The 55,793-nt window shown below is 62.5% G+C and carries 58 protein-coding genes and 1 pseudogene (2 of these 59 cut by a window edge); 51 read left to right on the plus strand and 8 right to left on the minus strand.

Annotated elements, in window-relative coordinates:
• The 33 genes and pseudogenes from rplC to ACYVKQ_RS07480 all read left to right on the plus strand — a co-directional run.
• Positions 1-503 carry the 3' portion of a large ribosomal subunit protein uL3 gene (gene rplC, locus ACYVKQ_RS07320; protein WP_460577146.1) on the plus strand. It extends 118 nt beyond the left edge of the window, so 503 of the gene's 621 nt are visible here — the last part of the coding sequence; its start codon lies off the left edge, out of view; its stop codon occupies positions 501-503.
• Between the two features lie 5 nt (positions 504-508).
• Positions 509-1,147, plus strand: a complete 639-nt coding sequence (gene rplD, locus ACYVKQ_RS07325; protein ID WP_460577148.1) for a 50S ribosomal protein L4 — start codon at positions 509-511, stop codon at positions 1,145-1,147.
• The gene (rplW, locus tag ACYVKQ_RS07330; protein WP_078013195.1) at positions 1,147-1,434 is read left to right on the plus strand and encodes a 50S ribosomal protein L23; all 288 of its coding nucleotides are present in this window, start codon (positions 1,147-1,149) and stop codon (positions 1,432-1,434) included. Before rplD ends, rplW begins: the two co-directional genes overlap by 1 nt.
• A gap of 51 nt (positions 1,435-1,485) precedes the next feature.
• Positions 1,486-2,313, plus strand: a complete 828-nt coding sequence (gene rplB, locus ACYVKQ_RS07335; protein WP_460577150.1) for a large ribosomal subunit protein uL2 — start codon at positions 1,486-1,488, stop codon at positions 2,311-2,313.
• Positions 2,313-2,591: a 30S ribosomal protein S19 gene (gene rpsS / locus ACYVKQ_RS07340; RefSeq protein WP_078013193.1), complete on the plus strand. Its 279-nt coding sequence runs from the start codon at positions 2,313-2,315 to the stop codon at positions 2,589-2,591. The genes rplB and rpsS overlap by 1 nt, the downstream gene beginning before the upstream one ends.
• A 3-nt stretch (positions 2,592-2,594) precedes the next feature.
• Positions 2,595-3,089 carry a large ribosomal subunit protein uL22 gene (gene rplV / locus ACYVKQ_RS07345; RefSeq protein ID WP_460577152.1) on the plus strand — a complete coding sequence of 165 codons (495 nt, stop codon included), beginning with the start codon at positions 2,595-2,597 and terminating at the stop codon, positions 3,087-3,089.
• Positions 3,090-3,094: 5 nt separating this feature from the next.
• Entirely contained in the window at positions 3,095-4,006 is a 912-nt protein-coding gene (gene rpsC / locus ACYVKQ_RS07350) for a small ribosomal subunit protein uS3 (protein WP_460577154.1), read from the plus strand.
• Positions 4,007-4,043: 37 nt separating this feature from the next.
• Positions 4,044-4,466, plus strand: a complete 423-nt coding sequence (rplP, locus tag ACYVKQ_RS07355) for a 50S ribosomal protein L16 (protein ID WP_460577156.1) — start codon at positions 4,044-4,046, stop codon at positions 4,464-4,466.
• Positions 4,467-4,471: 5 nt separating this feature from the next.
• Positions 4,472-4,672, plus strand: coding sequence for a large ribosomal subunit protein uL29 (rpmC, locus tag ACYVKQ_RS07360; protein WP_460577158.1), 201 nt, complete (start codon positions 4,472-4,474; stop codon positions 4,670-4,672).
• 16 nt (positions 4,673-4,688) lie between these two features.
• Complete coding sequence (rpsQ, locus tag ACYVKQ_RS07365; RefSeq protein WP_460577160.1) at positions 4,689-4,979, plus strand: small ribosomal subunit protein uS17; 291 nt, start codon at positions 4,689-4,691, stop codon at positions 4,977-4,979.
• A 1-nt stretch (position 4,980) separates the two neighbouring features.
• Positions 4,981-5,349, plus strand: a complete 369-nt coding sequence (gene rplN, locus ACYVKQ_RS07370) for a 50S ribosomal protein L14 (RefSeq protein ID WP_110976717.1) — start codon at positions 4,981-4,983, stop codon at positions 5,347-5,349.
• A gap of 6 nt (positions 5,350-5,355) precedes the next feature.
• Positions 5,356-5,604: pseudogene (gene rplX, locus ACYVKQ_RS07375) on the plus strand (50S ribosomal protein L24); the annotation flags it as partial.
• Between the two features lie 32 nt (positions 5,605-5,636).
• Positions 5,637-6,188, plus strand: coding sequence for a large ribosomal subunit protein uL5 (gene rplE, locus ACYVKQ_RS07380; protein ID WP_460577162.1), 552 nt, complete (start codon positions 5,637-5,639; stop codon positions 6,186-6,188).
• Positions 6,189-6,190: 2 nt separating this feature from the next.
• On the plus strand, positions 6,191-6,460 hold the full coding sequence (rpsN, locus tag ACYVKQ_RS07385) for an uS14 family ribosomal protein (RefSeq protein WP_460577164.1): 270 nt from the start codon (positions 6,191-6,193) through the stop codon (positions 6,458-6,460).
• Positions 6,461-7,263: 803 nt separating this feature from the next.
• The gene (gene rpsH / locus ACYVKQ_RS07390; RefSeq protein ID WP_460577166.1) at positions 7,264-7,662 is read left to right on the plus strand and encodes a 30S ribosomal protein S8; all 399 of its coding nucleotides are present in this window, start codon (positions 7,264-7,266) and stop codon (positions 7,660-7,662) included.
• A 29-nt stretch (positions 7,663-7,691) separates the two neighbouring features.
• Positions 7,692-8,246 (plus strand): 50S ribosomal protein L6, encoded by a 555-nt coding sequence (gene rplF, locus ACYVKQ_RS07395; RefSeq protein ID WP_460577168.1) that lies wholly within the window; start codon positions 7,692-7,694, stop codon positions 8,244-8,246.
• A 9-nt stretch (positions 8,247-8,255) separates the two neighbouring features.
• Positions 8,256-8,603, plus strand: a complete 348-nt coding sequence (rplR, locus tag ACYVKQ_RS07400; protein WP_460577171.1) for a 50S ribosomal protein L18 — start codon at positions 8,256-8,258, stop codon at positions 8,601-8,603.
• Positions 8,604-8,606: 3 nt separating this feature from the next.
• Positions 8,607-9,125 (plus strand): 30S ribosomal protein S5, encoded by a 519-nt coding sequence (gene rpsE, locus ACYVKQ_RS07405; RefSeq protein WP_460577173.1) that lies wholly within the window; start codon positions 8,607-8,609, stop codon positions 9,123-9,125.
• Between the two features lie 6 nt (positions 9,126-9,131).
• Positions 9,132-9,311 (plus strand): uL30 family ribosomal protein, encoded by a 180-nt coding sequence (gene rpmD, locus ACYVKQ_RS07410; protein WP_460577175.1) that lies wholly within the window; start codon positions 9,132-9,134, stop codon positions 9,309-9,311.
• A gap of 12 nt (positions 9,312-9,323) precedes the next feature.
• Complete coding sequence (gene rplO, locus ACYVKQ_RS07415; protein WP_460577177.1) at positions 9,324-9,770, plus strand: large ribosomal subunit protein uL15; 447 nt, start codon at positions 9,324-9,326, stop codon at positions 9,768-9,770.
• A 16-nt stretch (positions 9,771-9,786) separates the two neighbouring features.
• The gene (gene secY, locus ACYVKQ_RS07420) at positions 9,787-11,100 is read left to right on the plus strand and encodes a preprotein translocase subunit SecY (protein ID WP_460577179.1); all 1,314 of its coding nucleotides are present in this window, start codon (positions 9,787-9,789) and stop codon (positions 11,098-11,100) included.
• 3 nt (positions 11,101-11,103) lie between these two features.
• Complete coding sequence (map, locus tag ACYVKQ_RS07425; protein WP_460577181.1) at positions 11,104-11,910, plus strand: type I methionyl aminopeptidase; 807 nt, start codon at positions 11,104-11,106, stop codon at positions 11,908-11,910.
• A complete protein-coding gene (gene infA / locus ACYVKQ_RS07430) occupies positions 11,888-12,106 on the plus strand; it encodes a translation initiation factor IF-1 (RefSeq protein WP_078013177.1) in 219 nt (72 codons plus the stop codon). Before map ends, infA begins: the two co-directional genes overlap by 23 nt.
• Before the next feature lie 10 nt (positions 12,107-12,116).
• Positions 12,117-12,233, plus strand: coding sequence for a type B 50S ribosomal protein L36 (gene ykgO / locus ACYVKQ_RS07435; RefSeq protein WP_034256541.1), 117 nt, complete (start codon positions 12,117-12,119; stop codon positions 12,231-12,233).
• A gap of 20 nt (positions 12,234-12,253) precedes the next feature.
• A complete protein-coding gene (gene rpsM / locus ACYVKQ_RS07440; RefSeq protein WP_460577183.1) occupies positions 12,254-12,631 on the plus strand; it encodes a 30S ribosomal protein S13 in 378 nt (125 codons plus the stop codon).
• A gap of 79 nt (positions 12,632-12,710) precedes the next feature.
• Positions 12,711-13,103 carry a 30S ribosomal protein S11 gene (rpsK, locus tag ACYVKQ_RS07445; RefSeq protein ID WP_078013176.1) on the plus strand — a complete coding sequence of 131 codons (393 nt, stop codon included), beginning with the start codon at positions 12,711-12,713 and terminating at the stop codon, positions 13,101-13,103.
• Positions 13,104-13,195: 92 nt separating this feature from the next.
• The gene (gene rpsD / locus ACYVKQ_RS07450) at positions 13,196-13,801 is read left to right on the plus strand and encodes a 30S ribosomal protein S4 (RefSeq protein WP_460577185.1); all 606 of its coding nucleotides are present in this window, start codon (positions 13,196-13,198) and stop codon (positions 13,799-13,801) included.
• A gap of 102 nt (positions 13,802-13,903) precedes the next feature.
• Complete coding sequence (locus tag ACYVKQ_RS07455; protein ID WP_460577187.1) at positions 13,904-14,893, plus strand: DNA-directed RNA polymerase subunit alpha; 990 nt, start codon at positions 13,904-13,906, stop codon at positions 14,891-14,893.
• A 154-nt stretch (positions 14,894-15,047) separates the two neighbouring features.
• On the plus strand, positions 15,048-15,617 hold the full coding sequence (gene rplQ / locus ACYVKQ_RS07460) for a bL17 family ribosomal protein (protein ID WP_460577189.1): 570 nt from the start codon (positions 15,048-15,050) through the stop codon (positions 15,615-15,617).
• A gap of 184 nt (positions 15,618-15,801) precedes the next feature.
• On the plus strand, positions 15,802-17,073 hold the full coding sequence (eno, locus tag ACYVKQ_RS07465; RefSeq protein WP_460577191.1) for a phosphopyruvate hydratase: 1,272 nt from the start codon (positions 15,802-15,804) through the stop codon (positions 17,071-17,073).
• Between the two features lie 165 nt (positions 17,074-17,238).
• Complete coding sequence (locus ACYVKQ_RS07470; RefSeq protein WP_460577193.1) at positions 17,239-17,553, plus strand: FtsB family cell division protein; 315 nt, start codon at positions 17,239-17,241, stop codon at positions 17,551-17,553.
• Positions 17,554-17,685: 132 nt separating this feature from the next.
• The gene (locus ACYVKQ_RS07475; RefSeq protein ID WP_460577195.1) at positions 17,686-22,065 is read left to right on the plus strand and encodes a CARDB domain-containing protein; all 4,380 of its coding nucleotides are present in this window, start codon (positions 17,686-17,688) and stop codon (positions 22,063-22,065) included.
• Between the two features lie 117 nt (positions 22,066-22,182).
• Positions 22,183-22,623, plus strand: coding sequence for a hypothetical protein (locus tag ACYVKQ_RS07480; RefSeq protein WP_460577197.1), 441 nt, complete (start codon positions 22,183-22,185; stop codon positions 22,621-22,623).
• A gap of 82 nt (positions 22,624-22,705) precedes the next feature.
• On the opposite strand, the gene ACYVKQ_RS07485 is transcribed toward ACYVKQ_RS07480, so the two are convergent.
• The 3 genes from ACYVKQ_RS07485 to ACYVKQ_RS07495 form a co-directional block, all read right to left on the minus strand.
• Positions 22,706-24,040, minus strand: a complete 1,335-nt coding sequence (locus tag ACYVKQ_RS07485; RefSeq protein WP_460577199.1) for a RagB/SusD family nutrient uptake outer membrane protein — start codon at positions 24,038-24,040, stop codon at positions 22,706-22,708.
• A 29-nt stretch (positions 24,041-24,069) separates the two neighbouring features.
• The gene (locus tag ACYVKQ_RS07490) at positions 24,070-27,162 is read right to left on the minus strand and encodes a SusC/RagA family TonB-linked outer membrane protein (RefSeq protein WP_460577201.1); all 3,093 of its coding nucleotides are present in this window, start codon (positions 27,160-27,162) and stop codon (positions 24,070-24,072) included.
• A 100-nt stretch (positions 27,163-27,262) separates the two neighbouring features.
• Positions 27,263-28,468 (minus strand): anhydro-N-acetylmuramic acid kinase, encoded by a 1,206-nt coding sequence (locus tag ACYVKQ_RS07495; protein WP_460577203.1) that lies wholly within the window; start codon positions 28,466-28,468, stop codon positions 27,263-27,265.
• Between the two features lie 90 nt (positions 28,469-28,558).
• Between ACYVKQ_RS07495 and ACYVKQ_RS07500 the strand changes: the two genes are divergently transcribed.
• Together ACYVKQ_RS07500 and ACYVKQ_RS07505 are read left to right on the plus strand one after the other, a co-directional pair.
• A complete protein-coding gene (locus ACYVKQ_RS07500) occupies positions 28,559-29,155 on the plus strand; it encodes a YdeI/OmpD-associated family protein (RefSeq protein WP_460577204.1) in 597 nt (198 codons plus the stop codon).
• Between the two features lie 99 nt (positions 29,156-29,254).
• Complete coding sequence (locus ACYVKQ_RS07505) at positions 29,255-30,121, plus strand: aldo/keto reductase (RefSeq protein WP_460577206.1); 867 nt, start codon at positions 29,255-29,257, stop codon at positions 30,119-30,121.
• A 206-nt stretch (positions 30,122-30,327) separates the two neighbouring features.
• Here ACYVKQ_RS07505 and hscA read toward each other — a convergent pair whose 3' ends face one another.
• Entirely contained in the window at positions 30,328-32,190 is a 1,863-nt protein-coding gene (hscA, locus tag ACYVKQ_RS07510; protein ID WP_460577208.1) for a Fe-S protein assembly chaperone HscA, read from the minus strand.
• 268 nt (positions 32,191-32,458) lie between these two features.
• Here hscA and ACYVKQ_RS07515 point away from each other — a divergent pair, with 268 nt between their 5' ends.
• The 6 genes from ACYVKQ_RS07515 (at position 32,459) to ACYVKQ_RS07540 (ending at position 40,822) form a co-directional block, all read left to right on the plus strand.
• Complete coding sequence (locus tag ACYVKQ_RS07515; protein ID WP_460577210.1) at positions 32,459-33,142, plus strand: murein L,D-transpeptidase catalytic domain family protein; 684 nt, start codon at positions 32,459-32,461, stop codon at positions 33,140-33,142.
• A gap of 428 nt (positions 33,143-33,570) precedes the next feature.
• Positions 33,571-35,679: a DUF4331 family protein gene (locus ACYVKQ_RS07520; protein ID WP_460577212.1), complete on the plus strand. Its 2,109-nt coding sequence runs from the start codon at positions 33,571-33,573 to the stop codon at positions 35,677-35,679.
• Between the two features lie 117 nt (positions 35,680-35,796).
• The gene (locus ACYVKQ_RS07525; RefSeq protein WP_460577214.1) at positions 35,797-37,134 is read left to right on the plus strand and encodes a tetratricopeptide repeat protein; all 1,338 of its coding nucleotides are present in this window, start codon (positions 35,797-35,799) and stop codon (positions 37,132-37,134) included.
• Between the two features lie 21 nt (positions 37,135-37,155).
• The gene (locus ACYVKQ_RS07530) at positions 37,156-37,860 is read left to right on the plus strand and encodes a HupE/UreJ family protein (protein WP_460577216.1); all 705 of its coding nucleotides are present in this window, start codon (positions 37,156-37,158) and stop codon (positions 37,858-37,860) included.
• A 70-nt stretch (positions 37,861-37,930) separates the two neighbouring features.
• Positions 37,931-38,326, plus strand: a complete 396-nt coding sequence (locus ACYVKQ_RS07535) for a hypothetical protein (RefSeq protein WP_460577218.1) — start codon at positions 37,931-37,933, stop codon at positions 38,324-38,326.
• Between the two features lie 153 nt (positions 38,327-38,479).
• The gene (locus tag ACYVKQ_RS07540; RefSeq protein WP_460577220.1) at positions 38,480-40,822 is read left to right on the plus strand and encodes a TonB-dependent receptor; all 2,343 of its coding nucleotides are present in this window, start codon (positions 38,480-38,482) and stop codon (positions 40,820-40,822) included.
• 82 nt (positions 40,823-40,904) lie between these two features.
• Here the strand turns inward: ACYVKQ_RS07540 and ACYVKQ_RS07545 are convergent, their stop codons facing one another.
• Positions 40,905-43,274, minus strand: coding sequence for an alpha-amylase family glycosyl hydrolase (locus tag ACYVKQ_RS07545; RefSeq protein ID WP_460577222.1), 2,370 nt, complete (start codon positions 43,272-43,274; stop codon positions 40,905-40,907).
• A gap of 243 nt (positions 43,275-43,517) precedes the next feature.
• Here ACYVKQ_RS07545 and ACYVKQ_RS07550 point away from each other — a divergent pair, with 243 nt between their 5' ends.
• The gene (locus tag ACYVKQ_RS07550; protein WP_460577224.1) at positions 43,518-44,390 is read left to right on the plus strand and encodes a murein L,D-transpeptidase catalytic domain family protein; all 873 of its coding nucleotides are present in this window, start codon (positions 43,518-43,520) and stop codon (positions 44,388-44,390) included.
• A 137-nt stretch (positions 44,391-44,527) separates the two neighbouring features.
• On the opposite strand, the gene ACYVKQ_RS07555 is transcribed toward ACYVKQ_RS07550, so the two are convergent.
• The 3 genes from ACYVKQ_RS07555 to ACYVKQ_RS07565 form a co-directional block, all read right to left on the minus strand.
• A complete protein-coding gene (locus tag ACYVKQ_RS07555) occupies positions 44,528-45,589 on the minus strand; it encodes an Ldh family oxidoreductase (RefSeq protein ID WP_460577259.1) in 1,062 nt (353 codons plus the stop codon).
• A gap of 196 nt (positions 45,590-45,785) precedes the next feature.
• On the minus strand, positions 45,786-46,739 hold the full coding sequence (locus ACYVKQ_RS07560; protein WP_460577226.1) for a Ppx/GppA phosphatase family protein: 954 nt from the start codon (positions 46,737-46,739) through the stop codon (positions 45,786-45,788).
• Positions 46,740-46,848: 109 nt separating this feature from the next.
• Entirely contained in the window at positions 46,849-47,742 is an 894-nt protein-coding gene (locus ACYVKQ_RS07565) for a class I SAM-dependent methyltransferase (protein ID WP_460577227.1), read from the minus strand.
• Between the two features lie 86 nt (positions 47,743-47,828).
• On the opposite strand from ACYVKQ_RS07565, the gene ACYVKQ_RS07570 reads away from it, so the two are divergent.
• The 9 genes from ACYVKQ_RS07570 to secA all read left to right on the plus strand — a co-directional run.
• Positions 47,829-48,209, plus strand: coding sequence for a hypothetical protein (locus ACYVKQ_RS07570; protein ID WP_460577229.1), 381 nt, complete (start codon positions 47,829-47,831; stop codon positions 48,207-48,209).
• Positions 48,210-48,222: 13 nt separating this feature from the next.
• Complete coding sequence (locus ACYVKQ_RS07575) at positions 48,223-48,705, plus strand: DinB family protein (protein ID WP_460577231.1); 483 nt, start codon at positions 48,223-48,225, stop codon at positions 48,703-48,705.
• Between the two features lie 20 nt (positions 48,706-48,725).
• Entirely contained in the window at positions 48,726-49,514 is a 789-nt protein-coding gene (gene dapF / locus ACYVKQ_RS07580; RefSeq protein WP_460577233.1) for a diaminopimelate epimerase, read from the plus strand.
• A gap of 3 nt (positions 49,515-49,517) precedes the next feature.
• The gene (locus ACYVKQ_RS07585; protein WP_460577235.1) at positions 49,518-50,045 is read left to right on the plus strand and encodes a GNAT family N-acetyltransferase; all 528 of its coding nucleotides are present in this window, start codon (positions 49,518-49,520) and stop codon (positions 50,043-50,045) included.
• Positions 50,046-50,220: 175 nt separating this feature from the next.
• The gene (locus tag ACYVKQ_RS07590) at positions 50,221-51,459 is read left to right on the plus strand and encodes a glycosyltransferase family 1 protein (protein ID WP_460577237.1); all 1,239 of its coding nucleotides are present in this window, start codon (positions 50,221-50,223) and stop codon (positions 51,457-51,459) included.
• Positions 51,460-51,532: 73 nt separating this feature from the next.
• Positions 51,533-52,720, plus strand: coding sequence for a UDP-galactopyranose/dTDP-fucopyranose mutase family protein (gene glf, locus ACYVKQ_RS07595; protein ID WP_460577238.1), 1,188 nt, complete (start codon positions 51,533-51,535; stop codon positions 52,718-52,720).
• Between the two features lie 63 nt (positions 52,721-52,783).
• Positions 52,784-54,073 (plus strand): family 1 glycosylhydrolase, encoded by a 1,290-nt coding sequence (locus ACYVKQ_RS07600; RefSeq protein ID WP_460577240.1) that lies wholly within the window; start codon positions 52,784-52,786, stop codon positions 54,071-54,073.
• Between the two features lie 11 nt (positions 54,074-54,084).
• The gene (locus ACYVKQ_RS07605) at positions 54,085-54,996 is read left to right on the plus strand and encodes an SDR family oxidoreductase (RefSeq protein ID WP_460577241.1); all 912 of its coding nucleotides are present in this window, start codon (positions 54,085-54,087) and stop codon (positions 54,994-54,996) included.
• Positions 54,997-55,199: 203 nt separating this feature from the next.
• On the plus strand, positions 55,200-55,793 hold the start of the coding sequence (gene secA, locus ACYVKQ_RS07610; RefSeq protein WP_460577243.1) for a preprotein translocase subunit SecA. The gene runs 2,808 nt beyond the window's last position; the window shows 594 of its 3,402 coding nt (coding positions 1-594); the start codon lies at positions 55,200-55,202; its stop codon lies beyond the right edge, outside the window.

The following is a 55,793-nucleotide window of genomic DNA, read 5'->3' on the forward strand; positions in this document are numbered from 1 at the left end:
TCGAAGTTGACGGCTACACGGCCGTTCAGCTCGGCTACGGCGAAAAGAAGGCCAAGAACACCAACAAACCGTTGGCTGGCCACTTCGCTAAGGCGGGAGTTACCCCCCGCAAAAAACTCGTGGAATTCCGCACCGACGACGTCGCTTCGTACTCGCTCGGCGCCGAAGTAAAGGCTGACTACTTCGCCGAAGGTGACTTCGTAGACGTGGTTGGTACCTCGAAAGGCAAGGGCTTCCAGGGCGTTGTAAAGCGCCACAACTTCGCCGGTGTTGGCGGCCAGACTCACGGCCAGCACAACCGCGGCCGTCACCCTGGTTCGATCGGTGCGTGCTCCTGGCCTTCCCGCGTGTTCAAGGGCATGCGCATGGCTGGCCGCATGGGCGGTGACCGTGTGAAAATCCAGAACCTGAAGGTGATGCGCGTGATGAACGAGCACAACCTCATCCTGGTGAGCGGCTCGGTACCCGGTGCTAAAAACGGTTACGTGATTCTGGAGAAATAGGCGCGATGGAACTCTCTGTATTGACGATCAAAGGCGAGGACACCGGCCGCAAGGTTACGCTGTCTGACGCAATCTTCGGGCTGGAGCCGAACGAGCACGCCATGTACCTCGACGTGAAGCTGTACCTGGCTAACCAGCGCCAGGGCACGCACAAGTCGAAGGAGCGCGCTGAAATCGCCCGCACGACCAAGAAACTGAAGAAGCAGAAAGGCACCGGCGGTGCCCGCGCTGGTTCGATGAAGTCGCCGGTGTTCATCGGTGGTGGCCGCGTATTCGGCCCCAAGCCGCGTGACTACGGCTTCAAAGTGAACAAGAAGACCAAGCAGCTGGCCCGTCTGTCGGCCCTGTCGGTACTTGCTCGCGAAAACCGTCTGGCCCTGGTGGAGAACTTCTCCCTGGAAGGCCCCAAGACGAAAGACTTCCTGAACATTCTGAACGGCCTGAACCTGAATACCGGCAAGAAGACCCTGCTGGTAACCGGTTCGGTTGACAAGAACGTGGTACTGTCGGCCCGCAACATCCAAAAGGTGAAGGTGGCTGTCCCCACGGCTTTGAACACCCACGACCTGCTGAACACCGACACGCTGCTGCTGTCGGAGGCTGGCCTGGAGACGCTCACCCAACTTTACACGGCCGCTGAGTAATGAGCATCATCAAGAAGCCCATCGTGACCGAGAAGGCAACGTCGCTGAACGAGAAAGGCCAATACGCCTTCGAAGTGGAGCGCACCGCCAACAAGGTTGAAATCAAAAAAGAAATCGAGAAGCTCTACGGCGTGACCGTGGTGGGCATCAGCACCATCCGCAGCCAGGGCAAACTCAAGTCGCGCTTTACCAAAACCGGTGCTGTTACCGGCCGTCGTGCTTCGAGCAAGAAGGCCATTGTAACCGTGAAGGAAGGCGAAGTAATCGACTTCTACAGCGGCATCTAAGCCGGCTGAATTTCTGACCGAGGCCCCTCGCTAGAGCATTTTCGCTATAAAATGGCACTCAAAAAACTAAGACCAACATCACCGGGTCAGCGCTTCCGCATCGCCCCGGCTTTCGACGAGATTACCACGTCGACGCCGGAGAAGTCGCTGTTGGCACCCAAGAAAAAATCCGGTGGCCGGAATGATTCCGGAAAGATGACCAACCGTTACATCGGTGGTGGTCACAAGCAGCAGTATCGTATCGTGGACTTCAAGCGCAGCAAGCACACCGTGCCGGCTACCGTGAAGTCGATCGAGTACGATCCGAACCGTACGGCGCGCATCGCCCTGCTCAGCTACGCTGACGGCGAAAAGGCCTACATCATCGCCCCTGCAGGTCTGCAGGTTGGTGCTACTGTAGTCGCCGGTCCTGGCGCCGCTCCGGAAGTGGGCAACGCCCTGCCGCTGCGCGAAATCCCGCTCGGTACCATTGTACACAACATCGAGCTGATGCCCGGTGCTGGTGCAGTTCTCGCTCGCTCGGCTGGCACCTACGCCCAGCTGGTAGCTCGCGAAGACAAGTACGCGACGCTGAAACTGCCTTCCGGCGAAATGCGCATGGTCCTGGTTACCTGCATGGCTACGGTTGGTACGGTTTCGAACGGCGACCACATGAACGTACGTCTCGGCAAAGCCGGCCGTCACCGTTGGTTGGGTTACCGCCCGCGTGTACGTGGTGTGGCTATGAACCCTGTTGACCACCCGATGGGTGGTGGTGAAGGCCGCTCGAGCGGTGGTCACCCGCGCAGCCGCAAAGGCCTGCTCGCGAAAGGTGCCAAGACCCGCAACAAGAACAAGTACTCTGAGCAACTCATCGTTTCGCGTAAAGGCAAGAAGTAATGGCACGTTCGCTTAAAAAAGGCCCGTACATCGACTTCCGCCTGGAGCGGAAGGTGCAAGTGATGGAGGAGTCCAACAAGAAATCGGTGGTGAAGACCTGGTCGCGCCGCTCGATGATTTCGCCGGACTTTGTAGGGCATACCTTCGCCGTGCACAACGGCAATAAGTTCATCCCGGTGTACGTGACCGAAAATATGGTTGGTCACAAGCTTGGGGAATTTGCGCCCACGCGCAACTTCCGCGGCCACGTCGCCAAGAAAGATAAAGGCAAGCGCTAAGACATGGAAGCAGTAGCCAAACTCCGTAACGTACCGACCTCGCCGCGCAAGATGCGCCTCGTGGCCGGCCTAGTACGCGGCAAGAGCGTTACCCGTGCCTTGGGCTTGTTGAAGTTCGAGGCTAATTCGGGCGCTGAGCGTATCGAAAAACTGCTCCTGTCGGCCCTGGCCAACTGGCAGCAGAAGAACGAGGACGAGCGCATCGAAGACGCCAACCTCTACATCAAAGAGATTTTCGTGGATGAAGGCCGTCAGCTGAAGCGCCTGCGCCCCGCCCCCCAGGGTCGTGGCCACCGCATCCGCAAGCGCAGCAACCACGTGACGATCATCATCGACTCGAAAGTGGAAGCCATCGGCAGCCGCCAGGGTCTGAAGGATGCCGCTGCTAAGCAGGAAACTGCTCCAGCTGCCGCTCCGGCCGCTGAAGCAGCGCCGAAGAAAGCCCGTCGTTCGACCAAGAAAGCTGACACCCAAACCGCGGCTGACGCCACCGAATAATAACCATGGGACAGAAAGTTAATCCGGTTGGCCTCCGCCTGGGTATCGTTAAAGGCTGGGACTCTAACTGGTACGGCGGCAAAGATTTCGCCGACAAGCTGGTAGAGGACGAAAAGATCCGCAAATACATTCTGGCACGCATCCCGAAGGGCGGCATCTCGAAGATCATCATCGAGCGCACCCTGAAGCGCATTACCATCACCATCAATACGGCTCGTCCGGGTGTGGTAATCGGCAAAGGCGGCCAGGAAGTTGATAAGATTAAAGATGAGCTGAAGCGTCTGACCAACAAAGACGTTCAGATCAACATCTTCGAAATCAAGCGTCCGGAACTCGACGCCAAGCTGGTAGGCGAAAGCATCGCCCAGCAGCTGCAGGCTCGTATCTCGTTCCGCCGTGCGATGAAGCAAGCCATTCAGGGTGCACTCCGTGTGGGCGCTGAAGGCATCAAGGTGCAGTGCGGCGGCCGCCTCGGCGGTGCTGAAATTGCCCGTTCGGAACAATACAAGGAAGGCCGCACCCCGCTGCACACCCTCCGCGCCGATATCGACTACGCTCTGTCTGAAGCCCAGACGGTATATGGCAAAATCGGCATCAAGGTGTGGATCATGCGCGGTGAAGTTTACGGCAAGCCCGACCTCTCGCCCAACCAGCTGCTGAGCCAGCAGCAGGGCCAGGGTGGCAACGACCGCAACGACCGTGGTCCCCGCGGTGAGCGTGGCGACCGTGGCGACCGTGGTGGCCGTGGCGGCGACCGTGGTGGCCGTGGTGGCAACGACCGTGGCCCGCGCGGCGGCGGTGACAACCGTGGTGGCTTTGGCGGTGGCCAAGGCGGCGGTGGCAACCGTGGCGGCCAAGGTGGCGGCGGTAATCGTGGCGGTCAAGGCGGCGGCGCAAGCCGTGGCCCGCGTCGCTAGTCCTTCTTCCTTCCACTTCTTTTTCGAGAACTAAGACATGTTACAACCGAAAAGAACCAAGTATCGGAAGATGCAGAAGGGCCGCGTACACGGCCTGGCCTATCGTGGCAGCTCGCTGGACTTCGGTTCGTTTGGCATCAAGTCGCTGGAAACCGCATGGATCACAGCGCGTCAAATTGAAGCAGCCCGTATCGCCATGACCCGCGCTATGAAGCGTGAAGGTCAGGTTTGGATCCGCATCTTCCCGGATAAGCCCATCACGAAAAAGCCCGCTGAGGTACGTATGGGTAAGGGCAAAGGCTCGCCCGAGTACTGGGTAGCCGTTGTGAAACCCGGCACCATCCTCTTCGAATCGGATGGGGTTTCGCTGGAACTCGCACAAGAGTCGCTGCGTTTGGCGGCTCAGAAGTTGCCGGTTCGCACCAAGTTTGTAGTTCGTCGTGACTTCGTTGAGGCATAAGCACCATGAAAAACGCTGAAATCCGCGCCCTTTCGATCGAGGATCTGAAAGAGCAAATCAACAAGGAGCAGACGGGCGCGCAGACCCTGCGTTTCGCCCACGCAATTTCGCCGCTCGAAAACCCGACCCGCATCAAAACGGGCCGTCGCAACATCGCCCGCCTGCTCACCGAGCTGAAGCGTCGCGAGCAGGAGCAAAACTCGTAGTCCCCGCTGAACAGTAATGGAAAACAACGCAGAACAGCAGGGCGTCGCTACGGAAGAGCGTAACCTGCGCAAAGAGCGAATCGGCCGCGTAACCAGCAGCAAGATGGATAAAACCATCGTGGTTGTGGTCGAGAGCAAAATGAAGCACCCGATTTACGGCAAGTTTGTGACGAAATCGACCAAGTTCACCGCACACGACGAGAACAACGAGTGCGGCGAAGGCGATACGGTGCGCATCATGGAAACCCGCCCGCTGAGCAAGCGCAAGCGGTGGCGTTTGGTAGAAATCGTAGAGCGAGCCAAGTAAGATGATCCAGCAAGAATCCCGTCTGACGGTAGCCGACAACAGCGGCGCCAAAGAAGTGCTCTGCATCCGTGTCCTCGGGGGCACCGGCAAAAAGTACGCTTCGGTAGGCGACAAAATTGTCGTAGCTATCAAGTCGGCCATCCCCTCGGGCAACGCCAAGAAGGGTGCCGTATCGAAAGCTGTGGTGGTTCGCACGAAGAAGGAAGTACGCCGCAAAGACGGCTCGTACATCCGCTTCGACGACAACGCCGCCGTGCTGCTCAACAACAACGACGAGCCTCGCGGCACGCGTATCTTCGGCCCGGTGGCCCGCGAACTGCGCGAAAAGCAGTTCATGAAGATCGTTTCGCTGGCTCCTGAAGTTCTCTAAGTCACAATGGCACTGAAAACCAAAGAAGCAAAGCCCGCGAAGCTGCACGTGAAAACCGGTGATACCGTCCAGGTAATCGCCGGTGACGAGCGCGGCAAGACTGGCGTCATCAAATCGGTGAACCGCCAGACCCAGCGTGTTATCATCGAAGGTCTGAACCTGGTTACGAAGCACTCCAAGCCGAGCGCTAAGAACCCGCAGGGCGGCATTTCGAAGATCGAAGCTCCGATTCACGTCAGCAATGTCAAACTTGTTAGCACGGCTAACGCCTAATCAAGTACCCGACAATGGCTCGACTGAAAGACATTTATAATAAGGAGATTCGCCAGCAACTGCAGGAGAAATTCCAGTTCAAGAGCAGCATGCAAGTGCCGCGCATTACCAAGATCTGCATCAACCGCGGTATTGGTAAGGCTGTAGCCGACAAAAAGCTCGTTGACAACGGCGTGGATGAGCTGACGACCATCACCGGTCAGAAAGCCGTTCCGACCATCGCCAAGCGTTCGGTTTCGAACTTCAAGCTGCGCGAAGGCATGCCGATCGGCGCCCGCGTAACCCTGCGCGGTGAGCAGATGTACGAATTCCTCGACCGCCTCCTGACCGTTGCTCTGCCCCGCGTACGCGACTTTAAGGGCATCAGCGATAAGGGCTTCGACGGCCGGGGCAACTACACGCTCGGCATCAAAGAACAAATCATCTTCCCGGAAATCTCGATTGATAAGATCAAGGAGATTGGCGGCATGGACATTACCTTCGTGACGACGGCCGAAAACGACGAGCAGAGCTACGAGCTGCTGCGCGCCTTCGGGATGCCGTTCGCTAACGCCAAGAAAAGCTAATCATGGCTAAGGAATCAATCAAAGCAAGAGAGCGGAAGCGCGAGGCGCTGGTAGCTCGCTACGCTGAAAAGCGCAAGGCTCTGAAAGAGGCTGGCGACTTCGAAGGTCTGGACAAGCTGCCCCGCAACGCTTCGCCCGTACGTCTGCACAACCGCTGCAAACTGACCGGCCGCCCGCGTGGCTACATGCGCAAGTTTGGCATCAGCCGCGTAACGTTCCGGGAAATGGCTTCGGCCGGTAAAATCCCCGGCGTAACGAAAGCTAGCTGGTAGTCCGCTACCACCGCAACGCTAAGCAAAACTGCTCAACTGAAACTCTCTCGGGAGTTTTGGCTGAGCAGTTTTCTTTTCTGGTCTTGGTGGAGATTGAGTTATAAAGGACCTAGATGCCTGATCATTATTCCGATCTGCATGTTTTAGCCGAAACACCTGAGCTTGTCTCATGCTACAGTATTAAGGATACTTTTTATTTCGAAAGAGATTCAATCACCAACTATGGCAAGGGGGGATGGTGACCCTGGATGTAGTTATATTTCCCTGAATAATAGCTGGGAAGTCATAGCTGGCGAAGATGTAACAATGAGGCAGAAGGACGTAAGCGAAACCCTTATTGATAAGCAAAAGTCAGTTGGGTATACAAGCTTCGCATTGTTGGTACACATTCGGTCGAACTGCTAACTGACCTTTGGAGCGAACATCCAGCATATCCGGTTACTCGATGCGAATGATGCTTCTATTGCAAGGGTTAGGAGCTTCCCAGATTACCAAGGCAAGGAGTACACAGATTATATAGAGTGCTAATTGACCTAGACAGGATATTCTACTTATTAAGCTGCTGTGTCTATTGCTTTTGTGTTAAGCACTTGCGTATCTTTGCACCCCATAATGCTCTAGGGCCGTGGAGGACGCTCCACACCATTTGGCAGGTTGCCACAAGAAACCATTGGCTGCGGCAGTGATGCTGTGGATGCCAAGTAGTCTTAACCGAGGATTTCGCCGTCATAGGAAGACTATGGCTGCGAAATTTTCCTACCTTTGCGGTTCCCCTAAAACGGGAAGCCCTTCAAATCATCCAAATGAACACAGATCCGATTGCCGACTACCTGACCCGGGTGCGCAACGCCATCAAGGCTAACCACCGGGTAGTAGAAATCCCGGCTAACAAAATCAAAAAGGAAATCACGAAAGTACTCTACGAGAAAGGGTACATTCAGAGCTACCGTTTTGATGACTCGGCAGTACAGGGCACGATCAAAATCGCGCTGAAGTACCACCCGGTGACCAAGAAGCCCGCTATCGTTAAACTGGAGCGGATCAGCACCCCGGGCTTGCGTACGTACGCCCACGTAGAAAACCTGCCGCGCGTGTTGAGCGGTCTGGGTATTGCTATCCTGTCGACCTCGAAAGGGGTAATGACGGAGAAGGAAGCCCGCACTCAGAACGTAGGCGGCGAGGTGCTGTGCTACGTGTACTAAGCGAGCAATAAGCAGAAAACCCCGACAATATGTCCCGCATTGGTAAACTCCCGATCAGCCTGCCCTCGGGCGTGCAGGTATCGGTTGATAACGACAACACTATCACGGTTAAGGGCCCCAAAGGGGAACTGAAAACCGCTGTCGACCGCGACATTACGGTACGCACCGAAGACAACACCGTAGTCGTAGAGCGTCCTACCGAGCAAAAGCGTCATAAGGCCATGCACGGCCTTTACCGTTCGCTGCTCAACAACATGGTAACGGGCGTCAGCACCGGGTACACGCATCAGCTGGAGCTGGTGGGCGTAGGTTTCAAAGCTACCGCTACCGGCTCGTTGCTGGAGCTGGCTCTGGGCTACTCGCACAACATCTTCCTGGCGCTGCCGAAAGAAGTAACCGCTACGGCCGTTACTGAAAAAGGTAAGAACCCGATCATCACCTTGACCAGCATCGACAAAGAGCTGATCGGTCAGGTGGCCGCTAAAATCCGTTCGCTGCGCAAAGTCGAGCCTTACAAAGGCAAAGGTGTGCGCTTCGTTGGTGAGCAGATTCGTCGTAAGGCTGGTAAGACTGCCTCGAAATAACCGAGCATCATGGCTTTCAATAAAACAGAGAGAAGACTCCGGATCAAGCGCCACATCCGTACGAAAGTATCGGGTACCACTGAGCGCCCCCGCCTGTCGGTGTTCCGCAGCAACAAGGGCATTTACGCCCAGATCATCGACGACACCGCTGGCCGCACCCTCGTGTCGGCTTCGTCGAAGAACGTAACGGCCGGCGAGACGCCGGTAGCCACGGCTGCTGCTGTGGGTAAGGAGCTGGCCTCGCGTGCGACGGCGGCTGGTATCACGACGGTAGTATTCGACCGTTCGGGTTACCTCTACCACGGTCGTGTAAAATCATTGGCAGAAGGTGCCCGCGAAGGCGGCCTGAATTTCTAAGCTATGCGCGAGCAGAATAAACCCACGGCGAAGACCACGGAGTCGGACCTGAAGGAAAAAGTAGTTGCCATCAACCGCGTAGCGAAGGTGGTAAAAGGTGGTCGTCGCTTCAGCTTCTCGGCCATCGTGGTAGTAGGTGACGGCGCTGGCACCGTAGGCTACGGCCTGGGCAAAGCCAACGAAGTAACCGATGCCATTGCCAAAGCCATTGACGATGCCAAGAAGAACTTGGTGAAGGTGCCGCTGTACAAGCACACCGTTCCCCACGTGATGGAAGGCAAGTACTCGGGTGGCTTCGTGCTGGTACAGCCGGCCGCTGCCGGTACCGGCGTAATTGCTGGTGGTGCTATGCGTGCCGTGTTCGAAAGCGCCGGCATCAAGGACGTACTGGCTAAGTCGAAAGGCTCGTCTAACCCCCACAACGTGGTGAAGGCAACTTTCGACGCCCTGAACAAGATGCGCGACCCGATGCAAGTTGCTCAGCAGCGCGGCATCTCCCTCGCCAAAGTATTTAACGGCTAAGCGACGATGGCTCGGATCCAAATCAAGCAAGTGCGCAGCATCATTGACCGCCCTGAGCGTCAGAAGCGCACGATGAAGGCCCTCGGCCTGTCCAAAATCGGCTCGGTCCGCGAAGTGGAAAACACTGCGGCCATTGCTGGCATGGTAGCCAAAGTTGGCCACCTGGTAGAAGTAACCGAACTGTAGAATCACCCGATCATGAATCTCAGCAATCTTAAGCCCGCTGAAGGCTCGGTACGCAACAACAAGCGTCTGGGTCGTGGTGAAGGCTCGACCCGCGGCGGTACGTCGACGCGCGGCCACAAAGGCCAGAAGTCGCGTTCGGGCTACTCGAAGAAAATCGGCTTTGAAGGTGGCCAGATGCCGCTGCAGCGCCGCGTGCCGAAGTTCGGCTTCAAAAACATCAATCGTGTGGAGTACAAGGGTATCAACCTTGACGTGCTTCAGGCCCTGACTGAAAAGTCGCCGGCCACCACGATGGATGCTGCCTACTTCATTTCGAATGGTCTGGTGTCGAAAAACGCCAAGATCAAAGTGCTCGGTCGTGGCGAACTGACCGCCGCAGTGGAAGTACACGCCCACGCTTTCTCGCAATCGGCTGTGGAGGCCATCGAGAAGGCGGGTGGCAAAGCAGTGACCCTGTAGTCAAAGCACGCCGGCGATGAACAAGTTTATCACGACGATTAAGAACATTTTTGCGATTGAGGATCTGCGTACGCGGATTCTCAATACGCTTTTTTTCATCGCCATTTACCGGCTGGGTTCTTTCGTTGTGCTGCCGGGCGTCGATCCATCCCGTCTCGACACGCAGTCGGGCGGGATTTTCGGCATCCTCGATACCTTGCTCGGCGGCGCGTTTAGCAACGCTTCCATTTTCGCGTTGGGCATCATGCCCTACATCTCGGCTTCTATCGTGCTGCAACTGCTGACCATTGCAGTGCCGTACTTCCAGAAGCTGCAGAAAGAAGGGGAATCGGGCCGGAAGAAAATCAACCAGTATACTCGTCTGCTCACCATCCCCATTGTGATGGCGCAGTCGGTAGGCTTTATTGCCACGATCAATCAGGACGCTATCGTTTCGACGAGCGTGTTCTTCACGGTCTCGACGATGATTATTCTCACGGCCGGCACGCTGTTCTGCATGTGGCTGGGCGAGAAAATCACCGATAAGGGTATCGGCAACGGTATCTCGATGATCATCATGATCGGTATTGTTTCGCGCTTTCCCGGCGCTATCATCGGGGAAGCTGCGGCGAAGGGGATGCGCGGTTCGCTGATCTTTCTGATTGAGTTGGCGGTGCTCTTCTTCGTGGTAATGGGTGTTATCATCCTGACGCAGGCTGTGCGCCGCATTCCGGTACAGTACGCCAAGCAGGTTGGGGGCGTGAGCCAACTGAATGCCCAGCGCCAGTTCATTCCGCTGAAGGTCAATGCGGCCGGTGTAATGCCGATCATCTTCGCCCAGTCGTTGATGTTCGTGCCCGCTATTGCTGCCTCGGCGTGGCAGGACAGCGACACGGCCAACTTCATTGGTCAGAAGTTTTCGGATTACACTTCGTGGCAATACAATTTGGTGTTTGCAGTACTGATCATCCTGTTCACGTACTTCTACACGGCCATCAGTGTAAACCCCAAACAGATTGCCGACGACCTGAAGCGTAGCGGTGGTTTCGTACCGGGTGTTAAGCCGGGGGATGCTACCTCAGAGCATATCGACCAGGTGTTGACGCACATCACGCTCCCGGGCGCCGTTGCGTTGGCCTTGATTGCAATCTTTCCGGCCATTGCGTTGTTGTTTGGGGTCACTCGCCCGTTCTCTGCCTTTTACGGTGGCACGTCGCTCATCATCATGGTGGGCGTGGTACTTGATACCATGAATCAGATCGAAAGCTATCTGCTCATGCGCCACTATGATGGGATGATGAAAACGGGCAAGCTGAAAGGTCGGACGCAAAACATTGCGCTGGCCTCCTAAGCCATGATCCTATATAAGACCGAAGAAGAAATCGAATTGATCCGAGCCAGCGCTGATGTGCTGGCTCGTGCCCATGGGGAAGTAGCCGGCATGATCCGGGAAGGAATTACCACCGGTGAGCTAGATAAGCGAGCCGAGGAGTTTATCCGGGACCACGGCGGTGTACCGTCCTTCAAAGGCTACAACGGGTTCAAATACAGCCTGTGCATTTCACCGAATGCGGTGGTAGTGCACGGGTTTCCCGGCAACCATGTATTGAAAAGCGGCGACATCATTTCAGTAGACTGCGGCGTCAAGCTCAATGGCTACCATAGTGACAGCGCCTATACCTACCCGGTAGGGGAGGTAAAACCGGAAGTAACGGCCCTGCTCGAAGCCACCAAGCAGTCCTTGTACGAGGGCATCGAGCAGGCAGTAGCTGGCAACCGTATGGGTGATGTCGGCTATGCCATCCAGAACTACGTGGAAAAACGTGGGTTTTCGGTGGTTCGGGAACTTGTCGGGCACGGCATCGGTAAGAGCCTGCACGAGAAGCCCGAGGTACCGAACTACGGTAAGCGTGGGTCGGGCCTGAAATTGCAGAGCGGCTTGGTCATGGCCATCGAACCGATGGTTAATCTAGGAACCAAGGCTGTGGTGCAGGAACAGGACGGCTGGACGATCCGGACCAAAGACCGGCAACCCTCGGCGCACTTCGAGCACACCGTGGTGGTTCGCCAAAATAAAGCGGAGATATTAACCTCTTTCGCCCACATAGAAAAAGCGTTACAGCAGACCTCGCAGCCTTATGGCCAAACAGTCATCGATTGAGCAGGACGGAACCATCCTGGAAGCCTTGTCAAATGCCATGTTCCGGGTGGAACTGGAAAACGGGCACCAGCTGATTGCGCACATCTCCGGAAAGATGCGCATGCACTACATCAAGATTCTGCCCGGCGATAAGGTGAAGCTCGAAATGTCGCCCTACGACCTCTCGAAGGGGCGAATCGTTTACCGTTACAAATAACCCCCCGGACATGAAAGTCAAAGCCTCGGTCAAGAAGCGCAGCGCCGACTGCAAAGTGATCCGCCGTAAAGGGAAGCTTTACGTGATCAACAAGAAGAACCCCCGCTACAAGCAGCGTCAGGGCTAAAATCAAGCAATAGGAAGAACATGGCACGTATTGCAGGGGTAGACATCCCGGACAAAAAGCGCGGCGAAATCGCCCTCACCTACATCTTCGGTATCGGTCGCTCGTCGGCCCAGGCCATCCTCACCAAAGCAGGCGTTGACCTGAATAAGAAGGTGAGCGAGTGGACGGAAGCCGAGTCGGGTGAAGTTCGTAGCATCATTGCTTCGGAGTACAAGACTGAGGGTGTACTGCGCTCGGAAGTTCAGCTCAACATCAAGCGTCTGATGGACATCGGTTCGTACCGGGGCCTCCGTCACCGCAAGGGGCTGCCGGTTCGGGGTCAGCGCACCAAGAACAACTCGCGCACCCGCAAGGGCAAACGGAAAACCGTTGCCGGCAAAAAGAAGGCTACGAAATAAATCATAGCGGGAATCGGCGGCGGGCCTTCATGACTTTCCAACTGCCGCCAACACCTCTCGCCTTTTTTGCGATAACCAAATGGCACAAAAGAGAAAAGACAAAGCCAAGAAGCGCGTCGTCCAGGTTGAAGCAACCGGTCAGGTGCACATCAAGGCTTCGTTCAACAACATCATCATCTCGGTCACGAACAACAACGGCCAGGTGATTTCGTGGGCTTCGGCCGGCAAAATGGGTTTCCGGGGTTCGAAGAAGAACACGCCCTACGCCGCCCAAACTGCTGCCCAAGATTGCGGCAAAGTGGCCTACGACCTGGGCATGCGCAAGTGCGAAGTGTTCGTGAAAGGTCCGGGCGCTGGCCGCGAGTCGGCTATCCGCGCGTTCCAGAACATGGGCATTGAGGTGCAAACCATCCGCGACGTGACGCCGCTGCCGCACAACGGCTGCCGTCCCCCCAAACGTCGCCGCGTCTGAGTAACGGCAGACGCGTGGCTGCTACCGCCCCGTGAGGGAGCCAGTGGCACCAGGCAGTTTTCTTTTCTTTCCAGAAAAATCACCTCCCAAGAATGGCACGTTATACCGGCCCTAAAACCAAGATTGCCCGTCGCTTCGGGGAAGCCATTTTCGGCCCGAGCAAGGCACTCACCAAGAAAGCATATCCTCCGGGCCAGCACGGCCGCGGCCGCCGCAAGAAGCAGTCGGAATACGCCGTGCAGCTGATGGAGAAGCAGAAAGTAAAGTACCTCTACGGGGTACTGGAAAAGCAGTTCGCTAACCTCTTCGACAAAGCCGCTCGCGTACCCGGTATCACCGGCGAAAACCTGCTGGCTTTCCTCGAGACGCGTCTGGACAACGTGGTGTACCGTCTGGGCATCGCCCCGACGCGCCGCGCTGCCCGTCAGCTGGTGTCGCACAAGCACATCACGGTGGACGGCGAAGTGGTGAACATCCCTTCGTACCACGTGAAGCCCGGCGCCATTGTGGCCGTGCGTGAGAAGTCGAAGTCGCTGGAAGCCATCGTGAACAGCCTGGCCGTGCGCAACGCACGTCAGTTCGGCTGGCTCGAGTGGGACGGCAAAGAGCTGGCCGGTAAGGTTATCTCAACGCCGCAGCGCGACCAGATCCCCGAGAAAATCGAGGAGCAGCTGATCGTCGAACTGTATTCGAAGTAAGCCTGATAGCAGAGCCGGCCGCTGCCTGGAATACCCATTCCGGCAGCGGCCGGCTCCTGCATTGGTTTCTTCCTTCCTTCAACATCCCTTACATCCGCATCTATGTCAATTCTCGCTTTTCAAATGCCGGAGAAGGTCGTGATGGAGAAATCCGACGACTTCTACGGAACGTTTGAGTTTAAACCGCTGGAGAAGGGTTACGGCGTGACGATCGGCAACGCGCTGCGGCGCATCCTGCTCTCGTCGCTCGAGGGGTACGCAATTACCTCGGTCCGCACGAGCAACGTGCTGCACGAGTTCCAGACCATCGAAGGCGTTATCGAGGATATGTCGGAGATTATCCTGAACCTGAAGCAAGTTCGGTTCAAGAAGATCAACGACGTCATCGAAGACAAAATCACGGTGCGCATCAGCGGCCAAGAATCCTTCACCGCGGGTGACATCAACAAATTCACCAACGGTTTCCAGGTGCTGAACCCGGACTTGGTGATTTGCAACATCGACACCAACACCTCGCTGGAATTCGAGTTTACGGTTCAGAAGGGCCGCGGCTACGTTCCTGCTGAGGAAAACAAGCCGACTGATCAGGTTTTCGGTCAGATTGCCATCGACGCCATCTTCACGCCCATTAAGAACGTGAAGTACAGCATCGAGAACACCCGCGTGGAGCAGAAAACCGACTACGAACGGTTGTTGCTGGAAATCCATACGGACGGCTCGATTCACCCCGAGGATGCGCTGAAAGGCGCCGCCAACATCCTGATCCAACACTTCATGTTGTTCTCGGACAACACGATGACCTTCGAAACGGCCAAGGCCGAAGAGGAGACCAGCGTGGACGAAGAGACGCTGCACATGCGCAAGGTCCTCAAGACCCCGCTGCAGGACATGGACCTGTCGGTTCGCGCCTACAATTGCCTCAAGGCTGCCGATATCAAGACCCTCGGCGACCTGGTGCAGCTGGACTTGGCCGACATGATGAAGTTCCGCAACTTCGGCAAGAAGTCGCTGACCGAGCTGGAAAACCTCGTTGAGGAAAAAGGCTTGCACTTCGGCATGGACGTGGCTAAGTTCCGTCTGGAAGAAGACTAGTATCTTTGAAGAATGGATGAGCTGAAATTCTCGGCTCATTCATTCTTTTTTTCTTTTTCACACTCCTCGGTGTGCCCCCGGGGCGGCGGTTCTAATGAGGTTACGGCCCGCCGTGGTCGTCGCCCGCAAGCACACCACTAACTTTTCTTGACCAATGCGTCACGGTAAAAAAGACAACCACCTGGGCCGGACTACCGCCCACCGCAGCGCCATGCTGTCGAACCTGGCCATCTCGCTGATCCTGCACAAGCGCATCACGACGACGACGGCGAAGGCGAAGGAACTGCGCAAGTACGTAGAGCCTATTCTGACCCGCTCGAAGGAGGACACGACGCACTCGCGCCGTATCGTATTTGCTGAGCTGCAAAACAAAGAAGCCATCAAGGAGCTGTACGGCGAAGTAGCTGGCAAAATTGCTGGCCGTCCGGGCGGTTACACCCGCATCATCAAGTTGAGCGCCGGCCGTGCCGGTGACAACGCTGACATGTGCGTAATCGAGTTGGTGGATTACAACGAAGCTCTGCTGTCGGCTAAGTCGGCTGGCGAAGCTAAGGCTACGACCCGTCGTTCGCGCCGCGGTGGTAAGAAGGAAGGTGCTTCCGCTACGGCTGCTCCCGCTGCTTCGACCACGCAGGTAGAGACGTCGGCTCCGGCTGACACGGCCACCGACACGCTGAAAGAAGGCGAGACCCGCGAAGACAAAACCGAGGAATCGGCTTCGTAATTGCGGCGCCTCGGCGCTTAAATAGCACAACGGGACGGATCCGCAAGGGTTCGTCCCGTTGTCTTTTAGGCCAATCCCGGGTACTTGTGTTTCTTTGCCACCGGGCCCGTGTGGGACGGGCCTTGCTGGCTGATTCCCCGTGGGCAGGTCAGGCCCGACTTTTCACCTTTTCATTCTCCCGATTATGAGCATTATCGCCGCCATCAACGCCCGGCAAATCTTTGACTCGCGCGGTAACCCGACCGTGGAAGTAGACGTGACCACCGACAACGGCGTGGTGGGCCGCGCCGCCGTGCCTTCGGGCGCCTCGACCGGTAAGCACGAAGCCGTGGAGCTGCGCGACGACGATAAGTCGAAGTACATGGGCAAGGGCGTGCTGACGGCCGTGGACAACGTCAACAGCAAAATTGCTGAGGAACTGGTAGGCTTCTCCATCTACGAGCAGAGCCTGATCGACAAGATCATGCTGGAGCTGGACGGGACGCCGAACAAAGCCAACCTGGGTGCCAACGCCATCTTGGGCGTGTCGCTGGCCGTAGCCCGCGCCGCCGCGCAGGAAGCCGGCATGCCGCTGTACCGCTACGTGGGCGGGGTAAATGCTTCGACGCTGCCGGTGCCGATGATGAACATCCTGAACGGCGGCTCGCACGCCGACAACAGCATCGACTTCCAGGAATTCATGATCATGCCGGTGGGGGCCAAGTCCTTCACCGAAGCCATGCGCTGGGGTTCGGAAATTTTCCACAACCTGAAGAACGTGCTCAAGAAGAAAGGCCTGAGCACAAACGTCGGCGACGAAGGTGGCTTCGCGCCGAACATCGAGTCGAACGAAGCCGCTATCGAGGTGGTGCTGCAGGCCATTGAGGCAGCCGGCTATAAGCCCGGCGACGACGTGATGATTGCGCTGGACGCGGCCGCTTCGGAGTTTTACTCGGATGGGCATTATCACTTCAAGAAGAGCTCCGGCGACAAGCTGACGTCGTCGGAAATGGCAAACTACTGGGCTGAGTGGACCCGCAAGTACCCCATCATCAGCATCGAGGACGGCCTGGACGAGGACGACTGGAGCGGCTGGAAGCAGCTGACCGACGCCGTGGGCGACAAAATCCAGCTGGTGGGTGACGACCTGTTCGTGACCAACGTGAAGCGCCTGCAGGAAGGCATCGACAAGGGCGTGGCCAACGCCATTCTGATCAAGGTGAACCAGATCGGCTCGTTGACGGAAACCATCGACGCCATCAACCTGGGCCGCCGCGCCAAGTACAAGAGTGTGATGTCGCACCGTTCGGGTGAAACGGAGGACAGCACCATCGCCGACCTGGCCGTAGCGCTGAACACCGGTCAGATCAAAACCGGCTCCATGTCGCGCTCCGACCGCATGGCCAAATACAACCAACTGCTGCGCATCGAGGAAGAGTTGGGCGAAATTGCCTACTTCCCGGGCCGTAACATGTAATTGCCGGTGTGCCCCATTGGGGGCGTAGGCTGAGGGCCGCAGCTGCTAGCAGCTGCGGCCTTTTCTATTGTTGGTTATGCGAGGGAGGTAAAGTGAGCTATCCGGAGCACGCAAATAATAAGCGCGGCCTGTGCATGCAGTCGCAACTACGGTTAACTTTGAGTTATGCGTTTCTCCGATGTCCTCGCGCGCGTTCCGCGTTTGCTGCGCAGCTTCTACTTCCTGACCGGCATGGCCTTCCTGATGTGGATGCTGCTGTTCGACGCCAACGACCTGCTTAAACAGTATGAGATGTACGACAAATATCAGGAGCTGAAAGAGCAGAAAGAGTACTATACCGGCAAAATAGATGAGGTTAAAAAGGACCGCGCGGAGCTGCTCAGCAGTCCGGAAATGCTGGAAAAGTTTGCCCGGGAGAAGTATGTGATGAAACGCCCTGGGGAAGATGTATTCTTGCTGGTCCCCGCGGAAGAAGAATAAAGCCTTTAGCGCTTTGTCGCTAATATTTTGGAGGTAATTTAGAGCGTGAATTGTCATTCACGCTTTTTTGTGCTTTTCCGGGGCGCCTTAGCCGCTCCGAGTTGCTATTTCTTAACCCTTGATTTCTTTGTCATGAAACACGGATACTCGCGTTTTACATCGTGGGCGTGGTCGGGATTGGTGCTGCTGCTGGCATGGCTCTGGGCCGGGCACAGTCAGGCTCAAAATTATCAGGTGCCCACCTCCGGCACGGCCAGCGTGGCCACGTGCGCCGGCACCATCTACGACGATGGTGGCGCGGCGGGCAATTATGCGGCCAACGCCGACGGCATGACGGTGCTGCGGCCCGCCACGACGGGGAACCGGGTACGGTTGGTGTTTACGGCCTTTGACACGGAGAGCTACTATGACCGGCTTACGATTTACGACGGGGTAGATGCTTCAGCCCCCATCCTGGGCGTGTACGACGGCGTTTCGGGGCCCGGCACCGTGCTGGCCACCAACAGCAGCGGTGCACTGACGTTGCGCTTCGTGAGTGACGGCATCGGCAACTACGCCGGTTTCGCCGCCACCATCAGCTGCGTGCCCATGGCCCCGCTGCCAGACCTGGCGCTGCAGGGGGCCTCGGCCAACCCGCAGTCCGTGGCGGCCGGCAACGCGGTATCGACCAACGTGACCATCCTGAACTCCTCCGTATCGCCGGTCAACAGCAGCGACATCGGTTATTACCTCTCCACCAACAATACGCTCGACGCCAGCGACGTGCTGCTGAACAGCCTAGGCGGCGGCCCGCTGGGCGGCGGGGGAGGCAGCACCCGCTTCAGCAACGTGACGATTCCGGGCGGTACGGCCAACGGCAATTACTTTCTGCTGTTCGTGGCTGATTACCAAGCATTGGTAAACGAGGCCAACGAGCAGAACAACGTGGCTGCGGTGCCCCTGACGGTGGTGCCTCCCGGCGCCGACTTGGTCATCCAGTTTCCTTCGGTGAATCCGGGCACCACCACGGCCGGCGGCCTGATCAACCTGTCGAGCCAGATTACTAACCAGGGCACGACCTTGGCCAGCAGCAGCAATATTGGCTATTACCTCTCTACCAACACCACGCTCGACGCCAGCGACGTGCTGCTGACCACCACCTTGGGCGGGCAGCTGATGCCGCCCTTCGGCCAATCGCGCTATGCCACGGCTACTGTGCCGGCGGGCACGGCCGTGGGCACCTATTACGTACTGTTCGTGGCGGACTACCAAAACCAAGTGGCGGAGGTAAACGAGCAGAATAACGTGGCCTCGCAGCTGCTGACGGTGACCAGCCCGAGCGTGGACCTGGTGGTGCAAACCAGCAGCGCCCCAACGACGACGACGGCTGGCGCCAGCCTCAGCGCCAACGCTTACGTGCTGAACCAAGGCAACACCATCGCCGCCAACAGCTCCCTAGGCGTGTATTTCTCCACGAACTCGACCCTGGATGCGGCCGACCAGTTGCTGTTTGTGAGCCCCGGCGGCTCCATGAGCCCGGGCTTCAGCCAGTACCGCAGCGGCGTGGGCACCGTGCCCACGGGCCTCGCGCCGGGCACGTACTATCTGCTGTTTGTGGCCGACCCGCAGAACCTGGTGGTCGAAACCAACGAAACCAACAACGTGCAGACGCGCACCATCGCGGTGGTGACGCCGGCCGTGGACCTGACTGTGTCGCAACTGTACGTGAGCCCCTCCACGACCACGGCCGGCGGCACGGTATCGGTGCAGGCTTACGTGTACAACCAGGGCAACGCCGCTGCTACACCGTCGCAGCTGGGCTACTACTTGTCTGCCAACACCACGCTCGATGCCAATGACGTGCTGGTGGGTCAGACGAATATCGGCTCGCTGACGGCCGGCAACTACTGGCTGGCCAGCGGTCAGGCCGTCATTCCGACGGGTACCGCGCCGGGCGCTTATTACATGCTCTTCGCGGCCGACCACGCCAACCAGATCAGCGAATCAAACGAGCAGAACAACGTGGGCTGGTATTACGTGACGGTGGTAACGCCGACCGTGGACTTGACTATCTCGCAACCTTACGTGACGCCCTCCACCACGGTAGCCGGCGGCACGGTATCGGCGCAGGCCTACGTGTACAACCAGGGCAATGCGCCGGCCGGTGCCTCGCAGCTGGGATACTACCTCTCGCGCAACACCACGCTCGACGCGAGCGACGTGCCGGTGGGGCAAGCCAGCGTGCAGGCGCTGAACGGCAGCGGTTACTGGATGACAAACGCGCAGGTAACCATTCCGACGGGCACCGCTCCAGGAGCCTACTACATGCTCTTCGCGGCGGACAACCAGAACGCCGTAAGTGAATCAAACGAGCAGAACAACGTCGGGTGGTACTACGTGACGGTGGTGACGCCCTCGGTGGACCTGGCCATTTCGCAGCCCGGCCTGAGCACTAACACCTCGGCGGCGGGCAACACCTTGAATGTGTACGCCTATGTGCTCAACCAAGGCAACACGCCCAGCCCGGCTTCTTCGCTGGGGTACTTTCTTTCCACCAACACCACGCTGGATGCCGGTGACGTGGCGCTGGGGCAGCTAAGCGTGCCGGGCATTTCGGCCAACTATTACCACTACGCCACCAGCACGGTGCAGATTCCGGCTGGCACGCCTGCCGGGGCGTACTTCGTGCTGTTTGTGGCCGACGGCAACAACCAGGTCAGTGAAACCAACGAAAGCAACAACGTGGCTTGGCAGCCGCTGCAGCTGGTGGCCCCGGGTATTGACCTAGTGGTGCAGCAGTGGGGGTTGGCCCGCACCTCGGTGCCGGCCGGCGGCGCCTTGAGCGGCGGCACCTACATCGTGAACTTGGGCACCACCACGGCTGCTAGCAGCCCGGTCGGGTTCTACCTGTCGACCAACGCGACGCTGGATGCGGCCGACGTACTGCTGACCAACGCGACGGGCGGAAGCCTGGGCGCCGGCCAGTCGAGCCTGCGGTCTACCACTTTCACCGTGCCGGTGGGCACCACGCCCGGCGCATACTTTGTGTTGTTCGTGGCCGATCCGCAGAACGCTGTGGCAGAAACCAACGAAAACAACAACGTGGGCAACTCCCCGCTGACCGTGACCGGACCTTTCAACGGCACGGTGGTGCCTTTCAACAGCACAGCCTCGCTCACCAGCTGCGGCACCACGGTGTACGACCACGGCGGCACCAGCGACTACGCCGACTACGCCAACGGCTCGCTGACCATCACGCCGGGCACGGCCGGCGCCCGGGTGCGCATCACCCTGACCGCGTTCAGCACGGAGTCGGGCTACGATTACCTGCGCATATACGACGGCCCGAGCACCAGCAGCCCCCTGCTCGGTTCCTACACGGGCTACGCAGCCACGGGTACCAGCCACACGGCAACCAACGCCGCCGGGGTGCTCACCATTCAGTTCACCAGCGACGGCAGCGTGGTGTCGAGTGGCTTTGAAGCCACAGTATCCTGCGTAGGCGGGGGCGGAGGCACCGGGGCCGCCGATCTGCTGGTGCAGCAGCCCAGCGCTTCGCCGCTTACCGTCAGCGCCGGCTCGCCCATGGGCGTGGGCGCAACCATCCGCAACCAGGGTACGGCCGATGCCGCCAACAGCAACGTGGGGTACTTCCTCTCGACGAACACCACGCTGGATGCTGGCGATGTGCAGATCGGAACCAGCTCCGGCGGTATGCTGGCCGCTGGTGCCAGTGCTACCCGTACGGGCTCGTTTGCGGTGCCGGCGGCTACGCCTGCAGGGGTGTACCGCCTCTTGGTGGTAGCCGATCCGCAGAATGCGGTGGCGGAAAGCGACGAGCAGAACAACGTGTTGGTGTACGCCAGCTCCATCACCGTAACGGCGGCCGGCACTGATTTGGCTGTGTCGAACCTAACGGTACTGCCCTCGCCGGCGGTGGCAGGCGGCAGCATCGCGGTGACGTGCTTCCACGAAAACGCCGGCACGGCCTCGGCCGCTGCCCACAGCGTGGGCGTGTACCTGTCGGCCGACAACGTATTCTCGGCCAACGATGTGGTGCTGGCCACGAGCTCCGCAGCCGCCATGGCTCCCAGCTTTGGGATGACGCGCGTGCTAACCGGGGTTCAGATTCCGCTGGGCACCACGCCGGGCAACTACTTCGTGCTGTTTGTGGCCGACCCGCAGAATGCCGTTACGGAGGCCAACGAACAAAACAACGTGGCCAGCCGGGCGCTACGGGTAGATCCGGCCTTGGCTGTGCGGGAGCAGGCCGGGGGCTATGCCGTCAACCTGCTGCCCAACCCCACGGCTACCGGAGCATTTGAAGTGCGCTTCGACGGCATGGGCGTAACGGCGCCGGTGGAGCTGACGCTGCTCAACAGCCTCGGCCAGGAAGTGCGCCGTCAGTCGCTCTCCTTGCGCGGAGCTTCGGCACGGGCGGTGTTCAGCACCCAACAGCTCAGCCACGGCGTGTACACGCTGCGCATCACGGGCAAAAACCTAAACGTGACCCGCCGCGTGGTAGTGGAATAAGCGACTCCGCCTGATTCGCTGCGGCCCCGGCCCGAAACCCTGCGTTTCGGAGGCCGGGGCCGCTTGGTTTGGGGGAAGTCCCGGCACTTTGGCCCGATGCGTGCGTTTAGGTTACGTATGAGCTTTCGACTACAACGAGGACGGCAGTTGGGCTGCGCGCTGCTACTGGCTGTACTGGCAGCATTGCCGCTGGCCGCGCAGGCCACGCCGCCCGCGCAGGCGTACATTGCCCGCCAGTTTCTGCTGGCTGTGCTGCAGGGCCGTTTTGCCTCGGCTTACCAGCTGCTGGCCCCGGAAGCGCGGGCGGGCGTGAGCCCGGCGCAGTTTGAGCAAGTCGCCCAGCCGCTCTACCAGCGCGGGCAACGGGCGGGAGCGGCCATCGAGCTGTACCGCTTGGGCCTGCGGCTCGGCGAAAACGACGATAACCGCTGGTTCTACGCCTTCACCTTCAAAAGCGACTCGGCGGCCACGGCGCCCGTGCAGCTCGACGTGACTTTTCGGGATTCCACCGCCACGCGGGTGCTGGAATTTCGGGTGGTGCCCGGCAAGGTGCGCTAAGCAAGGGCTAGACCACGAGGGCCCGGCACCGGCAGCCAGATATGGCAGTCGGTACCGGGCCCTTAGCTGTTCAAGGACGTCGCTAAATGGCCGGGTCGGCGGGCGTGTTTGCGTTGTTCACGCGTTCCTGCTGGGGGTAAGGGTAGAAGTTGCGGTTGCGCTCGGTGAGGCTGCCGGGCGGCGCCGGGCGGCCAAAGCGGCGGCTGTCATCCAGCCGCAGGCCGGAAAGGTAGAGCTCGGCGCTGCGCTGCTTGTACACCTCCAGCAGCAGGTCGGCGGCGGTGACCGGGCCGCTGTAGGCCGGCAGGTTTGCGTGCACGCCCCACGGGTCGCCGGTGGCCTGGGTGCGCACGGCGTTGATGTCGGTCAGCGCCGCGGCGAGGTTAGGCGTGGCAGCCCGCAGGTTGGCCTCGGCCCGGATCAGCCGCATCTCATCGGGCAGGTAGGCCGGAATGGAACTGCCAATGGCCCCGAAGAAGCCCGCCAGCGTGCGGATGTTGTCGGTGCTGCCGTTGTTGGCATCGACTACCACGGGGCCCGCGAGGTAAAACGCCAGCCGGCCGTCGTTGGGCTCCACCAGGCTGGCTGGCAGCCCGAACCGGTCGCGGGGCCGGAAGTTGGTGCCGGGCAGGGCTGTGAACTGGTACACCGGATTCGGATTCTGGGCTGAGTAGGTAAAGCCCGAGCGCACCGTCAGGTTCACTTGGTTGGCAGCAGCCAGAGCGGCGGCGTAGTTGCCGGCCATCAGGTTGAAGCGGGCCCGGTACGCCTGCACGGTATTGGGCAGGTTAAAATCTGGGCCGAGCACTTGCGTGTTGAACTCGGCCGACGGCGGATTGGCCGCCAGCTCCTGCGCAGCTTGATCGAGCAGGCTGATGGCCTGCTGCAGTAGCTCCTGCCGCGACACGAAGGCGGGCGCCTCGCCCGTAGTCAGCGGCCCCTGCTCGAAGCCCAGGGCCACGCCGGCCAGCGCGGCGGCTTTAAACAGGTACGCGTGCGCCAACACGCCGCTGCGGGCGGCCGCATCGGTAGCCAGCACCGTGGGCGCGGCCCCGATCAGACGGTCGGCCACGGCCACCACGCGGTAGTTGCGGGCAAACAGGGCTGAGGTGTTGGCGTTGCTGGGCGAAAGCTGTGCGCCACCCTGCTCCAGCTCGGTGATGTTGAAGAACGTAGTGATGCCCTTCAGCTCGCGGCTGGTGGTGCCGGTGGTCAGGATGATGGGCTCCAGCGCCGAAGTGGAGTACAGCTGCCGCAGGCCCACGCTCAGGGCAAACACCCCTTCGCGGGTGCTCAGGGTTTGCTGGTCGGCGGCGGCGTTGGGGTTCGGCAGGTCCAGCTTGCAGGCACCGAGGCCGAGCAGCGCGCTCAGCAGGGGGGCTGCCAGCCAGCGCAGCCGGGGTCGAATGGAAGTCATATCGTGAGGGAAGAAAAGCCGGAGACTAGTTAAAACGACGCGTTGAAGCCCACCGTGACGGTGCGCGGGATGGGCACCTCCACGAAATCGAAGCCGCGCACGGCGTTGCTCTGGCCGGCGGCGTTGACTTCCGGGTCGTAGCCCGAGTAGTCGGTGATGACCCACAGGTTGCGCCCTGTCAGGGAGAAGCGCAGCTCCCGCATGCCCAGGAACTGCGGGCGCAGCAGGTAGCTTACCGAGGCTTCGCGCAGCTTGATGAAGGAGCCATCCTCAATCCACACGTCGAAGGTGTTGTAAGTAGCCGTGCTGCTGCCTTTGGGCACCTCGCCGCGCAGCTCCCGCTCGTAGCGGGCCAGGCCACCGAAAATGTCGCGTGAGCCCACGCGCTGCGTGAAGTTGAACACGTCGAAATCCTGCTGGGTATCGAACTGCACCCGCAGCGTGAGGCGGTTTTGCCACAGGCCCACCTCGTTGATGAGCGAGGCCACGTAAGCCGGGTTCGGGTCGCCGAGCACGCCGTTGACCAAGTTGCCCGAGGGTTGCCCGTCGGCACCGCGCTGCGGCGTATTGGGGGCGCCAAAGGTGCCCTGAATGCCCCGCTCGCGCTGCGGCAGCGGCACGGGCGCGGCGGCCGTGGGCCGCGTCAGCAGCAGGGTGCCGTCGGGGTTGCGGGCCGAATACGTGCCGTAGTAGGTGCCCAGGGGGTAGCCCTCCACGGCTGCCACCAAGCCGAAACCGTTCGGGAAGGTTACCAGCCCGTTCGGAATGTTGGTAATGCGGTTGCGGTTGCGCGTGAAGGTGCCGGTAATGTTCCAGCGCACTTTCTCGCCCTGCACTGGGGCGGCCCGCACCAGCAGCTCCAGGCCGCGGTTGCGCATGTTGCCCACGTTGTCGAAGCGGGTGCTGAAGCCTGAGCTAAAGTTCAGGTCGCGCTGCAGCAGCAGGTCCTGCACGCGCTTGTCGTAGTACGAAAACTCGAGGCCGAGCCGGTCACCCAGAAAACTCACGTCGACGCCGGCTTCAAACTCCTTTTGCCGCTCGGGCTTCAGCTCGTTGTTGCCCTGCAGGGTGGAAGTGACCAGCCCCGGCAGGGTCCCCACCACCACCGGGTCGAAGTTGGTAAACCGGTCGTAGGGTCCGATGGCGGTGAGGTTGCCGGCCTCGCCGTAGGAAGCGCGCAACTTGAGCTGCGGTATAGCGGTGGCCAGCGGCCCGTTTTGCCAGAAGCTCTGGTCCGACAATACATAGGAGGCGCTGAGCTTGGGATAGTACTGCGTGCGGCTGTCGGCCCCGTACACCGAGGCCGCATCCACGCGCAGGGCCCCGGTCAGGAACACGCGGTTGTAGAGCCCGACCGTTTGCTGCACGAAGGCCCCGCGGATGGTGCGCTCGGTGCGCAAATCGCCCAGGGAGCGGGGCACCGGCACCTGGGGCGTGCCGCTGGCGGTGGTTTGGATAACGGGTGAAAGGGTAATGGTTTGCTGGCCCGTCTGGAAGCCTTGCTCAAACTGCAGCGTGCCGCCCACGGTGGTGGTGCTGGCCAGCCACTCGCCCACCTCGCGGCGGTAGCTCAGCGTCAGGTCGTTGTTGACCAGAAACGCCGTGCGGTCGGCGCGGCGGGCCAGGCCGGTGCTGTAGGTCGGCGCGGTGCTGTTCGTCGGGATAAAGCCTGTGGCCACCTGCGTGCTGGCATCGTAGCCGAGCACGTAATCCACTGTGAAGCCGGCAAACGGCGTCAGGTTCAGCTGCGCGTCGCCAATGAAGCGGGAGGTGCGCTGCCGGAAGTCGAAGCGGTCCACGGCCTCCAGCGGGTTGGTGCGGGCGATGTTGGCGGCCGTGCTGGGGTAGCGGCCGGTCACCGGGTCGCGCTGCGGGTCGATGTAGTTGTTGGCGAAGATGAAGCCCGTCAGCGCGCCGTAGGCCTCGTTGATGCCGCCGTTGGGCACCTCGCGGCTCTGGCTGATGGAGTAGTTGGCCCCCAGGCTCACGCTGGCCTTGCTGCCCAGCGTCTGCTGCAGGCGAAGGCGCCCGCCGCCGCGGTTGAAGTCGGTGTTCTCCACGATGCCCTGGTTGCGGAAGTAGTTGCCGGAGGCAAAGTACTTCGTGCCCGAGGCCCCGCCCGTCACCGAAACGTAGTTGTCGGTACCGATAGCCGTGCGGAAAATGTCCTTCTGGTAGTCGTAGCGCTGCACCGGTACCTGCGTCAGGTCGGCGTTGTTGGTGTTGACGAACCGGAACGGATACTCGTTGTAGTCGAGCGTCTTGCGGATCTGCGAGGTCAGAAACTGCGACGACACGGTCACCTGCGGCTTGCCTTCCTGCCCGCGCTTGGTGAAAATCTGCACCACGCCGTTGGAGGCCCGCGAGCCGTAGATGGCCGCCGCCGCCGCGCCCTTAATCACCTCCACCCGCTCGATGTCGTTGGGGCTGATGTCGACGAGGCGGTTCTGGGCGTAGCCGCCCAGGTCCAGCAGCTGCGGGGAGTCGTTGTTCACGATGACCCCGTCGATGATGTACAGCGGGTCGGAGGAGCCCGCCACAGTGCTCGGGCCGCGCAGGCGCACGGAGATGCCGCCGGCAGGGTTGCCCGAGTTCTGGGTTATCTGCACGCCGGCAAACTTACCCTGCAGGGCCTGGTCGATCTGCGTGGGCACGGAGGTGCGCAGCTCCGCCCCGCTGACGGTGGCAATGGTGTTGCTGAGCTGCCGCTTGCTCGTGGCCACCGACGTGCCGGTAACCACCACGTCGTTCAGGCGCACCAGGTCTTCGCTCAGCGCCACGTCGGCCTGCACGGTGGTTTCGGCGGCCAGCGTCACGGCGCGGCGCAGCGGGCGGTAGCCCACCACGCTCACCTCCAGCTGGTAGGTGCCCGGAGCCAGCGAAGCCACCAGTTCGTAGTTGCCGTCGGCGTTGGTGGAGGCGCCGAGCACGGTGTTGAGCAGGCGCACGGTGGCGCCGGGCAGCGCGTCGTTGCGGGTCGCATCCACCACGCGGCCGCGAATGGTGTAGCGCGTCTGGCCTTGGGCCAGCAGGCCAGCGGCTGGCAGCAGCCACAGCAGCAGGCCCAGCAGGGCCGCACGGAATGTTCGCCCCCACCTGGCGGGAGAGTATAGGTTGAGCATAGGGCATGGTTGTTTGGGTGTGGGAAACACCAGCCCGCTTCATCAGCCGGGCTGATGAGGAAAATATAGCAAAATAAAGACGCCTTTGTGCTTGCCGGCTTTAGCCGGGCAGCGAGATTTTACCCATGTGCACCGCCGGCACCCGCTGCCGCCCGGCCCCGATGGCCACGGCCGAGCCGGCCAAGGCCTCGTTGGCCAGCACCGCAAACAGCACCGCCTCCTTGGCATCGGGCGCCACGCCGAGCGCCTGCGTGTCGGCGAACCGGCACGCGGGCAGCCGCCGCCGGATGGCCTGCATCAGCGTGGGGTTGTGCATACCGCCGCCGCTGCTGTACACCGCCGCCTGCGGCCGCGGTCCGAACGCCCGCTGCACGGCCCGTACAATGCCCTCAGCACTGAACTCGGCCAGCGTAGCCAGCAGGTCGTTGGGCGCAAGGTCGGTGGTGCCGCTGCGCTGCTGCGCGGCGCGCACGTAGTCCGGGCTAAACAGCTCGGGGCCGGTGGTCTTGGGCAATTCGGCCGCGAAAAATGGATGGTCCAGCAGTGCCGCGAGCAGGCCCGCGTCGGGGGTGCCGGCGGCGGCGAACTGCCCGTCCGGGTCGAAGCTATGCGCGGGGTACAACTCGCGCACGAAGGCGTCGAGCAGGGTGTTGCCGGGGCCTACGTCGGTGCTGAACACCCGCGCCGCGTCGAGGGAAGCGGGCAGGTAGGTGAAGTTGGCAATGCCGCCGAGGTTGAGCAGCAGCCGGTCCTCGTCGGGGCTGGAAAAAAGCAGGTAGTCGCCGTACACCGCCAGCGGGGCGCCTTCGCCGCCGGCAGCAATGTGCTTCTGCCGAAAGTCGCTGAGCGTGATGAGGCCGGTGCGCACGGCCACGTGGTCCCCGTCGCCGAGCTGCAGGGTGGCGTTCAGCGGATACTCCGGCCGCTGGTGCTGGTGCTGCGGGGCATGGTACACCGTCTGCCCGTGGCTGGCCACTGCGTCGACCTCGGTCGGCGCGATGCCCCAGGCCTGCAGGCTGTCGAGCACCAGCTGCCCGTGCAGGGTGCCGATCCACGCGTTCAGCAGCGTGAGTTCCTCCAGCGACACCTCCGCCCGGGCAAACACCCGGCGGATGCGCAGGCGCACGTCGTCGGGGTAGGGGACGGTGGTGAACTGCTCCAGCGTCAGCCGCGTGGCCGCGCCGCTGCCCTCCAGGCGGCACAGGGCCACGTCGAGGCCGTCGAGCGAGGTGCCGGACATCAGGCCGATGAGGCGGCGGCTGGGTTGCTGGGCGATGTGGAGCAGGCGGGCCAGGTGCGGATTCATGTCGGTGAAGGTAGTGCGTTGGGGCGGGCCAAGTATATTCGTTCCTGTTAATTGTCTGCCGCTATGCCTCCTAAAACACCTCTCGCCGACTTGCCCCTGGTTGCGGCCGCCAACCGCGACGAGTGGCGCCAGTGGCTGCTGGAGCACCACGCCACCGCCGCCGGCGTCTGGCTGGTATACCACAAGAAAGGGAGCGGGCGGCCCAGCATCAGTTGGGCCGAAGCCGTGGAGGAGGCGCTGTGCGTGGGCTGGATCGACTCGAAGACCGTGAGCCTCGACGCGCAGCGCTACAAGCAAGTATTTACGCCGCGCAAGCCCCGCAGCGTGTGGTCGAAGATCAATAAGGCGACCCTCGAACGGCTGCAGGCCGCGGGCCGGATGCTGCCCGCCGGACTGCGCGCGGTAGAAGTAGCCCAGCAGAACGGCTCGTGGTCGGCCATCGACTCGGCGGAAAACCTGGAGGTGCCCGCCGACTTGGCCGCAGCCCTGGCCGCCGACGAAACGGCCGCGCGCCACTTCGCGGCCCTCAGCCCTTCGCGCCGCAAGATGTACCTGCAGGGGCTGCTGGCCGTGAAGCGCCCCGAAACCCGCGCCCGCCGCATTGCCGACATCATGCAGCAGGCGCGGCAGACGCCGCCCAAGACGCGGAAGGGCGGCCCGGCGGCCACCGACGCGGCGGCGAAGTAGGGCGGGTCGCGGTCGGGTTTAAGCTTTTTGGCCGCAGCGCGGTTATACACCCTACGGCACTTGCCGATTAGCTTCCAACCATCCTTCTACTACTACACCATGGCCGACACGACCAACACCGCCACCACCCCCGCGCAAACCTTCGCCCTCGGCGGCGACCTGACCATCAACCGCATGGGCTACGGCGCCATGCGCATCACCGGCGAAGGCATCTGGGGGCCGCCCCAGGACCACGACGAAGCCATCCGCGTGTTGCGCCGGGCCGTGGAGCTGGGCATCAACTTCATCGACACGGCCGACAGCTACGGCCCGAACGTGTCGGAGGAGCTGATTGCCGAAGCCCTGCACCCGTACCCCCAGGACCTGGTCATCGGCACCAAGGGCGCGCTGCTGCGCACCGGCCCCAACGAGTGGCCCATCGACGCGAGCCCCAAGCACTTGGAAGAGGCCCTGCACGGCAGTCTCAAGCGCCTGCGCCAGGAGCGCATCGACCTGTACCAGCTGCACCGCATCGACCCGAACGTGCCCGCCGAGGAAAGCTTCGCGTGGCTGCAGCGCAACCAGCAGAAGGGCCTGATTCGCCACATTGGCCTCTCGGAAGTCACCGTGGAGCAAATCAAGATGGCCCAGGAGTTTTTCCCCGTGGTGTCGGTGCAGAACATGTATAGCGTGGACAACCGCAAGTGGGAAGCCGAGCTAGACTACTGCGAGCAGCACAACATTGCTTTCATTCCGTGGTACCCGCTGTCCGGCGGCAACCAGGACGCGCTCAACAAGCTCACCGGCATTGGCCAGCGCCTCGGCGCCAGCCCGCAGCAGGTGGCCCTGGCTTGGCTGCTGCACCGCGCCCCCAACATCCTGCTCATCCCCGGCACCTCCAAGGTGAAGCACCTGGAAGAAAACGTGAAAGCCGCCGACCTGCAGCTGACCGCCGAGGACTTGGCCGCACTGGATCAGCTGGGCTAGGCCTGACTGACAGTGCGCATTTGTCAACAATTTTTCGACAACTCCATTATTGTTTGCAAAATGTATCAACAATAATGAGGTTTTCGGAGAATAGTTGACAAAAAAGTGGCCCAGTTCTACTGCCTTGGGATTCGGTCACTGCCTGTAACGCAACGGCCCCGCAACGCGATGTTGCGGGGCCGTTTTCGTACGACGCCAAGCCGGGCTTAAATGATCTTCTTGCCCGACATGGCCTGCTTGATGCTGATCTGCATCACGCGCTCGGCGAAGGGCCGCGTCAGCTCCTCCAGGTCGTCGACGGCGCGGTAGATCAGGTCCTTGTCGCCCGAGGTAAGCGTCTGGCGCAGCACGTCGGCCTTCTGGCGCGTCTGCGTAATTTCCTCCTCCGTCAGGTGCTGCCCATTGTTCTGCACAAAGCGGTCCACCTGATAAAGCATCTGCTCGGCGGCGGTGCGCGCCTCAATGACCATGCGGGCGGCCACGTCGTCCTTGGCGTGGGTCAGGGAGTCCATCAGCATCTGCTCCACCTGCTCGTCGGTGAGGCCGTACTGGGGCTTGATTTCCACGCTCTGCTGGGTGCCCGAGCGCAGCTCAATGGCCTCCACTTTCAGAATGCCGTCGGCGTTCAGAATGAAGTTGACGTCGATTTTGGGCAAACCGGCGGGCATGGCCGGGATGCCGCGCAGGTCGAACTCGGCCAGCTTGCGGTTTTCCTTCACCAGGTCCCGCTCGCCCTGAAACACTGAAATCTTCATGTTCACCTGTCCGTCCACCGAGGTGGTGTACTGGCGGCCGGCCTTGGTCGGAATCTTGGAGTTGCGCGGAATGATGGGGTCCATCAGCCCGCCCATCGTCTCGATGCCCAAGGTGAGCGGCGTCACGTCGAGCAGCAGGATGTCGCGGCGGTTGCCGGCCAGGATGTCGGCCTGGATGGCGGCGCCCAGGGCCACCACCTCGTCGGGGTTGAGCGAGGCGTTGGCCGGCTGCCCAAAGAACTCCGACACCGAGTCGTAGACCAGCGGCACGCGGGTGGAGCCGCCCACCAGCAGCACCGCGTCGAGCTGGTCGGCTGTGAGCTTGGCGTCGCTCAGGGCGCGGCGGCAGGCGTCGATGGTGCGCTGCACCAGCGGGCGAATCAGCTCGTCGAGCTCCTGGCGGTTCAGCGTGAGGTTGTTGGCTGCGTCGAGCTGGGCGCCGAACAGGTCCTGGTCGGAAAGGTAGCGCTTGGCCTGCTCGGCCAGCAGGCGCAGGCGCTGCTTGAGCTGCGGGCTGTCGGCCACGGCTTGCTGCAGCTCGTGGCGGTGAATCCAGTGATTGGCGATGGCCCGGTCGAAGTCGTCGCCGCCGAGGTAAGTGTCGCCGTTGGTCGAGAGCACCTCGAAGATGCCCTGGTGCAAACTCAGGATGCTGATGTCGAAGGTGCCGCCGCCGAGGTCGTACACGGCCACAGTCTTCTCCTCGTCGGGGTTCAGCCCGATGCCGTAGGCCAGCGCGGCGGCCGTCGGCTCGTTCACGATGCGCAGCACCTCCAGCCCGGCCAGGCGACCGGCGTCGCGGGTGGCCTGGCGCTGCGAGTCGTTGAAGTAGGCCGGCACGGTGATGACGGCCTTGTTGACGGGTGTCTTGAGGGCGTGCTCGGCGCGGGCGCGCAGCTCCTTCAGGATTTCGGCCGACAGCTCGATGGGGGAGTGGAAGCGGTCCTGTACCCGGATTTTGACCAGGCCTTCGGAATCGTCGTCGATGACCTTGTAGCCCAGGTCGCCGGCGTGGTTGCCCAAGTCGCGGTACGATTTGCCGAGCAGGCGCTTCACCGAGTAGATGGTGCGCTCTGGGGCGGTTTCGAGGTAATCCTTGGCCTCCGTGCCCACGATGGGCGCCGAGTCGTCGGCCGGAAAGTGCACCACCGAGGGCACGATGGTGCCGCGGCCCTGGTCGTTGATGGCAATGGGCTGCCGCGACTCCGGGTGAATGTAGGCGACGAGGCTATTGGTGGTACCCAGGTCGATGCCGACGATGATTTCCTCCTGCTGGAGGGCGCCGGTCGATAGGTTGATGGAAACTTTGGCCATATTGAATGCTCAGAACGCAGCCCGCCACGCGGGCTGCCGCGCCGGGGCGCAAAAGTACAACGGAATCGGCCGCCGGGTCGGGGCCGTCGAATCATCACCGCGTATGCGCAGCACAACAGGAACAATTGGGCTTGGGTTATCCCTGCTGCTGGCGGTTTGGGCCTGCCAGCCGTCGGTAACGGCGGAAACCGCGCTGCCCGCCGCGGCACCGGCGCGCTCCACGGCCCTGACTACTACGCAACCCGCGGCCCCGAAGCTATTGCCGGGCTTGCCCGATTCGCTGCAGCCCCGGCCGCTGCCGCCGCTGCCCGGCCTGCCCGATTCTGTGCGGCGCGCGGTGCAGGCGCTGCACGCGGCCCTGGGCCCCGAGGCCGGTACGCTGCGCCCCGCCGTGCTGGAGCGCGCTTACGTCGGTTACCACAACCTGCGCCGGGCCGGGCGCCTGCGCGGCCCCCGGGTGTTAGCCGTCGCCGATATGGAGCTGCCCTCGTCTGCGCCGCGCCTCTGGGTTATCGACCTGCGGCGTGGGCGCCTGCTGCACCACAGCCACGTGGCGCACGGCCGCGGCTCGGGCGGCCTGCGCGCCCGCCGCTTCTCCGACCGCCTCAAGTCGGCCTGCACGGCGCTGGGCTTCTACCGCACGGGCGGCACTTACCAAGGCAAGCACGGCCTTTCGCGGCGCCTGCACGGCCTTGACAAGGGGCAGAACGGCAACGCCATGGACCGCTACGTGGTGCTGCACGCCGCCGATTACGTCAGCGCCGAGTACCTGCGGCAGCACGGGCAGCTGGGCAACAGCCGCGGCTGCCCCGCCCTGCCTCCCGCGCAGTACCGGGGCATCATCGGCACCCTGGAAGCCGGGAGCTGCCTCTTTATCCACGGTGCGACGGCCGGTTACAGCTCTGCGTATCTGCCGGCGGACGAGCCTGAGGCCTCGCCCCTGAACTCCTAAGCGGAAGGAGAAATAAGAACTTATCCTTATTAAAAGTGTAGCCCTTGGCCACTGGGGTAAAAAAAATATGGCAAATAATTACAATAAATGAACTTTCTTAAATCCATCCTTGGACCAGCCTCGTATGTGCTGGTGAATCGGTAAAAATACGTAGCCGTAAGTAGGTAGCTGCGTGCTTTTTCTGAGGTGATTCGCTCTCTTAAAGCGGAATATATAATTACTGGTTGGGCTCAGGAGCGGGCTGTACGAGCACCCGAAGGCTACCTGCGACGACAATTTTCTGAGGACTGGGATGCTGCCGCTCAGCGGGGGCTGAAAGGTTATGCTTAGCCGGGGAGGGGTCCGGGCAGTTACCCTATGCGCTTTTGCTTCGGCTGGCAGTAGCCCGCCGTCATTTTCATACCCAACCAACCCTAATCCCCATTCCTATGAAGAACGGTTTCCGCCCGTTACTCTTCCTGGGCTTGTCGGCAGCCACGGCGCTCGGCGTTGTGGCTTACAGCGCGCAACAAGCGCCGCTGGAAGCCTCCAGCCACCGCGAAGCCCCGCTCATTGCCGACGACCCGTTGGCCGACAACACCGACCTCTACGCCTTCCGCTCGCCGGACGACGACACGAAGGTGACCATCATTGCCAACTACATTCCGCTAGAACTGCCGCAGGGCGGGCCGAACTACAACACCTTCGGCGAAAACGTCCGCTACGAAATTCACATCAAGAACAACCCGGCCACAACCGGCGACGACCTGACGTACCGCTTCACTTTCACGCGGACCAACCAGGACCCGACCACGTTCTTCAACATCCGCCTCGGCCAGCAAAACCTCAAGACCACCTACACCTGCGAGCTGATCAGTGCTTCCGGCACGACCACGCTGGTAACCAACGGCATCGTGCCGCCGCCCAACGTAGGGCCGCGCTCCATCTCCAGCCCCGCCGGGCTGGGCGCCGCGTCGTACAATGCCTTGATGACCAGCGCGATTCAGACGCTGGGCAACGGCACCAAAATCTTCTGCGGCCCTACTGACGACCCGTTCTTCGTGGACCTAGGCGGCATTTTTGACCTGGGCGGCGTACGTCCTCCCGGCCAAGCCCGCGACGGGGTAGCCCGCAAGAATACCCACGCCATTGCGCTGCAGATTCCCATTACGGCGTTGCAGAAAGATGGCAAAACGGCCGCGCAGGCCGTCAACATCCTCGATCCGGATTTCGTCATCGGCGTGTGGGCTTCGGCCAGCCGGCAGGCCATCCGTACCCTGAACGTAGACGGAACCCAGTCGCATTCGGGCGCCTGGGTGCAGGTGTCGCGCCTGGGCATGCCGCTCACCAACGAGGTGATTGTGCCCATTGGCGGCAAAGACGCGTGGAACGCGCGCACGCCCTACAACGAGTCGGCCACGACTGACGACAACCTCTCCAACCCCGAGCTGGGCCTGTACATGGCCACCGGAGCCGCCAACGGCCAGACCTATTTCGGGGCTGCCGTGCCCGGCCTGGCGCCGCTGCGCATTCAGACAGCCTCGCTGGCCGGTAGCCCGGGACTGCCCGCCGCCGGCTTCGACTTCCGCAACGGTGCCGCCGGCCTCTCGGGCCTGGCCGGCAACGCTGCGCTGAACGGCACAGCCCTGGCCGCCAACGCCTTTGGGCCTTACCTGTTGCGCGCTGGCAAGCCCCGCTCGGTGGACATCCTGCCGATTTTCCACACCGGTGTGCCCAACCTGCCCCCGTACCAGCTGGCCACCGGTAAACCCGCCCGCAACCCGCTGGCTGCCGGCAAACCGTTCATCAACAACTTCCTGCTGGCCAACGCCACCGCGGCCAACCCCGGCGGCGACATGCTGCGCCTGAACATGGCCGTGCCGCCCACGCCGCGCAACTCGCCCGACTTCAGCTCCGAAGGGCTGCTGGCCGCTGCCGTGCTCGGCCTGACCGACGCGCGCTTTAATACCAGCCCCGCGCTGCAGATCATTCCGAACATGGACGGCTTCCCGAACGGACGCCGCCTGGAGGACGACGTGACGCGTATCGAGCTGCAAGCCGTGGGCGGAGCCGTACTGGCTGCCATCGGCCTGTTCTACGACGATTACACCGCCACCTCGACGAGCCCGCTGACGCCGCAACTGCTGGGCGTGGTCGGCTTCAACGCTGGCATCACGGCCAACGACACCACGCTGAAAGCAGCCTTCCCGTACGCCCAGACGCCCTGGAGCGGTACCACGGCCCAGCGCATCGCCCTGGCCCAGCGCAGCTCCGGCCTGAACCTGCAGCCGCAGGTGATGACCGCTCAGGTGTACCCGAATCCGTTCGTAAACAGCACCACCATTCGCTACGAGACGGCGGCGAAAATGCCCATTACCATCACCATTGTGGACATGGTAGGCCGCGTAGTGGCCACGCCGGTGCGCAACAAGATGATGGCCGCGGGCGTGCACGAGTTCCGCTGGGAGCCCGGCAAGCTGGCCGCCGGCGAATACGTTGCCGCCATCCAGACGGGCAGCACCACGCTGCAATCGGTGCACATCCTGCACAAGGAGTAAGCACTGCCGGTACGAAGTGGTCCTGCATCCCAAGCGGATGCAGGACCACTCTCGTGGCCGGGCTCGGCAAGCCCGCCAGGCCCAAAGCCGGCGGTTTTCACCCCACATTTTTTCCGTATGTCTATCGGACGACGCCTACTTTACTTGCTGCTGGTGTTGGGCTTCGGCGTATCGGTGGCTGCCGTGCTGCTGGCCCGCAAGCCGGCGCCCATCCCACCCCTGAAGGAGCGGCACGGGTCGCTGGCCCTGGGCGGCGAATGGCTGAACACCCGTCAGGCCGTGGGCGGCTTGCAGGAGCGCCTGCGCCGCAACCCCGACGACCACGAAGCCCGTCTGCAGCTGGCCCAGGCCTACGTGCAGGAAAGCCGCATCACCGGCGACCATACCTACTACGACGCGGCTGCTTTACGCCTCGTGGACGAGGTGCTGGCCGATGAGCGCGACCATTTTGAGGCCTTGTGCACCAAGGCCGTTATCAGCCTTTCGCAGCACCACTTCGGGCAGGGGCTGATGCTGGCCGAACGCGCCGCCGAGCTCAACCCGTACAACGGCTTCGTGCAGGGCCTGCTCTGCGACGCCCACGTGGAGCTGGGGCACTACCCGGAGGCTGTGAGAGCGGCTGACCGCATGAACGAGCTGCGTCCCGACCTGCGCGCCTACTCCCGCGTGTCGTACCTGCGCGAAATCCACGGCGACGTGCCCGGCGCCAAAGAGGCCATGGACATGGCCGTGCGCGCCGGGGTGGCGGGCATGGAGCAGACGGAATGGTGCCGGGTGATGCTCGGCCGCCTCTACGAAAACGCCGGCGACCTGCCCCGCGCCACCGCTGCCTACAACGCGGCCCTGGCGACGCGGCCCGGCTACGCCTATGCCCAGGCCGGCCTGGCCCGCGTGGCCCGGGCGCAGGGCGACTACGCCACGGCCATCCGGCTGCTGAAAATGGCCAAGGCCCAGGTGCGCGACTTTGCCTTCGATGACGAGCTGACCGATCTGTACCGCCTCAGCGGGCAGGCCACCCAGGCCGACGCATCGGCCCGGTCCGTAATTGAGCAGCTGAAAGCCCACGCCAACACCGACGACGAAAACGACGCCGAGGGCCACTACACCGACCGGGAGCTGGCCTACGCCTATTTGAAAGCCGGCAACCTGGACCGTGCCCTGGAGCACGCCAAAACCGAGTACGAGCGACGCCCGGCCAACATCGAGGTGTGCGAAACCATGGCCTGGGTGCACTACAAACGCGGCGAATTTGCTGCCGCGCGCAAGTACATGGCCCAGGCCCGGCGTACCAACTGCCAGCAGCCGCAACTGCTGTACCGGGCCGGCTGCATCGCCCTGCGCAACGGGGAAATAGCCAAAGGCCAGGCCCTGCTGCGCCAGGCCCGCGACCTGAACCCCCACTTGGCTCTCGACCCCACCGACAAGGATTCGCCGCTGCTGCTGGCCCGTCGGTAACCGCTGCTGCTCTGAGATGCTATGAAACCATTTCTGCTGTCCCGCTCGCTGCGCCTCGCCGGCTGGCTCTTGCCCGTGCTGGTGCTGCTGCCGCTGCTGACCGTTGCCCACCCCTTCAGCAACGTCGACATCAGCCGCCTCTCGCGGCCGCAGGCCGTATGGGGCTACCTGCAGCTGGGTTTCCAGCACATCATTCCGCTGGCCCAGGACATGGCCTGGGGGCTCGACCACATTCTGTTCATCATCAGCCTGTTCGTGCTGGAGCCGCGGCTGAAGCCTGTGCTGCTGCAGGCCACCGCATTTACGGTGGCGCACTCCATCACGCTGGGCCTGGCCGCCGCCGGCCTCATCTCGGCCCCGGCCGACGTGGTGGAGCCGTTGATTGCGCTATCCATCCTTTTCGTGGCCCTCGAAAACCTGATTACCGATCGACTACGGCCCTGGCGCCTGGCCGTCGTGTTTGGCTTCGGCCTGCTGCACGGCTTGGGCTTTGCGGGCATCCTGGCCGATATCGGCCTGCCCCGCCACCTCTTTTTCGAGGCGCTGCTCAGCTTCAACGTCGGCGTGGAGCTGGGGCAGGTGACCATCATTCTGCTGGCCTGGCTGGCCATCGGCTGGTGGTTCGGGCCCAAGCCCTGGTACAAGCAGCGGGTGCTCGTGCCCATGTCCGTACTCATCGCCGCGGTGGCCGCCTGGTGGACGGTGGAGCGCGTGTTCTTCGTCTGAGCGGCGAGTTAAGGCCAGCCGCTTAGCGCCAGGTAATTATCAATCCACTCAGTCACTCCCTTTCTCCCACATGCGTCGTCGCCTCACCGTACTGCTGCTCTTGCTCAACTACCTGCTGGTGGTGGCGAGCGGCTGCGTGGGCCGGGAGGACCACTGGGAGCAGTACCGCCCCAAGCGGGCTTACGTGCACAGCCTCACCTGCCAGCGCGACTATGCGCTGCGCCTCGACTGCTTCGACCGCTGCAACGGCGACCAGCAGCACTGGTCGCCGCGCCTGCCCGGGGAAGACATCTGGCACCACCTCACGGCTCAAATAAACGGCACGGACGCGCACCTGCTGGCGGAAACAGCACTGCTGCCGCCGCGCCCGGCTTTGCTCCCAGCCCGGCCCGCCTTTCCGAGGTGGACCCCCGCGCTGGCCCAAGGCCTGCTGGCTGAGCCCGACGCGCCGCCCCGCCGCGGATAAGACCCACGAACAGGCTGCTGACCGCCGGCCCCTGTTCCCCCCCTTCCGCTGCCCCCGCTGGCGTAAGCCGCGCCACGGCGGCGTAGTCTTATCCGTTTTCCGACGACTGGCTGCCTCGTTCCCGGGCGCCCAAGCGTCACCGCTTTGTTGGCTATGCCTACACTTCTACGCATGGACCGCCTGCTTTTGCGGGCTGGTCAGGCTTGCTTATTGCTTGTTCTTGGGCTGCTGCCGGCTCCCGCCGCCCAGGCCCAAACCACCGCAGTACTGCGCGGTACCGTGCTCGATTCAGCCAGTCACCGGCCCTTGCCGGGCGTGACCGTGCGGCTGGAGAGCCGGCCCCAGGACGGCGCTATCACCGATGCGCTTGGCCGCTTTCGGGTGGGCGGGCTTCCCGCCGGGGCCTACCAGGTGCAGGTGACGGCGCTGGGCTACCGCAGCCAGGTGCAGACGCTGAACCTCGGCGCGGGCGGGCCCGAGCCGCTGACGGTGGCGCTGGTGCCCACCGCCCTGCAGCTGGCCGAAGTCACCGTGGCCCAGCCCCGCGACCTGAATCAGAGCGTGGCCGCCCTGGCCGGCATCGACCGGCAGCTGCGGCCCCTAAACTCGGCCCAGGACCTGCTGCGCCTGGTGCCGGGACTCTTCATTGCCCAGCACGCGGGCGGCGGCAAGGCCGAGCAGATTTTCCTGCGCGGCTTCGACGTGGACCACGGCACCGACTTCGCCGTGAGCATCGACGGGTTGCCGGTCAACATGGTGTCGCACGCGCACGGGCAGGGCTACGCCGACTTCCACTTCGTGATACCGGAGACGGTGGAACAATTGCGCGTATACAAGGGGCCGTACTCGGCACGCTTCGGCAATTTCGCCACCGCCGGCGCCGGCGAATTCACCACCAAGGCCAGCCTGGAACAAAGCCAGGCCAAGCTGGAAGTGGGCCGATACGACACGCGCCGGGCCCTGCTGTTGCTTGATCTGCTCGGCCCAAGCGGCCACCTCTTCAGCCGCCGGGGCCGCGAAAGCGCTTACCTGGCCGGCGAGTACTACTTCACCAATTCGTATTTCGAGCAACCGCAGCACCTGAACCGCTTCAACGGCCTGCTCAAGTACACCGGACAGCTCTCGGACCGCGCCACGCTGGCCGTCAGCGGCTGGCACTTTGCCTCGCGCTGGGACGCCTCGGGCCAGATTCCGGAGCGGGCCATCCGCGAAGGCCAAATCACCCGCTTCGGCAGCATCGACCCGACGGAGGGTGGCCGCACGGCTCGTAGCAGCCTCAACGCGCAGCTTACCCTGGACCTGCCCGGCGACGCGGTGCTCACCCAGCAGCTGTACTACTCGCGCTACGCCTTCGACCTGTACTCCAACTTCACCTTCTTTTACCGCGACTCCGTCAACGGCGACGCTATTAACCAGCGCGACACCGGGCGTAACCTTTTCGGCTACACCGGCACCTACAGCCGCTCCGACGAAGTGGGCGGCCGCACGCTGCGCACCACGGCCGGCCTGGGTACCCGCCTCGACGACGCGGGCCTGCTGCTGCGCAACGCCGTACAGCGCCGCGGCACGGATACGCTGACTGCCGGCCGCCTCCACGAGCAGAACCTGCACGCCTACCTCGACGAAACGCTCCCGCTGACCGAGCGGCTGACGCTCAACGCGGCCCTGCGCGCCGACGTGTTCGTATTCGGGTTTCGCGGGCAGCGCCGCGACACCGTGACGGACCCGCTGCAGCCGCTGAACGGCCGCGCCGTGCGCGCCCGCGTCTCGCCCAAGCTCAATGCCTACTACCAGCTCACGCCCGCCGTGCAGCTGTTCGCCCGTTCCGGGTTCGGGTTTCACTCCAACGATTCCCGCGGCGTCATCCGCGCCGCGGCGCACGACAACGCCCTGCCGCGGGCCATCGGCTACGAAGTGGGCTCCAGCTTCAAGCCGGTGCCCGAGCTGATTGTCAACGCGGCCGTGTGGGCCTTGCACCTGCAGGATGAATTGGTGTATGTCGGCGACGAAGGCGTGGTGGAAAGTGCCGGCCCGACGCGGCGGCTGGGCCTCGACCTGGCCCTGCGCTACCAGCTCAGCCCGACCATCTTTGCCGATGCCGACTTCAACCTGAACCGCGGCCGGCTGGTGGGGGAGGCCAGGGGGGGAAACTACATTCCGCTGGCGCCCTCGCGCACCAGCAGTGGTGGGCTGACGTACAAACGACCGAACGGCTTCAGCGCCAGCCTGCGCTACCGCCACCTCGACAGCCGCCCGGCCAACGAGACCAATTCCGTGCGGGCCCGGGGGTACTTCCTGCTCGATGCCGTGGCCAGCTACACCCAGCGCCGGTACCAGGTGGGCGCCACCATCGAAAACCTGCTCAACGCCGAGTGGAACGAAGCCCAGTTCGACACCACCAGCCGGCTGCGGGGCGAGACTGCCCCGGTGTCGGAGCTGCACTTCACGCCCGGAACTCCGTTTTTCGCCAAGCTCAACGCCAGTTTGTTTTTTTAAGCTGAAAGCGCCGCCCACGCCGCAATCAAAAAAGCCGCCCCCAACCTCCGGGAGCGGCTTTTTTATCGTTGGTTAGCGGCGGTTACTTTACCACCAGCTTGCGCGTGAGCCGTAGCTCGGGCACGCTCAGCGTGTACACACCCGCGGGCAGGGCACCGGCCGGCTGCAGGCGCTTCGGCGTGGAGCCGGGGTAGAGCTTCAGTGCTTCCTGGTGCACCACGCGGCCCGTCAGATCGTGCAGGCGCAGCGTGACCAGCTGCTCGGCCGGCGACACCAGCGTCAGCTCGATGCGGTCGGCTGCCGTGGGGTTGGGGTAGAGCTGCAGGTCGGCGGCCAGCGCCGGCTGGGCCGTGGCCGCCGCCGTGACGGTGCGGCCGGCCGTGGCCGTGTTGATGGTCGTCGGGGCCGTGTAGGTCGCCTTCACGAAGGCTTTCTGCGCGGGGTTGGTCGTCGCGTTTTGGCGGGCCCGGATGGTCAGCCAACCGTCGGCCGTGGGCGTGTAAGTGCCCGTGAGCGTGCCCGTGCCGGTACGGCTGCTCACCAGCGTGCCGGCCGCATTGTAAAGGCCCACCACCAGCGAGTACGCGCCGTTCGAGGGGAACAGGGTGTAGGTGACGGTTTTGTTGGCTCCGACGTAGATGCGGCCCGCCGTGCGCAGGGCCGTGGAGCCGGCCGGCAGCTGCCCGCCCTGGCCCAGGGAGCGGCTGTCCCGGTCGCCGAGGTCATCGGCCAGCTCCCATTCCTGGGTGGTGCTCATGGCGGCGCGCACGTAGTTGGTGCCGATGTTCACCGGGGCCCACACCGAGTAGCCGCGGCGGCCGCTGGTGGCGGTGCCGTTGCAGGGCGGCGTGTTGATGGCCACGGTCTGCGAGCCGCTCACCGTCACGGTCGCCGTGCCGTTGGCGCCGGAGTAGTCCTTGAGCACGGTGCCGGGGGCGAAGTCGCAGGAAACGGTGCTGTTCTGCCAGGCCGAGTAGTTGTCGTTGATGCCGATGATGGCCTTGGTGCTGCGTTCGATGACCAGGTGGTCGGCCGCCTGCCAGCGCACTTTGTAGGCGCCGTCCTTGAAGCGCAGGTTCTGGTGGCACCAGATCAGGTTTTCAAGGTCGGAGCGGGTGGGCAGGTCGGCGGTGGAAGTGGGTCGGTGGCTGAAGCGCTTGCCCGTGCCGCCCACGTTGAAGAGGTCCTCGAAGAAGATCTGCGGGGAGCCGTCCAGGGCCAGCGCGGCGGCGTAGGTGGCCGACAGGCGCGGGTCGAACGGGTCGATGTGCGGGGCCAGCTCCGAGCCGGTGTTCCAGCCGGTGTAAGTGCCCGTGCTGCTCAGCTGCGGCCGGAAGGTGTCGTGGTTGTTCACGAAGGGCACGGTGCGGTGCACGTACTGACCGTTGATGAGTACCACGCGCCGGCCCTGCTGGTAGCCCGGCAACGAGCCTAAGTCGAAGTTGCCGCCCCCGCTCACGATGTTGTAGAGGCCGTTGCGCAACCCGAAATCGAAGGTGCCGGAGCGGTTCTGCACATCGGTGCACCACTGGTCGAGCTGCGAGGCGCCGCCCACCCATTCGCCCACGGCGTACATGCCCGCGCCGCCGTTGGCCCAGCCGGCGTTGCTCTGCAGGTTGTAGAGGAAGTCCTCGGTGGCAAAGGCCGGGAAGTGCTTCACCGCATCCAGCCGCACGCCATCGAAGCCCACCTGCTTCTTGTACCAGATCATCCAGCTGCGGGCCTGGGCACGCATGTAGTCGGCGCCCTGGGCGGGGTTGAAAGTGGCGTTGGAGCTTTGGCCGTAGGAGCCGTTGTAGAAGCTCACGTCGGGCCCGAAGTACACGGCGTTCAGGTCGCCGGAGGTGGAGTTGTTGCCCGGATTGGGGTTGAAGTTCTGCCAGTTTTTGGACCAGCGGCCCGAGCGCGCCAGGTAGTTGGCAGCGTCCTCGGCAGAGGCCGGTGAATTGTAGGATACGTAGCGAAAGTTTTTGTACTTGCTCGTGGTGTAGTCTTCCCAAGCAGCCGGGTCCTGCCCGCCCGCCCCGGAGGCGGAGCCCGCGCCGTCCACGTGGTTCAGCACCACGTCCTGCACCACCTCGATGCCGTTGGCGTGGAGCACGGCCACCATGCGCAGCAACTCGTCCTTGGTGCCCAGACGTGTGGCTGTGAAACCTTTCTGGTACTTGTCGCCCAGGTCGTAATGGTCGAAGGGGGAGTAGCCGTTGCCCTGGTTGCCGTTTTTGATGCTCGGCGGAATCCATACGGCGTCCACGCCCATGGTTTTGAGGCGCGGCGCGAGTTCGGCTAGGTAATTGGCCCAGCCGTTGGGGTAGTTGGTGTTCCAGTAGTCCCACCAGAATCCTTGGAGCACAACTTTAGATTGTGCGTGTGCGGGTTGCCCGAGCAGCAGGGCCACGCCGACGGATAGCAGCGCCCCCAGACGGGAGGCCGCGCGCCAGATTTTCAGCATGAGTAAAGGTTGGGGAATGCGGTAAGGAAAAAAAGGACAAAACCGGGAACGTGGAAGCCGTGCCGGGCGGGTAAGTTGCGTAATTTATTTATGGTTGTCAATCATGAAAGCGTAATTGTCCCTTGCCGGGAATCATCTGGAGGTAGGGGCTGTTTAAATATCAGCTGCAGCCTATATCAGCACTTCACCGTATACAACCGAAGTTGTCCGCCAGGCCCGCTAGGGCCGAAACGAACCCCTCCGATGGAAAAGCATAGCAACGTAGTACACCGCCTTCGCCTCAAAGTCCACGCCCGCCGCATTGCCCGCCGGGCGCTGCCCTTTGTGGCCTCGCTGTTTCTGGCCACGCCGCTGGCAGGCCCGGTGCGCTCCACGCAGGCCCACGGGCACAAGACGACGGCCAATGCCTTCGGCAACGAGTCGCCGGTGTGGCGCATTCCCGTGAATGCCGCTACGCAGTCGGCGCTGTTTGCCCAGGGCACGCGGCAGCTTTACGACGAGCTGAACCTGGCCGGGCAGGGCCTGGATTACGAAGTGTTTGAGAAAGCGTACACCGGTTACCTGAACCTGCGCGCCAAGGGCAAACTCGACCCCAACCGCCAACTGCTGAGCGTAGCCGACTTCAATCTGCCCTCCACCGAAAAGCGCCTCTGGGTGCTCGATCTGGACGAGAAAAAGGTGCTGTTTCACACCTTGGTGGCCCACGGCCACAACTCGGGTGAGAACGTGGCCACCACCTTCTCTAACCAGAATGAGTCGAATATGAGCAGCCTGGGCTTTTACGTGACGGCCACCGAGTACACCGGTAAGCATGGCCGCTCGCTGAAGCTGGATGGGCTCGACGTGGGCTACAACGACAACGCCCGCGAGCGGGCCGTGGTGATGCACGGGGCCGATTACGTGAGCGAAGACTTCATCAAGCAGTACGGCCGCCTGGGCCGCAGCCTCGGCTGCCCGGCCCTGCCCATGGACCAGTACGCCGAAATCATTGACGCCGTGGGCGGCGGCACTTGCTTGTTCCTGAACGGCAACGACCCGGGCTACCAGTCGCGCTTCCTGAACCAGAACGTGGCCTTGCAGGAGTTCATTGCCGACGGGACGGCCCAGTCTGCCTAACCGCGGGGCGACCAGAAAGCACCTTGACTTTCAAAGCAAAAGCGCCGCCGGCTCAGCCGGCGGCGCTTTTGCTTTAGGGGAATAACCGTTTTTCGGAGCCGGGGCTGCATAAAGCAGGCCTGCCACAGTCCGGCCGCTTACAGCGTCACCCCGAACTTCTGCCCCACGGCCTGCAGGTCATCGACGACTTTTTGCAGCAGCGGAATGCCACCCAGCAGCCGCTCTTCTGTCATGCGGCGCTCCGGGTCGCCGGGGATGAGCACCTGCTGGCCGGGCACGGCGCGGGCCCCCCGGAACGTCTCGATCCACTTGTCCATGTGGGCCTTGAACTCGGCGGCGGGGCGGAAAGCATCCACGCGCATCACTCCAAAAAAGTGCCCGATGCCCTGGCCCACCGGGTCGGCCGGGGGCTGCAGAAACGCCACGAAGGGCGGCACCCAGGGCCCGTAGTTGGCGCCCGACAGCACGGCGGACAGGATGTCGACCGTCGCGCCGAGTCCGTAGCCCTTGTGGGAGCCGGTTTCGCCGCCGAGAGGAATGAGGGCGCCGCCGCTACGGGTTTCGGTGGGGTTGCTGCTCGGTTGTCCGTCCCGGTCCTGAATCCAGCCGGCGGGGGCGGGCAGGCCCTTGCGCTCCAGAATTTCCATTTTGCCCTGCGCGGCCGTGGTGGTGGCCATGTCGAGCACGAAGGGCGGCTGCTCGCCGGCCGGAATGGCCACCGAAATGGGATTGGTGCCTAGCAGGCGCTCCAGTGAATACGTGGGGGCCACCAGCGGCGAGGCATTGGTTAAGGCAATGCCAATCATGTCGTGCGGCAGGGCCAGCATGGCGTGGTAGCCGGCAATGCCGAAGTGGTTGGAGTTGCGCACTGCCACCCAGCCGGTGCCCGCCACCCGGGCCTTTTCGATGGCCAGCCGCACGGCGTGCGGCGCCACCACCAGCCCCAGGCCCGCGTCGCCGTCGACGACGGCCGTGCTCGGCGTTTCGTGCACCACGCCGATGCGGGGCGCGGCGTTGATGCGCTGGGCTTCCCAGAGGCGCACGTAGCCGCTCAGGCGGGCCACCCCGTGCGAGTCGACGCCGCGTAGGTCGGCGGACAGCAGGGTTTCGGTGGCCTGGCGGGCGTCCGCTTCGGGGCAGCCCATGGCGCGGAATACGCCCTCGGCAAAATCAAACAGGCGCTGGTACTCGAATGTCACTACAAAGGCAAGTTGCACCGCTGGCAGCAGGCGGGGCCAGAATGGCTCATCGATCCGCTAGTCAGCAGGAGTGGAAAAACGGGTGAGAAACGTAACCGATAAGCCGCAAATAGCTTACACCTAATCACCTAATCACCTAATCACCTAATCACCTAATCACCTAATCACCTAATCACCTAATCACCTAATCACCTAATCACCGGCCCAGCATCTCCGCCAGCAGGCCCTCCTTCAGGGCGTAAGCCGAGGCCGTGATGCGCGTGAGCCGGCAGGACTTGAGCACGAAGTCGATGAGCACGCAGGCTACCACAATCATGTCGGCGCGCAACGGGGTCATGCCGGGCAGGGCCATGCGCTCGGCGTGCGTCATCGACAGCAGCTGGTCGTAGCTTAGGTAGAAGCTATCGAGCGAGATGCTGCGGGCCGGCGGCTGGCGCGTGTAGTCCTCGCCCTGGCGCGCGGCCTGCATGTCGCCGAGCGTATCGAAGGAGCCGGAGGCCCCCACGAGGCTGACGGGCTGGAAGTGCTCGGCGGCCGCCAGCATGGGCGCCAGGGCCGCCCGCAGAAACTCGTGCTCGGCGCGCACGTCGTCGGGGTGCATCGGGTCGTGGCGGAAAAAGCGGTCCAGCAGCCGTTGCGCGCCGATTTCGAAGCTGTGCTTCCAGAAAATCGTGTCGGCGTTGGCAATGATGAACTCCACCGAGCCGCCGCCGATGTCCATCAGCAGGTGTGGCTCGGGGCCGAGGCGCACGGCCTGCCGGATGCCCTGGCAGATCAGCTCGGCCTCGCGGGCGCCGGCAATGACTTCCACCCGAATGCCGGTCTGCTCGAAGATGTCCTGCACGAGGTCGAGTCCGTTGCGGGCCACGCGCACGGCGCTGGTGGCCGTGGCGCGCACCTGCGTCACCTGGTGCAGCTCGATTTCTTCCTGAAACGCCTGCAGAGTGTGCAAGGCCCGCCCGTAGGCCGCCGGCGCGATTTCGCCCTGGCTGATGCCGCCTTCGCCGAGCTTCACGCCCACTTTGGTGCGCAGCAGCACCGTCGGCTCATCGCCGGGGCGCGGGGGCAGCTCCACGATCAGCAGGTGAAACGTATTGGTGCCCATGTCGATGAGGGCCAGACGCTGGTGATGAGGATGATGCAGTGACACGTGAACTGGGGACAAGTGACTGGTGAGCAGCTATCGGGCGGGCAGACGGAAACGGTGCGGGTAAGATACGGGCTGGCGCCGAGCGGGGGAGGAGTAAGGGCGCCGGGCGCTACGTCGCGAAGCGGCAGAACGTGCCCAGCGGCAGCTTGCGCTGGCCCTTGTCGTGCAGGTAGATTTCCCCGATTTCGCGCTGCCGGCCGTAGGGCGCGTAGATGGTGTCGATCAGGTTGTCCAGAATCAGCGCCGAGTAGCCGATAGAGTACAGGTTGATGACGTAGAAGTGGTCCTGCGGATCGAGCAGCTCGCGGCACAGCTTGAGCATCTCGTTGAGCTGATCTTCGAGCTGCCACTTCTCGCCGGTGGGGCCGCGGCCGTAGGCGGGCGGATCGAGGATGAGGCCCTGGTACTTGTTGCCGCGCTTCACCTCGCGCTGCACGTACTTGAAAGCGTCTTCCACCAGCCAGCGCACCCCGTCGAGGCCGGAGGCCTCCATGTTGTCGCGGGCCCAGAAGTTCACCTGCTTCACCGAATCCAGGTGCGTCACGTCGGCGCCGGCGGCACGGGCGGCCAGCGTGGCCGCGCCGGTGTAGGCAAACAGGTTCAGTACCCGCGGCTTCTCGGCGCGGCGCTTCTGCGTCTGCTCGTAGATGAACTGCCAGTTCGGGTCCTGCTCCGGAAACAGCCCCACGTGCTTAAACGACGAAAGCCCCAGGCGGAAGCGCAGCTTCAGCCCGTCGGGCCGCTCGTAGCTGATAACCCACTGCTCGGCCATGCCCGGCTTCAGGCGCCACTGACCCTTTTCGGTGGCCGCGTTGGCGCCTTTTTCGCGGGTGAAGGTGGCGTGCGCCCGGTCCCACTCGCTGCGGGGCAGGTGCGGGTCCCACACGGCCTGGGGTTCGGGGCGGCTGAGCACGTAGCGCCCGAAGCGCTCCAGCTTTTGAAAGTTGCCGCTGTCGAGTAGTTCGTAGTCGGGCCAGGGGCTGGTGGTCAGGAATGAGTACATGCGCTACCTTTGGTATACCCGCCAGGCGGGCCGGCAAAGGTACGCGCCCCGGCAAAAACAGCGCGCCGCCCCGAAGACGAAGAAGCATGCGCATGCCGTTGGTGTTGTTGAACGCCGTTATTTTCCGGGTGATGGATGTGATGTGGAAGGACGCCCGCAAAGCCAAACACAAAACCTTCCAAGCCGTGTCGTGGGTGCTCATGCTGCACGCGTTGGCGCCGCCGCTGCTGCGGCAATGGGTCACTGGTTACTACGACGCTTCCTGGAACGGCTTTGCGCTGCTGGGCGTCTTTGCCGCGCCGGTGCTGAACTACTTGCTGGTGTACTGGCGGCGCGATACCGAGGCCGACTTTTACGTGCTTTACCGGCAGCCGCGGGCCACGGCCCTGATGCCCTATGTGCTGGCCTACATCGTGTTGTCGTTTGGTACGTTGAACTATCTGCTGCTTTCTTCCATGGGCAAGTAACCCCTCTGCTGACATGAGCGAGATTCAACGCATCCTCGACCAGCTCGAACGCGCCTTCGACGGCGACGCGTGGTCGGGCCCGTCGCTGCAGGCGACGCTGGACGGCATTTCGGCGCGGCAGGCGGCTGCCCAGCCGCTGCCCGCCGCGCACAGCATCTGGGAGTTGGTGCTGCACCTGCGCACCTGGACCGACACCGTGCGCGTCCGCCTGGAGCAGCGCGCCGCAACGCCCGTGGTGGGGGAAGACTGGCCCGCCGTACCGGCCGCGGCCGACGAAGCGGCTTGGCAGCAGGCGCAGGCCGAACTTAACCGGGCGTATCGGCAGTTACTGGCCGCAGCCAGCCAGCTAACCGACCGTGACCTGGAGCAAGTGCTCGGCGCGGCGCGCGACCGGCCCGAGGGCGCGGGCGTTTCGATTTATGTATTGTTGCACGGTTTGGCGCAGCATTACCTCTACCACGCCGGCCAGGTGGCGCTGCTACGCAAACTGGTCTGATGGCTTTTCTTTCGCATCCCATGCATTTCTTCAAGTACCAGGGCACCGGCAACGACTTCGTCATGATTGACGACCGGAGCCGCACCTTTCCCGCCGACGACTACCAGCTGGTGCGCCGCCTCTGCGACCGGCGCCGCGGCATCGGGGCCGATGGCCTCATCTTGCTGCGCACCTTACCCGGCTACGACTTCGAGATGGTGTACTACAACGCCGACGGCTACGTGGGCTCGATGTGCGGCAACGGCGGCCGCTGTACCGTGGCCTTTGCCAAGCAGCTCGGCGTGATTCAGCAGCAGGCTCATTTCATGGCGGCCGATGGCAAGCACGAAGCCAGCGTCGACGCCGACGGGCTGGTGCGCCTGCGCATGATCGACGTGGCGGGGCAGCAGGAAATGCCCGACGGCATCTTTCTCAACACCGGTTCGCCGCACATCGTCCGCTTCCTGCCGGCTAGCTCGCTGGCCGAGCACAACGTGTACGCGGAGGGCCGTGCGGTGCGTTTTGGGGAGTTTTTCGGCGAGCGGGGCGGCACCAACGTGAACTTCGTGGAAGCGCCCGCCGCTGCCGATCAGCCCTGGCAGGTGCGCACCTACGAGCGCGGCGTAGAAGACGAAACCTACTCCTGCGGCACCGGCGTGACGGCCGTGGCGCTGGCTGCCTCACGCCGCGGCGCCAACAGCCCGGTGCCGTTGCGCACCATGGGCGGCGACCTGTCCGTGTCCTTCCAGCAACACGCCGACGGCTCGTTTACCGACGTGTACCTGAATGGCCCGGCGCAGTTCGTGTTCGAAGGCGACATTCAGCTGTAGCCCATGCTGCGCGGCGACGACATCTACCTGCGCGCCCTCGAAGCCAACGATCTGGCGTTTCTCTATGCCATCGAAAACGACGCGAGCGTGTGGGGCCTGGCCAGCGACACGCTCATGCCCGTGTCGCACTACGCGCTGCAACGCTACCTCGATAACGCGGCCGCCGATTTTTACGAGGTGCGGCAGCTGCGGCTGGTGATTTGCACCACGGCCGACGATGCAGCCGTGGGCACGCTCGACCTGTTCAATTTTGAGCCGCACCACCGCCGGGCAGCCGTCGGCATCATGGTGCTCGGCGAGCAGCGGCGGCGCGGCTACGCGGCCGCGGCCTTGCGGCTGCTGCTGCTGTATGCGCGCAAGACCCTGCATCTGCACCAGGTGTATTGCACCATTGCGGTGCGCAACAAAGCCAGCCTGCGGCTCTTTCGCGCGTGCGGGTTTCGGCGCGTAGGCGTTCGGCAGCAGTGGTTTAGTACCGATGCCGGGTGGGAAGACGCCGTGGAAATGCAGTGCGTGTTAGCGGGCCAGTAGGCCCGCTTTTTTTGTGTTCTACCAGATGCCTGGGCTGGTAGGATGGAGCTATAGTATCCTTTTGCCCGAGCCCTGCGTATGCTAATCTGCCGCGCTTGGTTGAGAGGTACTGTGCCACCGAGCCGACCATTTCTTACTACCGCACCTATCGCCAAACATTTTGACGCTCTAACGCATGTCCTTACTCGATGCCCCGACCTTCGTGCCGGCGACACCTTCTTCCGCTGCCGAGCCGACCGCCGCTGCCGATGCTTTTGCGCCGCAGACGACTGCTACGACCCACCAAGGCACGCTGCCGGATCTGGTGTGTTTCGCGCACTTGCACTGGGATTTTGTGTGGCAGCGCCCGCAGCATCTGCTGTCGCGCTTTGCCAAACACACGCGGGTATTCTACGTGGAGGAGCCGTGCACGCACTTCGACGATAAGGCCATGCAGCCCTGGCTCGAAATCAAGGACCGCGAAGCCGGGCGTCTGAAAATAGTAGTGGTGCACCTGCCCGGTGGCCTGAGCGAGCAAGCCGCCGATCAGGTACAGGCGGAACTGCTGAACGGCTACTTCGAGCAGGAAAACATCACGGATTTCATTGCTTGGTACTACTCGCCGATGTTCCTGGCCAAGTCGCGGCAGTTTAAGCCCGCCTTGACCATCTACGACTGCATGGACGAACTGGCCAACTTCAAGGGTGCCCACCCCGAGCTGCGCAGCCGCGAGCAGGAACTGTTCCAGCAAGCGCAGCTGGTATTTACCGGCGGCCAGAGCCTGTACGAGGCCAAAACCAAGCAGCACCACAGCGCCCACGCTTTCCCGAGCAGCATCGACAAGGCGCACTTCGGGCAGGCCCGCCAGCAGGCGCCGGAGCCCACCGACCAAGCGTCGATTCCGCACCCGCGGGTCGGCTTCTTCGGCGTGGTGGACGAGCGCCTCGACATCGAGTTGCTGGGTCAGCTGGCCGAAGCCCGGCCCGAGTGGCAGTTCGTCATCATCGGCCCGGTAGTAAAAATCGACCCGGCCACGCTGCCCCAGTCCAAAAACATCCACTACCTCGGCGGCAAGGACTACAAGGAGCTGCCCGACTACCTGCGCGGCTGGGACGTGGCCACGCTGCTCTTCGCCGACAACGAAAGCACGAAGTTCATCTCGCCCACCAAAACGCCCGAGTACCTGGCCGCCGGCCGGCCCGTGGTGAGCACGCCCATCCGCGACGTGGTGCGCCCTTACGGCGACCTGGGCCTGGTGCACATTGCCGCCGCGGCTCCGGAGTTCAGCCAGGCCATTGAGCGGGCGCTGGCCGATGGCGCCAACCCCAACTGGCTCGGCCGGGTGGACGAATACCTGGCCACGATTTCCTGGGACCAGACCTGGCAAGGCATGGTCGATCTGATGCAGGCCGAACTGCACAAAGCCCGCGCCTAAGCCAACTACATACGCAACCGCCGCGTCCACACCCCCACTTCACACATCCAATTCACCACCTGCCCCCGGAGCTATGTTTGACTATCTGATCGTCGGAGCCGGATTCGCCGGCAGCGTACTAGCTGAGCGGCTGGCCACGCGTTCCAACAAGAAAGTGCTGATCATCGACAAGCGTAACCACATTGCTGGCAACGCTTTCGACCACTACAACGAGGAGGGTATCCTCGTGCATAAATACGGTCCGCACATTTTTCACACGAATTCCAAAGAGGTGTTCGAATACCTCTCCAACTTCACCGAGTGGCGTCCCTACGAACACTGGGTGTTGGCCTCGGTAGACGGCCAGCACGTGCCGATTCCGATCAACTTGGACACCATCAACAAGCTGTACGGTACCAACATGACCTCTTTCGAGGTCGACGCCTTCTTCGAGTCGCAAGCCGAGGAAGTGCCGGTTATCAAAACGTCGGAGGATGTGGTGGTAAGCAAAGTAGGGCGCGAATTGTACGAGAAGTTCTTCCGCAACTACACCCGCAAGCAGTGGGGCCTCGACCCCTCGGAGCTGGATAAATCGGTGACCTCGCGCGTGCCCACCCGCACCAACCGCGACCGGCGCTACTTCACCGACACGTACCAGGCCATGCCCCTGCACGGCTACACCAAGATGTTCGAGAAGATGCTCGACCACCCGAACATCAAGGTAATGCTCAACACCGATTACCACGAAATCGTGAACGTCATTCCGTTCAAGGAAATGATTTTCACCGGCCCGGTGGACGAGTACTTTGATTTCAAGTTTGGCAAGCTGCCGTACCGCTCCCTGGAGTTCAAGCACGAGACCCTGAACAAGGAGCAGCACCTGGAGGCGCCGGTAGTGAATTACCCGAACGAGCACCTGTACACCCGCATCACGGAATTTAAGGCGCTGACGGGCCAGACGCACCCCAAAACGAGCATCGTGTACGAGTTTCCGAAAGCCGAGGGCGACCCGTACTACCCGATTCCGCGCCTCGAAAACGCCGAGCTGTACAACAAGTACAAGAAGCTGGCCGACGAAACGCCCAACGTGCACTTCGTAGGCCGCCTGGCAACGTACAAGTACTACAACATGGACCAGGTGGTGGCCCAGGCGCTGACGCTGTACAAGAAGCTCACCGAGAAAAACGAAGAAGCGCAGAAAAGCAAAAAGCCGGCTATTACGGGTTCGGTCAGCTTAATGGAAAAGCTGCTGCCCCGCGACCCGGACAAGAAGAAAGCGTAAGGTTTCATCCGCGGGGTGTAGCAGGGGGCCGTGCTTTGCTACACCCCGCGGTATTGTTCGCGCATGGCAGATATGGAAATGTGGGGCGGTGTCGAATGCAGCATTCGACGCGTGCAGGATGATTTTTCGGATCAAACCCGGCTCAGTGGCCACCGCCACCGCTTGGAGGATCTGGACCAAATAGCCGAGCTAGGGGTGCGCAAGCTGCGCTACCCGGTGCTGTGGGAAAACGTGGCGCCCGACAGCCTCGACGAGCCGGACTGGGCGTGGACCGATGAGCGCATGAACCGCCTGCGGGAGCTGGGCATCGACCCCATCGTGGGATTGGTGCACCACGGCAGCGGGCCGCGCTATACCGCTATGGACCAGCCCAGTTTCGTGACGGGCCTGGGCCGCTTTGCCGGGATGGTCGCGGAGCGCTACCCCTGGGTGACGCACTACACACCCGTCAACGAACCCCTGACCACGGCCCGCTTCAGCGGGCTTTACGGCTTGTGGTACCCGCACCGCCACGACGATTTTGCCTTTGTGCGGATGTTGCTGCATCAGGTGCAGGCCACGAAAGCCGCCATACTGGCCATCCGTGAGGTCAATCCCCAGGCCCGGCTGGTGCAAACCGAAGACCTGGGCAAAATCCACAGCACCCCGCGGCTGGCGTACCAGGCCGAATTCGAAAACCACCGGCGCTGGCTGAGCTACGACCTGCTCTGCGGCCGCGTGACGCCCGAGCACGCGCTGTACCGCTACCTGCTCGACCACGGCGCCACGCCGCAAGAGCTGGACGAGCTGGTGCAGGCCCCGCTGCCGCCCGATGTGCTGGGCATCAACTACTACGTCACGAGCGAGCGGTTTCTGGACGAGCGCCTGGAGCACTACCCCTCGCACAGCGTCGGGCACAATCACCAGGAGCAATACGCCGACGTGGAAGCCGTGCGCGTGGAACCTTTGGAACTGGCTGGCCTGCGCACGCTGCTGGGTGAAGCTTGGGCGCGTTACCACCTGCCCGTGGCCATTACGGAAGTGCAGCTGGCCTGCACCCGCGAGGAACAGATGCGCTGGCTGCAGCAGGCCTGGAATGCGGCCGGCGAAGCCCGGAAAGCCGGGGCCGATGTGCGGGCTGTGACCGTCTGGGCCCTGTTTGGAGCTCACAACTGGGACACGCTGCTTACCCGCGACGGAACATACGAAACTGGGGTATTCGATGTGCGCAGCGGGCAGCCCCGCCGCACGGCCCTGTTCAAAATGGTGCAGCACCTGGCCAAAAATCAATCCTACCACCACCCCGTCCTGGAGGGCGCCGGCTGGTGGCAACGCCCCAACCGTTTTGCCTATCGCCACTTCCAACCCGCCTAAATCACCTAGCCATGAATGTATTTCAGTCAACTACGACTGCTGCTCAGCCGTTGCTGATTACGGGCGCGCAGGGCACCCTGGGCCAGGCCTTTCAGCGCATCTGCGAGGTGCGCAACCTCACCACGGTGTGCCTTAGCCGCCACGAGCTGGACATTGCGGACCCCGTGGCCTTGGAACTGGCCCTGCAGCGTTACAACCCCTGGGCCATCGTCAACGCGGCTGGCTACGTGCGCGTGGACGAAGCCGAGAACGACGCTGCGCTGTGCTACCGCGTGAATACCACCGGTCCGAAGGTGCTGGCTGAGGCCTGCGCCCACCACGGCATCCAGTTGCTGACCTTTTCTTCCGACCTCGTGTTCGATGGGCAGCAGTTGGTACCCTACATGGAGGACGATACCAAGCGCCCCCTGAACGTGTACGGGCGCAGCAAGAGCCTGGCCGAGCGCGATGTGCTGACGGCCATGCCCGCCGCTCTGGTGGTGCGTACCAGCGCCTTTTTTGGTCCCTGGGACGAATATAATTTCGTGCACTACGCCTTGCAGGCCATGCGCGGCGGGCGGGTTTTTGAAGCAGCCGACGACCTGCAGATTTCCCCCACGTACGTGCCCGATCTGGTAAACACTTCGCTCGACCTGCTCATCGACGAGGAAGCCGGCATATGGCACGTGGCCAACCGCGGCACCTACACCTGGGCCCGCCTGGCGCAGTTGGCTTCCGAAGCCGCCGGCCTTAATACCGCATTGGTGCGGCCCCGCCCCGCCGCCGAGTTCCGCTGGCCCGCGCCGCGCCCAGCTTTCAGCGCCCTGAGCAGCAGTCGGGGCATGGTGCTGCCCACCGTGGAAGACGGGCTGGTGCGCTACCTCGCCGAGGGAGGGGGCGCGGAGTGTACGCTACGCGGCGCAGCCCTGCAGGAAGCATCGTAGCGGCTTCGGCAACATTGGCATAAGCACCCCCTGAAAGTTCCGGCAAATCTGCCAATAGTTCTTTCCAGGCGAACCCCGCACTCTTTTTGAGGATGCGGGGTTTGTCATTTCTGGGACAACTTCGAACGCGTCTGGGGCTTTTCGGCCAAACAACGTATTTTTGAGGTGCGCCCCAGCGCATTCAGTACATTTTCCTACACAGCATGTTCGATTTTATCGGGAAGGCCGTCACGAAAGTCTTCGGCACCAAGTCGGAGCGGGACTTGAAAGGCATCATTCCTTACGTGGCGACCATCAACGCCGAATACGCCAAACTGGCAGCCATCTCCGATGACGAGTTGCGCGGCCAGTCCGACGAGCTGCGCGGCATCATCGACCAGCGGCTGCAAGCCGTGGACGCGCAGATTGCCGGCCTGCACCAGCGTATCAACGACGAGCCCAACCTCGACATTCAGGAGAAGGAACGCGTCTTCGACCAGATCGACGCGCTGGAAAAGCAGCGCAATGTGCAGTTGGAGGAAGTGTTGATGGAAGTGCTGCCGCGCGCCTTCGCCATCGTGAAGGAAACGGCGCGCCGCTACAAGGAAAACGGCCAGCTGGTGGTAACCGCCACCGAGCACGACCGCAGCCTTTCGCGTACCCGTCCGCACATTCGCTTCGAGGGCGATAAGGCCATCTGGCCGAACAAGTGGATGGCCGGCGGCGCCGAACTGACCTGGGAAATGGCGCACTACGACGTGCAGCTCATCGGCGGCATCGTGCTGCACCAGGGCAAAATCGCCGAAATGGCTACCGGT

Source organism: Hymenobacter coalescens (assembly GCF_054783195.1).

Coding starts and splice junctions, on each gene's coding strand:
- rpsQ (WP_460577160.1), top strand. CDS start 4,689: ATGGAAAACAACGCAGAACAGCAGGGCGTCGCTACGGAAGAGCGTAAC.
- rplW (WP_078013195.1), top strand. CDS start 1,147: ATGAGCATCATCAAGAAGCCCATCGTGACCGAGAAGGCAACGTCGCTG.
- rplB (WP_460577150.1), top strand. CDS start 1,486: ATGGCACTCAAAAAACTAAGACCAACATCACCGGGTCAGCGCTTCCGC.
- rplF (WP_460577168.1), top strand. CDS start 7,692: ATGTCCCGCATTGGTAAACTCCCGATCAGCCTGCCCTCGGGCGTGCAG.
- rpmD (WP_460577175.1), top strand. CDS start 9,132: ATGGCTCGGATCCAAATCAAGCAAGTGCGCAGCATCATTGACCGCCCT.
- rpsE (WP_460577173.1), top strand. CDS start 8,607: ATGCGCGAGCAGAATAAACCCACGGCGAAGACCACGGAGTCGGACCTG.
- ACYVKQ_RS07570 (WP_460577229.1), top strand. CDS start 47,829: ATGCGCATGCCGTTGGTGTTGTTGAACGCCGTTATTTTCCGGGTGATG.
- rplE (WP_460577162.1), top strand. CDS start 5,637: ATGGCTCGACTGAAAGACATTTATAATAAGGAGATTCGCCAGCAACTG.
- rplP (WP_460577156.1), top strand. CDS start 4,044: ATGTTACAACCGAAAAGAACCAAGTATCGGAAGATGCAGAAGGGCCGC.
- eno (WP_460577191.1), top strand. CDS start 15,802: ATGAGCATTATCGCCGCCATCAACGCCCGGCAAATCTTTGACTCGCGC.
- ACYVKQ_RS07575 (WP_460577231.1), top strand. CDS start 48,223: ATGAGCGAGATTCAACGCATCCTCGACCAGCTCGAACGCGCCTTCGAC.
- ACYVKQ_RS07485 (WP_460577199.1), bottom strand. CDS start 24,040: ATGACTTCCATTCGACCCCGGCTGCGCTGGCTGGCAGCCCCCCTGCTG.
- rpsM (WP_460577183.1), top strand. CDS start 12,254: ATGGCACGTATTGCAGGGGTAGACATCCCGGACAAAAAGCGCGGCGAA.
- ACYVKQ_RS07550 (WP_460577224.1), top strand. CDS start 43,518: ATGGAAAAGCATAGCAACGTAGTACACCGCCTTCGCCTCAAAGTCCAC.
- infA (WP_078013177.1), top strand. CDS start 11,888: ATGGCCAAACAGTCATCGATTGAGCAGGACGGAACCATCCTGGAAGCC.
- rplO (WP_460577177.1), top strand. CDS start 9,324: ATGAATCTCAGCAATCTTAAGCCCGCTGAAGGCTCGGTACGCAACAAC.
- rpmC (WP_460577158.1), top strand. CDS start 4,472: ATGAAAAACGCTGAAATCCGCGCCCTTTCGATCGAGGATCTGAAAGAG.
- dapF (WP_460577233.1), top strand. CDS start 48,726: ATGCATTTCTTCAAGTACCAGGGCACCGGCAACGACTTCGTCATGATT.
- rpsS (WP_078013193.1), top strand. CDS start 2,313: ATGGCACGTTCGCTTAAAAAAGGCCCGTACATCGACTTCCGCCTGGAG.
- rplD (WP_460577148.1), top strand. CDS start 509: ATGGAACTCTCTGTATTGACGATCAAAGGCGAGGACACCGGCCGCAAG.
- ACYVKQ_RS07545 (WP_460577222.1), bottom strand. CDS start 43,274: ATGCTGAAAATCTGGCGCGCGGCCTCCCGTCTGGGGGCGCTGCTATCC.
- ACYVKQ_RS07585 (WP_460577235.1), top strand. CDS start 49,518: ATGCTGCGCGGCGACGACATCTACCTGCGCGCCCTCGAAGCCAACGAT.
- ACYVKQ_RS07490 (WP_460577201.1), bottom strand. CDS start 27,162: ATGCTCAACCTATACTCTCCCGCCAGGTGGGGGCGAACATTCCGTGCG.
- ACYVKQ_RS07590 (WP_460577237.1), top strand. CDS start 50,221: ATGTCCTTACTCGATGCCCCGACCTTCGTGCCGGCGACACCTTCTTCC.
- rpsC (WP_460577154.1), top strand. CDS start 3,095: ATGGGACAGAAAGTTAATCCGGTTGGCCTCCGCCTGGGTATCGTTAAA.
- rpsD (WP_460577185.1), top strand. CDS start 13,196: ATGGCACGTTATACCGGCCCTAAAACCAAGATTGCCCGTCGCTTCGGG.
- rpsH (WP_460577166.1), top strand. CDS start 7,264: ATGAACACAGATCCGATTGCCGACTACCTGACCCGGGTGCGCAACGCC.
- ACYVKQ_RS07475 (WP_460577195.1), top strand. CDS start 17,686: ATGAAACACGGATACTCGCGTTTTACATCGTGGGCGTGGTCGGGATTG.
- ACYVKQ_RS07480 (WP_460577197.1), top strand. CDS start 22,183: ATGAGCTTTCGACTACAACGAGGACGGCAGTTGGGCTGCGCGCTGCTA.
- rpsK (WP_078013176.1), top strand. CDS start 12,711: ATGGCACAAAAGAGAAAAGACAAAGCCAAGAAGCGCGTCGTCCAGGTT.
- rpsN (WP_460577164.1), top strand. CDS start 6,191: ATGGCTAAGGAATCAATCAAAGCAAGAGAGCGGAAGCGCGAGGCGCTG.
- ykgO (WP_034256541.1), top strand. CDS start 12,117: ATGAAAGTCAAAGCCTCGGTCAAGAAGCGCAGCGCCGACTGCAAAGTG.
- map (WP_460577181.1), top strand. CDS start 11,104: ATGATCCTATATAAGACCGAAGAAGAAATCGAATTGATCCGAGCCAGC.
- rplR (WP_460577171.1), top strand. CDS start 8,256: ATGGCTTTCAATAAAACAGAGAGAAGACTCCGGATCAAGCGCCACATC.
- ACYVKQ_RS07455 (WP_460577187.1), top strand. CDS start 13,904: ATGTCAATTCTCGCTTTTCAAATGCCGGAGAAGGTCGTGATGGAGAAA.
- ACYVKQ_RS07470 (WP_460577193.1), top strand. CDS start 17,239: ATGCGTTTCTCCGATGTCCTCGCGCGCGTTCCGCGTTTGCTGCGCAGC.
- rplN (WP_110976717.1), top strand. CDS start 4,981: ATGATCCAGCAAGAATCCCGTCTGACGGTAGCCGACAACAGCGGCGCC.
- ACYVKQ_RS07605 (WP_460577241.1), top strand. CDS start 54,085: ATGAATGTATTTCAGTCAACTACGACTGCTGCTCAGCCGTTGCTGATT.
- glf (WP_460577238.1), top strand. CDS start 51,533: ATGTTTGACTATCTGATCGTCGGAGCCGGATTCGCCGGCAGCGTACTA.
- rplQ (WP_460577189.1), top strand. CDS start 15,048: ATGCGTCACGGTAAAAAAGACAACCACCTGGGCCGGACTACCGCCCAC.
- secY (WP_460577179.1), top strand. CDS start 9,787: ATGAACAAGTTTATCACGACGATTAAGAACATTTTTGCGATTGAGGAT.
- ACYVKQ_RS07565 (WP_460577227.1), bottom strand. CDS start 47,742: ATGTACTCATTCCTGACCACCAGCCCCTGGCCCGACTACGAACTACTC.
- ACYVKQ_RS07600 (WP_460577240.1), top strand. CDS start 52,784: ATGGCAGATATGGAAATGTGGGGCGGTGTCGAATGCAGCATTCGACGC.
- ACYVKQ_RS07525 (WP_460577214.1), top strand. CDS start 35,797: ATGTCTATCGGACGACGCCTACTTTACTTGCTGCTGGTGTTGGGCTTC.
- rplV (WP_460577152.1), top strand. CDS start 2,595: ATGGAAGCAGTAGCCAAACTCCGTAACGTACCGACCTCGCCGCGCAAG.
- ACYVKQ_RS07535 (WP_460577218.1), top strand. CDS start 37,931: ATGCGTCGTCGCCTCACCGTACTGCTGCTCTTGCTCAACTACCTGCTG.
- ACYVKQ_RS07495 (WP_460577203.1), bottom strand. CDS start 28,468: ATGAATCCGCACCTGGCCCGCCTGCTCCACATCGCCCAGCAACCCAGC.
- ACYVKQ_RS07540 (WP_460577220.1), top strand. CDS start 38,480: ATGCCTACACTTCTACGCATGGACCGCCTGCTTTTGCGGGCTGGTCAG.
- ACYVKQ_RS07505 (WP_460577206.1), top strand. CDS start 29,255: ATGGCCGACACGACCAACACCGCCACCACCCCCGCGCAAACCTTCGCC.
- ACYVKQ_RS07520 (WP_460577212.1), top strand. CDS start 33,571: ATGAAGAACGGTTTCCGCCCGTTACTCTTCCTGGGCTTGTCGGCAGCC.
- hscA (WP_460577208.1), bottom strand. CDS start 32,190: ATGGCCAAAGTTTCCATCAACCTATCGACCGGCGCCCTCCAGCAGGAG.
- ACYVKQ_RS07530 (WP_460577216.1), top strand. CDS start 37,156: ATGAAACCATTTCTGCTGTCCCGCTCGCTGCGCCTCGCCGGCTGGCTC.